This is a genomic window from uncultured Parolsenella sp. (genome assembly GCF_958346945.1).
Lineage (GTDB): Bacteria > Actinomycetota > Coriobacteriia > Coriobacteriales > Atopobiaceae > Parolsenella.
The window spans coordinates 1-57671 of sequence record NZ_CATVTL010000002.1; the positions used below are offsets into that span (position 1 = coordinate 1).

The following is a 57671-nucleotide window of genomic DNA, read 5'->3' on the forward strand; positions in this document are numbered from 1 at the left end:
CGCCGCCCTCTCAAGGCGGAGATCACCAGTTCGAATCTGGTACGGGCTACCAAATCTGAATTGGTCGAACTCGCAATCTACCTGCGGGTTCGGCCTTTTTCCTTTTGCGATTTCGGGGTCTGTGACCCACGGAATCGACACCCTGAGCGTCCCTTCGGCGTCAATCGTGCAGCTGGTGAACATCTGCCGCAGGTCGCTCGGCGTCGCGCGATTTATTATTTCGCCACGCACCCAGTCGGCTATCCACTCGCGGCTGGGGAGGTTCATGGCCTCGCACTCTGTGATGGTTTTGTGGAGACGTTCGGCCTCTGCATCCATCTCCTCAATCTTCTTCAAGACCACCTCGACGGGCACTTCCTTTACGATTGCGTCCGCAAGCCTCTCTCGGCCCCTCTCGACCTCCGCAAGCCTCCTGCGGGCATCCTCGGCCCTCTTGGCCTTCGCCGTGGCCCCAGCGAGCTCGTAGACAGCGTCGGCCACCCTGTCGGCCATCCCAGGCTCTCGCAGCGCGGCCCCGATCACGTCGCGCACCGCGCCCTCGACGTCGGCCTTGCGGTAGCGCACGACTTTCCCGTCGATTCTCGCCGCGTAGTAGAAGTATGTGCTGCCGTTGCAGCTGGTGCCGCTGGTGCCAAAGTAGGGCTCGCCGCCCTCGTGGGCGAAGAGTTTTCCAGTTAGGGGGTAGCAGGTCGTGCGCGGGTGGACCTTTCGCGAGGAGTTCACGCGCTCGAACAGCTCGCGCGAGACGATGGCTGGAATCGCCCCCTCCTTGCGGACTGGGCCGTAGGTGTAGACGCCCGTGTATTTTTCGTTTGACAGGAGCGTTGCGAGCGAGCTGTAGTCGAATCCCTTGCCCCTGCAGGTCTTGGCACCACAGGAGTTCAGGTAGTCGATTATCTCCCTGCGCGACCGCATGTTGGCAGCCATCTCGAAGGCCTCGCGCACGTGTGCGGCCTCGGCCTCGTTCACCACGAAGTGGTCGTCATCGTCGACGTCGTAGCCGAAGACCCTCACGCCGTTGGCCCTGCACTTTTCGGCGTTGCCGTATAGGCCGCGCCTCACGTTCTGCGCGAGGTTGCGGCTGTAGTACTCGTTCATCCCGTCAATGACGGATTCCAGGATGATCCCCTCTGGGGAGTCGGGGATGTGCTCCATTGCCGACGTGAGCGCAACGCCGTTCTCCCTGAGCCTCTTCCTGTAGACGGCGGAGGCGAACCTGTCGCGGGCGAACCTGTCTAGCTTGTAGACGAGTAGGGTATCCCATTCGGCGTCCCTCGACTCCTCAATCATCCTCTGGAACTCTGGGCGCTCGTCGGAGGTGCCAGACATGGCCTTGTCGGCGTAGGTCGCCACGACGACCATCCCGTTTGCCTCGGCGAACCGCTCGCACGCGGCAATCTGGTCCTCAATCGACTCGTCGTGCTGCTTTTCGGAGGAGAAGCGCGCGTAGACGGCGCACCTTGCCTCGTCCTTGCTCGGCGGAGCGACCCTTCTCCTGCCCATAGCCTCTCCCATCTTCTGTTATCTGGCGCTGACGCCTTTGCCGTTCCCGTGGCGGCAATCATCGAAGCTTATGATCTCGGCCTTCCATGCCCGCTGGTTCGCGGCGAGAATCGCCGTTTGAACGACGAACTCGCGCCACTCATCGGTGCACTCGTGGTAGAGCCTCAGAAGCTCCAGCTCCTCCCGTGTCGGTCTTCGATCATTCAACGCGGCCACCTCCTACGGTTTGTTCATCGTTCCTTCTTCTTCCGTCCTAAAGGCCCCCATTAGGCGTCCGCCTCCTCGCGCTCTTCCCCTTCGTCCCAGAACGGGCACGGCATCGAGTTCGCCGACTGTGCGGCTGCGAGGCGTGCGCACTTGAGTACGTAGCGCTTCCATTCTTCGGTGCAAGTTCTGAAAAGCCTAAGAAGCTCGGTAGCTTCTGGGTCGTCAAGATCGTCTTTGTGCGCTTCGCTCCACCCAAGAAGTTCGTTTGCGTCGATGTTGAAGATGTTGCACAGGACAGATACGTACTTGGCATTCGGGAAGCTCTCTCCACGCTCCCACGCCTGAATGGTCCTGAATGACTTTCCTACGAGCTTTGCGAGCTCCTGCTGCGTAAGCCCCAGCTGCTCTCTTCTTTCCCTAAGACGGATATCCATCCGTTCTCCTCTCTCAGCTTGTGAGACACGCAAATCACAAACAAAAACTTGCGTAGCCGAAAAAAATTTCTGCGAATCAGATTTCTCCCGTCCTAAAGGCCCCCATTAGGCGTCCGCCTCCTCGCGCTCGTCCCCGTCGTCCCAGAACGGGCACTCTGCACCCTCGCGCGACTGGCTGGCGGCGAGGCGAGCGCAGTTGATTACGTAGTTCTTCCATTCAGGTGAGCAGGAGTTGAAGTTCTCGAGAAGGATTTGCTCCATAGAGCGCTCTTCGCTTCCAGTGTTGTCGTCCAATCCGAGCAAGTAGGAAATCGTCACACCAAGAGACTTGCTCAGCTTGATAAGCGTGCTCGACTTGACGTCGTTGTCGCCGCTTTCGTAGCGGGCGATCTGCTGTTGTGTGGTCCCAATGCTCTTTGCAAGCTGTGACTGCGACCAGCCCTTTGCGATACGCGCCTCTGAAATCTTGTAATTGAATTTGTTCACTTGTGGGCCCTTTCTAGTTGACCACCACATGTAAATTCTCACACACAAAAGTTGTGTTGATAAACACGAGTATGCTGTTTTATTATTCCTAGCAAATGTTTGGCGGGTTGCGAAAGCGACCCGTTTTTCTCTACCTATCATCCGGGTGTGGTCTTGAGGCCCCACTCATCGTCCTTGGGCAAGCGTTCCCGCTGCCGCGCCCAACGAGTTCGTTCTTGACCTTCGAGGTATAGACGCGTCCGCGTGGGATATAAGGCAAATCACGGCCTCCATATTAGTTATAAAATTGTCGATAGGCTTGTAACCTGCGTGTTTCTACTTAGTCACAGTTGGGTAGGATTACACTTTAAACAAACGCGCTTACCGTACAGTGACAACAACACCTGCACGAGAAGAGGGATGAACGTTATGACCGAAGCCAAGAACATGATCGAGATTAAGAATCTCAACAAGTACTTCGGTGATGTCCACGTGCTCAAGGACATCAATCTCACGGTCAAGGCCGGCGAGAAGCTCGTCATCATCGGCCCTTCGGGCTCCGGCAAGTCGACGCTCATCCGCTGCGTCAACTACCTCGAGGAGCCCACGAGCGGCACGATCACCATCGACGGGACCGAGCTCACCAAGAAGAACCACCTCGAGATGGCCCGCAAGTACTCCTCGATGGTCTTCCAGCAGTTCAACCTGTACCCCAACATGACGGTGCTGGGCAACCTCACGCTGGCTCCTATCAAGCTCCAGAAGAAGAGCAAGGAGGAGGCCACCAAGACCGCTCTTGAGGCCCTGCGCCGCGTTGGTCTCGAGGCCAAGGCGGGGGAGTACCCCCAGAACCTCTCCGGTGGCCAGCAACAGCGCGTCGCCATCGCCCGCGCCCTGTGCACCAAGCAGCCTATCATCCTGTTCGACGAGCCCACGAGCGCCCTTGACCCTGAGATGGTCCAGGAGGTCCTCAACGTCATGATCGAGCTTGCCCAGGAGAACATCACGATGATGTGCGTCACCCACGAGATGGGCTTTGCCCGCGAGGTGGCCGATCGCGTGATCTTCGTCGAGGACGGCCAGATCATCGAGGAGGGCACGCCCGAGCACTTCTTCACGAACCCCCAGCACGACCGCACGAAGCTCTTCCTCTCCAAGATTCTTCGCTAGGTACCACCTCTGGCGGACCTCGTCCGCCAGCCTCAGCTGCTCTTACCGACAACGAAAGGGGCTCCACCATGTACAACATCTCCCGACGCCAGTTCATCTCCACCATGGGCGTCGCCGGCGCCACCGTCTGCGGCCTTGGCCTCGTTGGCTGCGGTGGCTCGAGCTCGAGCGACTCCAACGCCTCCAAGCTCCAGACCATCAAGGACCGCGGCAAGCTCAAGTGCGGCGTCAAGAAGGACGTCGTGGGCTACGGCCTGCTCGACACTGCCACCGGCAAGTACGAGGGCATGGAGATCGACCTGTGCTACCAGGTTGCCGCCAAGGTCTTCGACGTCACCTACGAGGAGGCCAAGGACAAGGACCTCGTCGAGTTCACCGACGTGACCCCCAAGACCCGTGGCCCGCTCATCGACAACGACACCCTCGACCTCATCTGCGCCACCTACACCATTACCGACGAGCGCAAGCAGAGCTGGGACTTCACCGACCCTTATCGCACCGACCACGTGGGCATCCTCATCAAGAAGGGCTCCATGTCCTCGATGGCCGACCTCGACGGCAAGCACATCGGCGTCTCCCAGGGCTCCACGACCAAGGACGCCATTACCAAGATGCTCTCCGACAACGGCTTCTCCGCCACGCCGCAGTTCGACGAGTACCCCGACTACCCGTCGATCAACAGCGCCCTCGACGCCGGCCAGATCGACGCCTTCGCGATGGACCGCTCCACGCTGAAGACCTACACCACCGATGACAAGGAGCTCCTGCAGCCCGAGATCGAGTTTGGCGCCCAGGACTACGGCATCGCCACCAAGAAGGGCTCCGACCTCTCCAGCGTCACCGAGGAGGTCGTCAAGGACGTCACCTCCAACGGCTGGATCGAGGAGGAGATCCAGACCTGGGGCCTGCTCTAAGTTGTTCGACCGCCCGCCTGCCATGGCGGGCCTTGCCGGGGCCGCCCGCCGCACGTAGCGGGCGGCCCCGCACGTAGTCACGAAGGGAACGAGATGCTAGACGGACTCCTCGATCCGATGCGATGGTCGCTGACCTTCGCAGAGATGGACTCCCTGTGGACGGGCTTTGCCCTGACCCTGCAGGTCGTCCTCGCGGGCCTTGCCGTGTCGCTCGTGCTTGGCACGATCCTCGGCGTATTCTCGACGACGCGCTCGCGCGTGCTGCGTGGCATCAGCCGCGTGTACGTCGAGTTCTACCAGAACACGCCGCTGCCGGTGCAGGTCTTCTTCATGTACATGGCCGGCCCCAAGCTGCTCCAGGCCATCCTAGGTACGGCCGACCCGGTGCGCACGAGCGCCTTCATGCTGGGCACCCTGGGAGTTGGCCTCTACCACGCGGCCTACGTGTCCGAGGTCATCCGCACGGGCATCGAGAGCGTGCCACGCGGCCAGTTCGAGGCGGCGCTGTCGCAGGGCTTCTCGCGCCTGCAGTCCTACGCCTACATCGTGCTCCCGCAGACGTTCAAGGTCATCCTGCCCCCGCTGTGCAACCAGGCGCTCAACCTCGTGAAGAACACCTCGGTGCTTGCCCTCATCGCCGGCGGCGACCTCATGTACAACGCCGACAACTTTGTCTCGACCTACGGCTACCTACAGGGCTACATCATGGCCTGCGTGCTGTACTTCCTCATCTGCTTCCCGCTGGCGATCCTGGTCCAGTGGCTCGAGAGCCGCTCCAAGCGTCGCCCCCGCGCCAAGGTCATCCCCGGCGTGACGCCCGAGCCCGCGAAGGAGGCGTAGCCCGATGGAGATCTTTACCCCCGAGAACGTGAGCTTCATGCTCGGCGGCTTTGGCAAGACGCTTGTCATTTCCTTCTTTGCCATCATCTTTTCGCTCGTCTTTGGCACTATCCTGGCCCTCGTGAAGTCCTACGCGCCGCGCCCGCTGCGCCTGCTCGTGAGCGCCTACATCGAGCTGTTCCGCTGCACGCCTAACCTTTTGTGGATCCTGTTCATCTACTTCACCGTCAAGGGCAACGACGTCGTGATCTCCGTCTTGGCCTTCACGATCTTCACCTCGGCGGTCATGGCAGAGATCGTGCGCGGCGGCCTCAACGCCATCCCCAGGAGCCAGTTCGAGGCCGCAACGTCGCAGGGCTTTGGCTTCTTCGCCACGATGAGGCTCATCATCCTGCCCCAGACTTTCAAGACGATTATTCCCGCCCTGTTCAGCCAATGCACCACGGTCATCAAGGACAGCTCCTACCTTGCCGGCATCAATGTGGCCGAGTTCATGTACACTTCGAAGGTCGTCATGGCCAAGACCACGAGCCTCAATGACGTGCTGCTTGTCTATGGCTTCGTCTTCCTGCTGTACTTCGCCCTGAACTTTGGCATCTCGCTCATCGTGCGCGCCTACCAGCGCCGTGCGGTCGCCGCGTAAGGAGACTCCCATGGCTGAGAACCAGAACAACCTCGTCGAGGTCAGCCCCGACACGTGCACCTACCCCGTCGTCATCACGATCGCTCGCGACTTTGGCGCCGAGGGCCACGAGATCGGAAAGATGCTTTCCTGCGAGCTGGGCATCCCGCTGTACGACAACGAGATTCTCGTGCGCGCCTCGATGCGCGCGGGCGTCACGACCGACCAGATCGCCGCCTACGACGAGAGCTTGTCCGCTGAGGTCGCGGCCTTCTTGCCCGACCGCGTCGACACGCGCTCGGCGGCCGACAAGCTCTTCAAGCAGATGGAGGGCGTCATCCGCGACCTGGGCTCCACGCAGAGCTGCATCATCGAGGGCCGCCTGTCCGATTACATCCTGCGCGATAACCCCAACCGCATCTCGGTGCTCGTGACGGCTCCGCTCGACGCCCGCGTCGAGATCGTGCGCGCCAAGCGCGGCATCACCGACAAGAAGGCCAAGAAGCTCGTCAAGCGCATGCAGCGCGCCCGCGAGCTCTTCTACAAGCGCTACTCGGCGGGCAAGTGGTCCCTGCATGCCGAGAAGGACATCGTGGTGAACCGTGCCCGCTTTGGCCGTCAGGGCTGCGTTGACATCCTCGCCGCGGCCTATCGCACCAAGGTCGCCGCGGTGCAGTGCGCCCGGTGCTCCCAGGCGGATGACGCCACCGGCGACTCGGCGACCGAGTAGCTCGAACTCTCATATCAAGTCTTTGGGGCTCGTCGTTTGCGGCGGGCCCCTTCTCGTTGCGGTGCAGATGCTATGTAACCTGCGGAGACGCTTGGCCACGGGGGTAAAATTCAACAGATATGCAGCTTGGGCCCTTGGGCTCGCATAACGTGAGGGACCCTATGGCAAACACTCCAGACAACGGCAAGACCGCAGCTACCGAGGCTTTTGAGAAGCCCTCCACCTCTGCGGCTTCCCATAGGGCCAGGGCTCCCAAGCCGCGCGTCGCCGGTGCCCCCGTGCGCTCGCGCTCCAAGAAGGGCGCGGACGAGAAGCCCGCGGACCCCGACAAGAAGCAGGCGGCCCGTGGGGCCCAGTTCATCGGCCTCGTGTTTGCCGCCTACGTGGCGTTCCTGTTCTTCTCGGGGCAGATCGGCCAGTTCGTCGAGGCTTTCCACAACGTCGAGTATCCCTGGCTCGTTGGCGCCGTCATCTGCATCTGCATGTACTTCATGCTGGGCACCCTTGCCTACGTCACGGCCGTCTACCTCGACCACGACTCCCCGGTGGGCTTTCGCGACCTCATGGCCGTAGAGGCCTCCGGCAACTTCTTCGGCAACCTCACGCCCATGCAGATGGGCGCCCTGCCCTCTCAGATCTATCAGCTCACGAAGGCGGGCCTCTCGGTGGGCGCGGCGTCAGCCACACAGTTCACGCGCTTCATCATGTTCCAGTTTGGCGTGGTGCTCTTCGCTGCGATCATGCTGTGGGCAAAGCTCGGCTTCTTCCTCTCGAGCTATGGCGACATCGTACTGCTCAACCTGCTCGTCTTCGCGGGCCATGCCATCGAGTTGCTGTTCCTCTTCGTCGTGTGCCTGTGCCCCAACTTCGTGCGTCGTGTGGGCAGCTCGCTTCTGTCGTGGGCGAATGGCCACGGCTGGATCAAGAACTACGACAAGTGGGACGAGATGATCAACGTCCAAGTGTCGCAGTTCTCCACCGCCTTCCGCCGCAGCGCCGCCAACGTCCCCGACATGGTGCTCACCCTCCTCATCACGATGACGCAGCTCGCATTCCTCTACATGATCCCGTGGTTCGTCCTGAACGCCTTTGGCATCGAGGCGGACTTCCTTACCTGCCTCGCGGCTGGCTCGATGGTCCAGCTCGTCTCGACCGCCGTGCCTCTGCCGGGCGGCACCGGCGGCGCCGAGGGAGGCTTCGCACTGTTCTTTGGCCCCATGCTGGGCTCGTCCGCCACGGCGGGATTTCTCGTGTGGCGCGTGGTCACGTTCTTCCTGCCCACCTTCGCCGCGCTCCCGATGATCGGCCTCAAGAGCTCTCACCGCGAGAGCATCTACCATCGCGCCCAGCGCTGGACGGGCCGCGGTGGACGTCGCGCGCCCAAGCGCGGGGCCGTCACCGTGAAGCCCACGACCTCGCACGGCAAGTACGTCGTCAAGAAGAAGACGGGCGGCGCCTCCTCCTCGACCAAGAAGGCCTCCAAGTAGCTGTGACCCATAGGCTATCAGGGTATGCCCCATGCCGGCCAATTTATTTTGCGCCTCGACTCCGTTGACTCCGGCTCTTGCGAGGCGACATCCCAGGCGCTCCGTACGTATCTGGATTACTTCGCCGCCGCCCAACCCGAGGCTTTCGCATGATCTTCAACGCAAAACGAGCGCCCCGAACCATGTGGCTCGGGGCGCTCGTTTTGTGCGGGGTATGTGCTGCCTGCTACAGGGCCATCGTGCGGGCGCGCTCGAGGCGGGCAAGGGCGTCCGCCTTGCCCACGAGCTCGATGACAACGCCCAGCGGCGGGCTCACGAGGTTGCCGCACTCGGCGGCGCGGATGGCCTGGAAGACGAGGCGCTTCTTGGCGTCGAGCTGCTCGGGCAGGACCTCGAGCGCGGCATCGATAGCCTCGGCGTTCCAACTGGACTCCTCGATGGCCTCGAGGGCGGCGTGGGCGGCGTCGAGCACGGCCGCCATGCCCTCCTTGGCGAGGCCCTTGGAGACGGCCTTCTCCTCGTAGGCGAGGGTCTCGGCGGTGCCAAACACCATCGAGCAGATGCCAGCTACGTCGCCCAGGTGCTTGGTGCGCGGCTTCACGACGCTCGCGAGCGTGAGCAGCCAGTCCTGGCTGCGGTCGCCCTCGGCCATGAGGCCGGTCTCGACGAGCTCGGGAACCATGATCTTCTCGGCAAAGTCCTCGTCGGACATGTTGGCGAGGTACTCGGCGTTGATCCAGTCGAGCTTGGCCGGGTCAAAGGTCGCGGGGTTCTTGGAGACGCGGTCGAGCGAGAAGGTGTTCGCCAGCACGTCGCGCGGGACGATCGTGGTCTCGCCGTCGGGCGACCAGCCAAGGAGGGCCAGGTAGTTCACGAAGGCGTCGGGCAGGTAGCCTTCGTCGCGGAACTCCTCGACGCTCGTGGCGCCATGGCGCTTGGAGAGCTTCTTGCCGTCTGCGCCCAGGATCATCGAGATGTGGGCAAAGACGGGCACGGGGGCGCCCAGGGCCTCGTAGACCATGACCTGGCGCGGGGTGTTGGAGAGGTGGTCGTCGCCGCGGATGACGTGGGTGATGCCCATGGCCGCGTCGTCGACGACGGTGGCGAAGTTGTAGGTGGGGGTGCCGTCGGAGCGGAAGATCACGAAGTCGTCGAGCTCCTTGGCGTCAAAGGTGACGTCGCCGTGCACCGCGTCGTGGATCACGACGTCACCACGGTCCTCGGGAACCTTGATGCGCAGCACGTAGGGCTCGCCGGCCTCGATGCGGGCCTTGGCCTCGGCAGGGTCGAGGTTGCGGCAGCGGCGCTGGTAGCCCTGGAAGGGGTCCTTGCGGGCGGCAGCGGCCTCGCGGTCGGCGGCGAGCTGCTCGGGCGTGCAGAAGCAGGGGTAGGCGCGGCCCTCGTCCCACAGCTTCTTGGCAGCGGCCTTGTACATCTCGAGGCGCTCGGTCTGGACGTAGGGGCCAAAGTCGCCGCCCACGTCGGGACCCTCGTCCCAGTCGAGGCCCATCCAGCGCATGGCGCGCAGGATGATCTGCGTGTTCTCGTCGGTGGAGCGGGTGGGGTCCGTGTCGTCGATGCGCAGGATGAAGGTGCCGTGGTTGGCGCGGGCAAAGGCCCAGTTGAAGATTGCCGTTCGGGCGCCGCCCACGTGGAGCTTGCCGGTGGGGGAGGGCGCAAAGCGCACGCGTACGGGCTTCGTGGTGTCGGACATGTAGGAGTCCTCCTTGGTAAAACGTCACATACGCATTCAGTATACCGCGCGCACCCACCACAGGCGAGGTGCCGAGGTGTCCCCTCAGCCCCGCCCCGCTCGCGGTATACTTGCGACTGAGACTTGCACCTATGCACTCAATCCTAGGAGGCTCATCGCAATGAAGGGCATCGTTCTTGCCGGAGGCTTCGGCACTCACCTCTACCCCATGACGTTCTCGGGCTCCAAGCACCTGCTGCCCATCTATGACAAGCCGCTCGTGTACTACTCGCTCGCTACGCTCATGAAGGCCGACATCCGCGACGTGCTCTTCATCGTGAACCCGCAGGACATGGCCTCCTACGAGGCCCACTTTGGCGATGGTTCCCAGCTGGGCATGAACATCCAGTACAAGGCCCAGGAGAGCCGCGACGGCATTGCCCAGGCCTTCCTCATCGGCGAGGACTTCATCGATGGCGACCGCGTTGCCCTGATCCTGGCCGACAGCATCTTCTATGGCTCCGGCTTCGATCAGAATCTCGCCGAGGCTATCAACCGCAAGAAGGGTGCCACGGTCTTTGGTTACCAGGTCAAGCACCCCGAGTCCTATGCTGTCATCGACTTCGATCACGCCACCAAGAAGGTTAACTACATCGAGGAGAAGCCCGAGGAGGCCCGCACCAACTACGTGGCCACGGGCCTATACGTCTACGACGAGAAGGTCGTCGAGTACGCCAAGACCCTCAAGCCCTCCGCGCGCGGCGAGCTCGAGATCACGGACCTTAACCAGATCTACCTTGACCACAAGCAGCTCTACACCACGATGCTTCCCGAGGGCTTCGCGTGGTTCAGCCCCCGCACGGTCGACGACCTGTTCCACGCCGGCGAGTTCATCCGCGTCGTGCAGCAGTCCACGGGCACCAAGATCGCCTCGATCGAGGAGATTGCCTACCGCAAGGGTTGGATCGGTCGCGCGCAGCTGCTGAGCCTCGCCTCCAAGATTGCCAAGACCGAGTACGGCAAGTACCTCGAGGGCATCGCCCTCTCCACGGCCACGGTGGGCACCAAGTAGACCTTCGCCCAACCGTTGTTGCTCCCGCTCAACATGAGAGGCCCCACCGCGCTCGCTGCGCGACGGGGCCTCGTCCGTTTGGTCCATCCGTATCTGCATGCGCGGGTCGCGCGCCCCCTACTCGGGGAAGGCGAGCTCGGCGGCCACGGGGTAGCGCGGCTTGGTGCGGGGGCTTGAGGGGTGGTAGCGACTCAGGTCGTCCACGATGAGGTTGTTGGCGCCCTCGAAAACGTTGGCGTCCCAGTGGGTCACCTGGATGCCCAGTACCTCGCCGTCGACCTGCATGGGAACCGGCTCCGATGCCGTGATGGAGATGCTGCGCCCACGGAAGGTCTCAAGGGTGGGGCGCTTGGTGCGGCCCTTGGGGTCGAGCAGTCCGCGCACGAGCGGTCGCAGCAGCTCGGCGGTGTAGCTCGCCTCGAGCACGATGACGTCGAGCATGCCGTCGTCCATCGTGCAGTCGGGCACGATCTCCATGTCGAGTTGGATCATGGCGTTGTTGGCCACGAGGCAGGCGATGCCGTCGCGCTCGTGGACCTTGCCGTCGACCTCGATGGTGTAGTGGATGCTCCTGGGCTTGGGGTCGGCGAGGGCTGCCATGAAGTAGGCGGCCTCGCCCATGGCCTTCTTGTTGGGGGCGGCCGCCGTCATGAGCTCGGCGTCGAAGCCGGTGCCCGCCATGATCGAGAAGCCGCGCGTGACGCTCGCCCCGTCGTGGTCCCAACGCGCCTCGCCCAGGTCGCAGGTCGCGACGTTGCCCCAGCGGCAGGCGCGCGCGAGGGCGGCGGGCTCGGCTGAGTTGCCGATGTTTGCGAACAGGAGATTCGCGGTGCCCGAGGGGAACACGCAGGTGTCGACCGAGCGGCCCCTCAGCGCGTAGAGCAGGTTCGAGACCGTGCCGTCGCCGCCTGAGAGGACCACGACGTCGAAGCCCTCGGCGTCTGCCAGGACCTCCTCGTTGTTGCATTCCTCGCCCAGCACGCGCAGCACGCACTCATCGCCCGCCGCCACGAGCTCGCGCTCGAAGGCAAACACGGCGTCGGAGCCAAAGCCCGAGCGTGGGTTATGAACGATGAGGCAGCGCATGGTATCCTCCTATCTGTGTGCCCATTTGCGGCACGCATGCCATGGTAGCCGATTTCGCCCCGCCCCCTCACCGTCCGGCGGGGCTGAGAGGTCGCGTCTTGTTCATCTCCACAACCGAGGAGCTCGAGCGCTTCTGCGAGCAGGCGTCCCAGAGTTCCGTGCTCGCCGTCGACACCGAGTTCCTGCGCGAGCGCACCTACCGTCCGCGCCTCTGCCTCATCCAGCTCGCCACCTCGCCCGACAACATCGCCGCGGTTGACCCGCTCGCCATCGACGACCTCGAGCCCATCGCGCGGCTCTTCCGTGACAACCGCATCGTCAAGGTGCTCCACGCCTGCTCGCAGGACCTCGAGGTTATCGACGGGGCCATGGGCTGCGTGCCCAGCCCCATGTTCGACACGCAGCTCGCCGCGGCCTTCCTGGGCCACCGCATGCAGCTGGGCTACGGCGCGCTCGTCGAGGCCTACACCGGCGTGCACCTTCCCAAGGCCGAGAGCCTCACCGACTGGTCGCGCCGACCGCTCGACCCCGAGCAGCTCGTCTACGCCGAGGACGACGTGCGCTACCTGCCGGGCATCTACGACCAGATGAAGGCCGAGCTCGTCGAGCGCGACCGCCTGTCGATGGTGCTGCCCGAGATGCAGTCGCTGCTCGACCCCTCGCACTATCGCCACGAGCCCATGGAGGCCTACAAGCACCTCAAGCGCGTGAGCTCGCTCACCAGAAAGCAGCTCGCCGTGGCCCAGGAGGTCTGCGCATGGCGCGAGAGCATGGCCGCCAAGCGTGACATCCCGCGCAAGTGGGTGCTCGCCGACGAGGTGGTGGTCGAGCTCTGCCGGCGCGCCCCTGCCGACGAGGGTCGCCTGCGTCGCATCCGCGGCACCGAGCAGCTTTCCGAGCGCGACTCCGCGGCGCTGCTTCACGCCGTCTCGCGCGGTGTCGCGCGCCCCGCCTCACAGCTTCCGTCGCTTCCCAAGCGCAGCCGCCCTTCGGGCGAGCAGGAGAGCGTCGTCGACCTCATGTACGCGATGCTGCGCATCATCTCCGAGCGCAGCGGCGTGGCCACCCAGCTCATCGCCACGCGAGACGAGCTGGTCGACTTCATGAGCGGCCGCGAGGGCGCCTCGCTTGCCAGCGGCTGGCGCTACGAGCTCGCCGGAAGGCGCCTCGAGGAGCTGCTGGGAGGCTCCTGCGGCCTCACGGTCAAGGACGGTCGCGTCGAGATTCTGTAGGGGAGGCGCCGCCCCTCCCGGACGCCGCGTTTAGTGTCCGAGGTTGGGTAGATACTTCCCCACAGAAGAAAGGTGGTCACATGTACTACGGATACGGCTTTGGCTATGACCCGCTCTACCTAGCCCTCGTCATCATCTCGACGATCCTGGGCGTTGCCACACAGGGCTACATCAAGTCGACCTACGCCAAGTGGAGCAAGGTGCCGCTCGACGGCACCATCACCGGCGCAGACGTTGCGCGCCGCATGCTGTCCGACCAAAACGTCGGCGGCGTGGGCATCGAGAGCATCGGTGGCGAGCTCACCGACAACTACGATCCCCGCACCAACGTGCTTCACCTGTCGAGCGCCAACCTGCATGGCGGCTCGGTCGCGAGCGCGGCGGTCGCCTGCCACGAGGCGGGCCACGCCGTGCAGCGCGCGCGCAACTACGTGCCGGTCAAGATTCGCTCGGCACTCGTGCCCGTCGTGAACTTCACCTCCAACGCCTGGGTCCTCGTGTTCATCTTGGGCATGGCCGTGGGGCAGGCGGGCCTGCTCACCCTCGCCATCGCGCTCTTCGCCTTCTCGGTTCTGTTCCAGATCGTGACGCTGCCGGTCGAGTTCGACGCCTCGCGTCGTGCCGTCGCCTACATCGAGCGCAGTGGCTTGGGACCTCAGGCCGTCCGCGGCGCCAAGAAGGTGCTCACGGCCGCCGCCCTTACCTACGTGGCCGCGGCGCTCGTCTCGGTGCTGCAGCTGCTCTACTACATCGCCCGCGCCCAGGGCAGGAGTGACGACTAGTGGCCTGGACCACGGCAGACATGCGCGGCGCCCGCACGGTGTCGCAGGCTGTTGACAACTCCGACGCCCTCACCGTCACCGAGGCCGTCGCCAGCGTCAACGACGCGGTGAGCTCGCTGGGGTCCATGCTCGTCGAGGGCGAGGTCACGGGCTTCAGGGGTCCCAACGCGCGCAGTGGCCACTGCTACTTCCAGGTCAAGGACGAGAGCGCCGTCATGAGTGTCAAGGTCTGGAAGTGGACCTACGCCAAGTGCGGCTTTGAGCTCAAGGACGGCCTCAAGCTCGACATGTGGGGCAACTTCGACGTATATCCCGGCAAGGGCGAGCTGTCGTTTCTGCCAAAGCGCATCGCCGTTGCGGGCGAGGGCCCGCTGCAGCGCCAGGTCGAGGCCCTGCGCGCCAAGCTCAAGGCCGAGGGGCTCGCAGACCCCGCGCGCAAGCGCCCCATCCCGCGCTTCTGCACGCGGGTCTGTGTTGTGACGTCGCTGTCTGGCAGCGTCCTCGACGACGTGAAGCGCACGCTGCTGCGCCGCAACCGTCTGGTGGAGATTCAGGTGGTGGGCACGCGCATCCAGGGCGAGGGGGCCCCGCAAGACATCATCCGCGCGCTCGAGGTGGCCGCGGCGGCAAGGCCCGACTGCATCCTGCTCGTGCGTGGAGGCGGCTCCTACGAGGACCTCATGACCTTCAACGACGAGACCCTGTGCCGCGCCGTCGCCGCCTGCCCCGTGCCCGTCGTCACGGGCATCGGCCATGAGCCCGACAACCCCATCGTCGACGACGTGTCCGACCGTCGCGCCTCGACTCCCACGGGGGCCGCCGAGAGCGTGGCCCCCGCCCTGGACGAGATCGTGGACTCCATCAACACGCGCCGCGAGCGCCTCTCGCGCTCGATGGAGGTCATTCTCGACCGCGCGCACCGCGCCACGGGCCAGCAGGGCGAGCTCATGGAGCGCTCCGTCCGAGCCCGCCTCTCCCACGAGCGTCTCAACGTCGAGTCGATGGCGTCGCGCCGCTGCCTCTCGAGCCCCGAGACCATCGTGAGCGATCGCGAGGCCCAGCTCATCCAAGCCGAGCAGCGCCTGCTCGACGCCCTGCCGCGCAATCTCGAGCGTGCGGGCCGCGAGGTCGAGGGGTTGGGCGGCCGCCTTGCCAGCATCGCCCCGCGCATCGTGCGTCCCCACGAGGTCAGGGTCGCGAGCCTCGCGGCCACGCTCGATGCTCTCTCGCCCCTCAAGGTGCTGGGTCGTGGCTACGCCATCGCGCGCGACGAGGTCGGTCATGTCGTGACCGACGCGGCCACCCTCTCGCCGGGAGATTCGGTGAGCGTGCGCGTGGGCTCTGGCTCGTTCGCTGCCACGGTCACCGAGACCACACCCGCCGCTATGCAGGAGTAGGATTTGAGACAGGCCGCGCGTGCGGCCACAAGGATAGGAGGGCGCATGGCGCTCGAGAACACTGACAAGAAGGTCGAGGACCTCACGTTCAAGGAGGCCTCCGTCGAGCTCGAGCGCGTCGTGCGTCAGCTCGAGGGCGGTGACCTGGAGCTCGAGGACGCGCTGGAGCGCTACGCCCGTGGCGTGGAGCTGCTGCGCAGCCTGCGCGAGCGCCTGAACAACGCCGAGCAGAAGGTCCAGGTTCTTCTCGACAGCACCTCCGAGGTCGCGGTGCCCGACACCACCGACGCCTCGGCAAACAACTAGCCACCCTCGTTCAGCAAGGAGCACCCATGTCCGACTGCATCTTCTGTAAGATCGCCAACCACGAGGTCCCCTCGACCACCGTCTACGAGGACGACCAGGTCATCGCCTTCCGCGACCTCGACCCGCAGGCGCCCACCCACGTGCTCGTGATTCCCAAGAAGCACTACGCCAACATCTGCGACGGCGTTCCCGCTGAGACACTCGCTGCCGTGGCCCACGCAATCGACGAGGTCACCAAGAGCGAGGGCATTGATGAGAGCGGTTACCGCGTCATCTCCAACGCAGGCGCCGACGCGGGCCAGACCGTAATGCACTTCCACATGCATGTTATGGGCGGCAAGAAGCTTGGCATGGGCCTGCTGCCCGCAGACGCACAGTAGGGGAGATGACTATGGAATCCAGGATCGAGCGCGCCGACGAGCTGCACCGCAAGGGCTACAACTGCGCCCAGGCCATCGCCTGCACCTATGCCGACCTCGTGGGCGTCGATGAGCGCGAGGCCTTCCGCAGCATGGAGGCCTTTGGCCGCGGCATGGGTGGCATGAGGGGCACGTGCGGTGCGCTGTCCGGTGCCGTCTACCTCGCCGGCCTCGTCGCGAGCGACGGCAACCTCGACAAGCCGGCCTCCAAGAAGACCTGCTATGAGCTCTCGCAGCGGATTCTCGCTGCCTTTGATGACAAGAACGGCTCCACCACCTGCCACGAGCTCAAGGGCATCGACTGCGACCACGGCATGCTTCGCAGCTGCCCGGGCTGCATCGCCGACGCCTGCGAGATCGTCGAGAGCGTGCTCTTCTCCGAGGGCGATGCCTCGGAGCAGTAGGCGACGTGATGCTCGGCTCGCCGCCTGCGAGCTTAGCTTGCTGGGGCGCGCGGCCGCGGCGCCGGCATTCGATTGCTGCTCACAAGCGAGGGGCGGCCCGCACGAACCAGTCGCGCGGGCCGCCCCTTTGTGTAGCATGGTGAGTGTTTCAACCGCTAGTAGACCATGCCCATGGCCTCGCGCACCTCGGCGAGCGTCTGGTTAGCGACCTCGTTGGCGCGGCGGTTGCCCTCGTGCAGGACGTCCTTCACGTAGTCGAGGTCGTTTTCGAACTGGTGACGGCGCTCGCGGATGGGGGCGAAGTAGTCGTTGACCGCGCCGGTGACGTACTTCTTAAGCGCGCCGGAACCGCCCATGCCAATCTCGTCGGCAATCTCGCGAGGGTCGCGGCCCGTGCAGATTGCGGCCGTGGAGATGAGTCCGGAGACGCCGGGGCGCTTCTCGGGGTCAAACGTGATGAGGCGCTCGGAGTCGGTCGTGCTCTTCTTGATGCGCTTGGCCGTCTCCTCGGGCGTCATCGAGATCGAGATGGCGTTGCCGTAGCTCTTGGACATCTTGCGCCCGTCGAGGCCTGGCAGCAGCGGCACGTCGGAGAGCAGGGCGTCGACCTCGGGGAACACCTTGCCGTAGCGCGCGTTGAACTTGCGCGCGATGAGGCGCGTGAGCTCGATGTGGGGCAGCTGGTCACGGCCGACGGGCACGACGTTGCCCTTGCAGAACAGGATGTCGCAGGCTTGGTGCACCGGGTAGGTGAGCAGAAGGCCCGTGAGCTCGTGGCCGCTTGCCTCCATCTCGGCCTTGACCGTGGGGTTGCGCTGCAGCTCGGCCTCGGAGACGAGCGACAGGAACGGCAGCATGAGCTGGTTGGCGGCGGGCACCGCGGAGTGCGTGTAGATCATCGTCTTGTCGGGGTCGATGCCGCAGGCAAGGTAGTCCATGACCATGTTGTAGACGTTGTCCTGGATGTTGGCCGTGGTGTCGCGGTCGGTGATGACCTGGTAGTCGGCGATGAGGACGTTGGTGCGCACGCCCATGTTCTGCAGCTCGACACGGCCCTTGAGCGTGCCGAAGTAGTGGCCCAGGTGCAGACGGCCCGTGGGGCGGTCGCCAGTGAGCATGACGTAGTTGCCGGGGTTGTTGGGGAGGTCGGCGCGAATGGCGTCGCTGCGCTTCTGGGCGACCTCGTAGCTTCCCTCGTTGGGCATGTGATCCTCCTGTGTGTTGGTACGCACCGCCGCCCGGCGATGTGTGCAAGCGGTGGTGGGACGTTCGAGATTCGACCTACATATGGTACGACAAGGCGGGCAATCGGTCGAATGGCTCTACCTGCGCGTTTGTTGGCCTCATTTTGATAAAACACAACATATTGTGGCATGTGAACTTCTAGGGCCACCTAACTTGTATATCTTGGGCAATGTCAAGACTGGAATTGCCCAATGGTTAACGTAGTATCTAATGGCGGCCCTCCTCGGGGAGGGCGCAACGCAACACCATGCGCGGCCGCCAGCAACGCCGGTTGTCGCGCTCGATGATGGCTAGGGAGACGTCTCATGAAGATCGTGAAGCGTAATGGCTCAGAGGTAACGTTTGATGTCGGCAAGATCGTCGCGGCGATTGAGCGCGCCAACATCACCGTGCCCGAGGAGCAGCGCCTCACCCACGCCCAGATCGTTGACGCGGGCGACGCCGTCGAGGCGGAGGCCTCCGTGTGCGGCCACACCGTCACGGTCGAGGAGGTCCAGGACATGGTCGAGGACCAGATCATGGCCAAGGGCGCCTTCTCCGTTGCGCGCAACTACATCACCTACCGCTACGTGCAGGGCCTCAAGCGCCAGAACAACACGACGGACGACAAGATCCTGTCGCTCATCGAGTGCAACAACGAAGAGGTCAAGCAGGAGAATTCCAACAAGAACCCCACGGTCAACTCCGTCCAGCGCGACTACATGGCCGGCGAGGTCTCCAAGGACCTCACGATGCGTATGCTGCTGCCCGAAGACGTCGTGCAGGCTCACAACGAGGGCATCATCCACTTCCATGACTCTGACTACTACGCCCAGCACATGCACAACTGCGACCTCGTGAACCTCGAGGACATGCTGCAGAACGGCACCGTCATTTCGGGCACCCTCATCGAGAAGCCCCACAGCTTCTCGACGGCCTGCAACATCGCCACGCAGATCATCGCCCAGGTGGCCTCCTCGCAGTACGGCGGCCAGTCCATCTCGCTCACGCACCTCGCCCCGTTCGTCGAGGTCAGCCGCCAGAAGATTCGTCGCGAGGTCCTGCGCGAGCTCGAGGAGCTTGGCGTCGAGGCCTCCGAGCAGAAGGTTCGCGACGTGGTCGAGAACCGCCTTGTCGACGAGATCCGCCGCGGCGTCCAGACAATTCAGTACCAGGTCGTGACCCTCATGACCACCAACGGCCAGGCGCCGTTCGTGACCGTCTTCATGTACCTCAATGAGGCCCGCAGCGCCCAGGAGAAGCACGACCTCGCGCTCATCATCAAGGAGACGCTGCGCCAGCGCTACGAGGGCGTCAAGAACGAGGCCGGCGTGTGGATCACGCCCGCGTTCCCCAAGCTCATCTACGTGCTCGAGGGCGACAACATCGAGCCCGGCCAGAAGTACTACTACCTCACCGAGCTCGCCGCCAAGTGCACGGCCAAGCGCATGGTGCCCGACTACATCTCCGAGAAGAAGATGCGCGAGCTCAAGCTCTCCGCGGGCGAGAAGCCAGGCGAGGGCGACTGCTACACCTGCATGGGCTGCCGCAGCTTCCTGACGCCCGACCGCTCGGGCAACGGCTTTGACAACGTGGCCCACGCGCTCAACTACGACCCCAGCAAGCCCAAGTACTACGGGCGCTTCAACCAGGGCGTCGTCACCATCAACCTGCCCGACGTGGCGCTGTCCTCCGGCGGCGACGTCGACAAGTTCTGGAAGATTTTCGAGGAGCGCCTAGAGCTGTGTCACAAGGCCCTGCGCTGCCGCCACGAGCGTCTCAAGGGCACTCTGTCCGACGCCGCGCCCATCCTGTGGCAGTACGGCGCGCTGGCCCGCCTGCCCAAGGGCGCCACGATCGACCCGCTGCTCTACAGTGGCTACTCCACGATCAGCTTGGGCTACGCCGGCCTCTACGAGTGCGTCAAGTACATGACGGGCCACTCGCACACCGAACCCGAGGCCACTCCGTTTGCCCTCTCGGTCATGCAGAAGATGAACGACAAGTGCACCGAGTGGAAGTCTGCCGAGAACATCGACTACTCGCTCTACGGCACGCCGCTCGAGTCGACCACCTACAAGTTCGCCAAGTGCCTCCAGCGCCGCTTCGGCGTGGTCGAGGACATCACCGACCACGGCTACATCACGAACTCCTACCACGTCAACGTGCGCGAGAACATCGACGCGTTCACCAAGCTCAAGTTCGAGAGTGAGTTCCAGCGCCTGTCGCCGGGCGGAGCCATCTCCTACGTCGAGGTGCCCAACATGCAGGACAACCTCGAGGCCGTCATGAGTGTGCTGCACTACATCTACGACAACATCATGTACGCCGAGCTCAACACCAAGAGCGACTACTGCCAGGTGTGCGGCTACGACGGCGAGATCAAGATTGTGGAGGACGACGGCAAGCTCGTGTGGGAGTGCCCGCACTGCGGCAACCGCGATCAGAGCAAGCTCAACGTTGCCCGTCGCACCTGCGGCTACATTGGCACGCAGTTCTGGAACCAGGGCCGCACCGAGGAGATTCGCGACCGCGTCCTGCACCTTTAGTAGTAAGCTCTACAACTGTTTGAACTAGCTCGGGCGGCCTCGCGACGTGACTCGCGGGGCCGCCCGATTGACGTAGTTCGCCTGGGCCGGGCCTCTGCGAAGGGACATTGCGCATGAACTATGGCGCCATCAAGTACTGCGACATCGCCAACGGCGTTGGCGTGCGGACCTCCCTGTTCGTCTCGGGATGCCGCGTGCACTGCCCGGGCTGCTTCAACGGCGAGGCCCAGGACTTCGACTACGGCCTGCCCGTGACCCGCGAGGTCGTCGACGGCATCATCGAGAGTTTGCGCCCCAGCTACATCCGCGGCCTGTCGCTTCTGGGTGGCGACCCCATGGAGCCCGAGCACCAGGCCGAGCTTGTGCAGATCGTCGAGCGCGTTGCCCTCGAGCTGCCCGACAAGGACGTCTGGTGCTACACCGGCTACGTCTACGACCGCGACCTCGTTCCAGGCGGCCGCCGCTATGTCGAGGGCGTCACGGACCGCCTGCTTGACGGCATCGACGTGCTGGTCGACGGTCCCTTCATCGAGGCCGAGAAGGACATCACGCTGCGCTTTCGCGGCTCTGCCAACCAGCGCCTCATCGACCTGGCAGCGACGCGCGCCACGGCCACGGCCGACAACCCCGCCGGCGACATCGTGATCTGGAGCGATGGCGAGGTCTTTGGCACCCACCACATGTAGGGCTGGGGAGCCCCTGGCCCGTTTGGCGACCCGTCACGCGCGAAACCGTCGCCAATCGTCTTGCATTCACAGAATATGAGTAGACCCGCCTTCCCGGATGCACCGTGGGAGGCGGGTCCTTTGCTAGGCAGATGGGGTGCTAGCGGCTACATCCCGAGGTGGGCGGCCATGTCGAGGATGGCTTTGCGGTAGCCCTCGATGCCCAGGCCGGTGATCGTCTCGAAGCAGGCCTTGCGCACGTAGGAGACCTGGCGGAAGTCCTCTCGCTCCTCGACCTTTGAGATGTGGACCTCGACGCAGGGAATCTGCACGGCCTTGAGGGCGTCGAGGATGGCGACCGAGGTGTGCGTGTAGGCGGCAGGGTTCATCACGATGCCATCATAGGTGCCAAGGGCCGCCTGGATCTCGTCGACGATGGCGCCCTCGTGGTTGCTCTGGAAGCAGCGGACGTTGGCAAAGCCCGCCTCGGCGGCCGCCGCCTTGCAGGTGCGCACGAGCGCCGCGTAGTCGGCCTTGCCGTAGATGGCGGGCTCGCGGATGCCCAACATGTTGATGTTGGGGCCGTTGATGACGAGCAGGGCGCGGCCGCGCTTCTCGGGCGAGGCGGCGACCTTCGAGGTCTTGGAGCCGTCGTCGAGGAAGGCACGCAGCGCGTCGAGGTCCTCCTTGCCCAGGCGCTCGTCGTTGATGGCGGCGCGCTGCTGGGCGCGGTAGGAGCTGCGGTGGCCCGGCGTGATGACGACGCGGCTCTTGGGCTTGTCGTCTTTCTCTGACTTGCCCAGGGCCTTCTCGACAATCTTGTCGGTGGGGATGGACTCGAAGGGGTTGTCGCAGGTGCCCGCGGGGTCGCCGACGCCCACGCCGGACTGCAGCGCGAACTCGCGCGACACGCCCTCGATCGCGGCGGGGCCAAGCACGACCTCGATGCCGGTGTTGCCGTGCGGCACGACGCCCAGCACGCCACGGATGGCGGTGATGTCGCTCGTGGTCACGAGCGAGCTGTCTGCCAGGGTAAGCCTGAGGCGCGTGAGGCAGGTCATGACGTGCCTCACGTTTGCCTTTCCTCCCACGGCGGTGAGAATCTTGGCCGCGACTTCCCTGTACTCCATGGTGCAAATCCTTCCCTTGGTGCCCGCGGCACCTCGAGCCGCAAAAATACTCAAAGCATACTAGTTAAATAGGCTTAGCCTATCAATGTGTCGTAACGGTCACAAACCGCCAACGGACGATATTGCGGGGTAAGCGGAGACGCTACAGGGAGAGCCTGCGCATGATCTCCTGCGCGTCGCCTCGGGCAGACCCCGTGCACGCGACGACCTCGTCTGCCCAGGCGCGGTAGAGGGGCATGCGCTCGGCTGCCAGCGCCTCGATGCCGCGCGACTTCGAGATGGGGCGCCCCTTGCTCGAGAGCTGGTCGAGCTTGCGGTCGACCATCACGACGGTCGAGTTCTGGCGGAGCAGGTCGCGGTTCTCGGGGCGCGTCACGACGCCGCCGCCGCACGAGATGACCAGCCCGCTGCCTCTTGCGACCTCGGAGAGCGCCTGCGTCTCCATCGCGCGGAAGGCCTGCTCGCCGTCCGTCTCGATGACCTCGGCGGGGGTGCGGCCAAAGCGCTCGGAGAAGTTGACGTCCATGTCGACGAACGTGCGGCCGCAAAGCTCGGCGAGGTTGCGTCCGGCGCTCGTCTTGCCGCTGCCCGGCATGCCAATGAGCGCGACGTTTCTGCTCGAGCGCATGAGGCGCTCGTTGATGCTGCCGATGAGGCCCTCGTCGAGCTCGCGTCCCTGCCACATGCTGCTCGACAGCCACGCCTGGCCCACGAGCATCACGAGTCCGCTCTCGGAGGGCACGCCCATGCGCTCGGCGGCGAGCATGATGCCCGTGTGCTCGGGGTTGTAGACGACGTCGATGACGCCGCGCAGCCCCGTGATGTGGGCGAGGGTGTCGTCGTCGAGGGGCGAGGCGGGGCAGTTGGGGTACATGCCCACGGGGGTGGTGTTCACGATGAGGGCGGCGTCCGCGTGGCGGGTTGCGACGCCCTCGTAGGTCTCGTCGCCGTGGCGCGAGATCACGACGGGCACGGCGCCCACGTCCTCGAGTGCGCAGACGATGGCGCGGCTGGCGCCGCCCGAGCCCAGCACGAGGGCCTTCGCGCCTTGGATGGCGCCCAGGCCGCCCAGGTGCCGCTCGCAGAAGCGCTTGAGCGTCCAGGCGAAGCCGAACATGTCGGTGTTGTCGCCGATGATGCGGCCGCGCTCGTCATGCAGCAGCGTGTTGACGGCGCCGATGCGCGCGGCGGTGGGCCGCAGCTCGTCGACGAGCGGGATGAGGTCGCGCTTGTAGGGGATGGTGCAGTTGAGGCCCTTCCAGGAGCCCTCGCGCACGAACGCGGCAAGCTCGTCGGGCTCGAGCTCGATGAGCTCGTAGGGGGTCGTTCCCAGCCCCTCGTGGATCTGGGGGCTCCAGCTCTGCTTGAGCGTGCGGCCCAGAAGGCCGTAGGTCACCGGGGCGTGCGGCGCGCGCTCAGCGCCCTTCTCGGCCGCCACCTACACCAGCTCCGTGTAGCTGCCGAGGTAGCGATACTCCTCGCAGACGTCGTCGAGCGAGGCGATGAGCTTGGGGAACTCGGGCGCCGCCACCGAGCAGTCGACGTCGAAGTAGAACATGAAGTCGAAGTCCGAGTTGGGAATCGGGCGGCTCTCGAGCTTGAGGAGGTTCACGTCGAGGGCGTAGAAGCGGGCGAGGACCTTGTAGAGGCTGCCCGGGTCGTTGGGCGTCACGACCATGAGCGAGGTGCGGTCGGCGCCGGGGTAGATCTCGAGGTTCTTGGAGATGCAGGCGAAGCGCGTGTAGTTGGCGTCGGAGTCCTGCACGGAGCGGGCGAGGGACACCAGGTTGTAGAGCTCGGCACAGCTGCGGCTCGAAAGGGCTGCGACGTCGGTGCGGCCGCTCTCGGCCACCATCTTGGCGGCCGCGGCGGTGTTCTCGACCACGTGCACGGTCATCTCGGGGTGCTGGGCGAGGAAGCCCTTGCACTGGGCAATGGCCTGTTGGTGGCTATAGACGTCGGTGATGCCGCCAATCTTGGCTCCGGGAAGGGCCAGCAGGTTGTGGTCGACCTTGATGCGCACCGAGCGCACGATCGAGAACTTGTGACGCATCATGAGGTCGTAGACCTGGTTGACGGTGCCTGCGGTGGAGTTCTCGACCGGCAGCACGCCATAGCGGCAGAAGCCCTCGTCGACCGCGCGGAAGACGCCCTCCCACGAGTCGAAGTAGCTGATCTTCGCGCGCTTGAAGAGGCGGTCGGCGGCGTGCTGGGAGTAGGCGCCCTCGACGCCCTGGCAGGCCACGAAGGCGTCCTGCGGGAAGAGCGCGGGCGTGCCCGCGATGGCGCTCTCGATGGCGTCCGCGAGCTCGCTCTCGTTGTTGAGCTCGGCGCTCTGCTCGGAGCGCGAGATCTCCATGATGAGACTGAAGAGCACCTGCGAGTAGTCGCGGAGCTTCTCGGGGACCATCGTGGCGACGTCGGCGAGCTTGGCGCGCTCGCGGCCGCGGTCGAGGATGGGCTTGCCGCTCGCTCGCTTGTACTCGGCGACCTCGTGCGCGCATTGCATGCGCTGCGCGAACAGCTCGCAGATCTGGGTGTCGATGGCGTCGATGCGGCTGCGGATTTCTGAGAGGTCAGCCATGGTGCTCCAAACGTTCTAGCTGGGATTACTTGGTGGTGGTCTCAAGGGTTGCGGCGGCAGGCGCAGCGTAGGCGCCGTCATCGACGAGCGCGTCGAGCAAGGCGAGCGCGCAGGCCGCCTCCACGACGGGCACGGCCCTGGGGACGATGCAGGGGTCGTGGCGCCCGTGGACCACGAGGTCGGCGTTTTCGCCCAGGGCGAGGTCGACGCTGTCCTGGCGCTTGCCGATCGAGGGTGTGGGCTTTACGGCCGCGCGCCAGACGATGGGCATGCCCGTGGAGATGCCGCCCAGGATGCCGCCGGCGTTGTTGGTGGTGGCGACGACCGCGCCGCCCCTCTCGCGCCAGGGGTCGTTGTTCTGCGACCCACGCAGGGCGGCCGCCCCAAAGCCGGCGCCAAACTCGACGCCCTTCACGGCCGGGATGCCGTAGGCGAGCGCCGCGATGCGGTTCTCGAGGCCGTCGAACATCGGATCGCCCACGCCTGCAGGCATGCCGTAGGCCGCGCACTCGATGACGCCGCCCACGGAGTCAAGCTCGCCCTTTGCGGCAAGCACGCTCTCGTGCATGGCGCGGGCAGCCTCGGCGTCGATGCAGGGAAGCTCGTTTGAGAGGATGGCCTTTCGCTGGATGGGTTCATAGGCGAGGTCGTTCAGGGTGGCGTCCGTCACGCGCTCGGGGCCGAGCTGGGCGATGTGGGCCACGACCTGGATGTTCATGGCGGCGAGGGCCTGCAGGGCGATGCCGCCCGCGATGCACAGCGGGGCGGTGAGGCGGCCCGAGAAGTGGCCGCCGCCCGCTACGTCGTGGTGGTTGCCGTAGCGAACGAAGGCCGGGTAGTCGGCGTGGCCGGGGCGCGGCACGCGGCGCAGGCCGTCGTAGTCCTGGCTGCGGGTGTTGGTGTTCTCGATGATGGCCGAGAGGGGCGCGCCGCAGGTGTGGCCGTCGACGAGGCCCGAGAGGATGCGAGGGCGGTCGGGCTCGCGGCGGGCGGTCGAGGTGTCGGAGCGGCCGGGCGCGCGGCGCTCGAGGAAGCCCTGCAGCTCGTCGAGGTCGACCTCGATACCGGCGGGCAGGCCCTCGACGGTGCAGCCGATGGCCTCGGAGTGGGACTGGCCAAAGATCGTGAGGCGAACGCTGTGGCCGATGGATGACGCCATGGCTAGCCCTCCCTGGTCACGAGGCCACCCAGCTTGGCGTAGTCCTCGAAGAAGGCGGGGTAGGACTTCTGCACGCACTCGGCGCCGTGGATGGTCACGGGCGCGGTGCAGCGGGTGGCGGCGATGGCGGCCATCATCGCGATGCGGTGGTCGTTCGCGGCGTCGACCTCGCCGCCGTCGAGCGCCTCGCGACCCTCGATGACGATGTCGTCGCCCTCGCTCGTGATGTTGGCTCCCAGGGCCGAGAGGCCGGCGCACACGGTCTCGATGCGGTCGGACTCCTTGAGGCGCAGGCGGCCGCAGCCCGTGAGACGCGTGGTGCCCGGGGCGAGCGAGGCCACGGCGGCCAGGGGCGGCACGAGGTCGGGGAAGTCGGAGACGTTCATCTCGCAGGCGCAGGGGGCGCCGGCCGAGACGCTCGCGGTGTCGCCCGAGCGCTCGACGCGGGCGCCGAGCTTGGCGAGCGCGGCGAGCATGGAGCGGTCGCCCTGGCGGCTCGCGAGGTCAAGGGCGCTCACGGACACGCCCTCGCCCAGGGCGCCCGCGGCCAGCCAGAAGCCGGCGTTGGACCAGTCACCCTCGACGGTGATCTGCCCGCAGGAGGTGTAGGGGGTGGCGGGGGAGACCACGAAGCGCGTGACGCGCTGGCCCGCCGCGTTGACGTCGCGGATCTCCTCGACGTGCACGCCAAAGGAGCGCAGGGCGCTCGTGGTGAGGTTTACGTAGGGGCGGCTCTCGACAGGCTCGGTGACGCACACCTCGGAGGGGCCGTCGAGCAGGGGCGACGCGAGCAGAAGGCCGCTGATGTACTGCGAGCTCACGTTGCCCGGCAGCTCGAAACGCCCGGCGCGCAGGGTGCCCGACGTCGTGAGCGGGAAGCTGCCCTGTTCGCTGAGGTCGCAGCCGCCGGCGATGAGCTCCTCGTAGAGCGGGGAGAGCGGGCGGTCGGCGAGGCGGCCATGGCCCGTGAGCGATGCGTTGCAGCCAAGGGCGCAGGCCACGGGCAGCATGAAGCGCAGGGTCGAGCCAGACTCCCCGCAGTCGAGCAGTGCGCCCGTCGTTGCCTGGCGCCTGTTGTCGGTGGCCGAGGTGCCGGGAATGGGCGTGACCTTGAGCTGGTCGCCCTCGCGCACGACGCGTGCGCCCAGGGCCTCGAGGCAGGCGATGGTGGCCTCGATGTCCTTCGAGGTCGTGGTGCACGTGATCGTGGTGGGTCCGGGGCAGAGGGCCGCGCAGATGAGCAGCCTGTGGGCCATGGACTTGCTCGCGATGGCGTCGATGGTGCCCGTGAGCTCGCGTGGGTTTATCTGTACGTCCATGTGGGCTTGTGTCTCCTTGGGATGGATCTTCTGGTTTAGGCGAGGTGTGCCGTCGTTCCGCAGGTGGCAGTGCCGCAGCCTGCGTCGACGAGCTCAGCGAACTCGCCCATCGACATGCGACGCACCTCGACGGAGCCGATGGCGCGTGGCAGCACGACGTTCACGCCGTCTCCGTGACGCTTCTTGTCGGAGTGCGCGAGTCGCACGACCGTCTCGTGGTCAAGGTCGGTGTCGGTGGGAAGCCCGTGTGCGGCAACGACGCGCTCGATGCGCTCGCTGTCCTGCTTGGCGAGCTCTCCCATTGCGGCGGCCGCGCGGGCGATGGCGCATAGGCCAAGGGCTACGCAGGTGCCATGGCCAAGGGTGAAGTCGCTCGCGGCCTCAACGGCGTGACCAATCGTGTGGCCGAGGTTGAGCGTCTGGCGTAGGCCTCGCTCCCGCTCGTCGGCGTCGACCACGTTGCGCTTGATCTCGACGTTTCGCGCGATGATGTCCGCGAGCATGGCTTCGTCGTATCCAGGCGCGTTGAGCGGCTTGGTCTCGAGGCTTTCGAAGAGGTTCGGGTCTGCCAGTACGCCGTGTTTGATGACCTCGCCGCAAGAGTCGGTGAAGAGGTCGTGGCCGATCGTGGAGAGGCAGCGGGGGTCTGCGATAACGACACGGGGCTGCCAGAAGGCGCCCGCGAGGTTTTTCCCGGCCGCAAGGTCGATGGCCGTCTTGCCGCCCACCGACGAGTCGACCATGGCTAGCAGGCTCGTGGGAATCTGCGCCACGGCGCAACCGCGCATGTAGCTGGCGCCGGCAAACCCCGCGATGTCTCCGGTGACGCCGCCGCCCAGGGCAACGATCACATCATCACGGGTAAGACCCGCCTCGGCAGCCGCCTCGAGGCAAGCCGCCCAGGTACCGGCGCGTTTGGAGGCCTCGCCAGCCGGGAAGATGTGGCTCGAAACCTCGTATCCGGCGCTTACGAGAGAGGAGACAACGCGCTCGAGGTAGAGCGGAGCAACGTTGGTCTCGGAGACGACGAGCGCATGCTCGCCGCCGGCCGCCTTGGAAATGAGCTCGCCGCAAGAGTCGAGAATGCCGGGTACCACATACACGTCGTAGGTGCGTGACGTCGTGCTTACGCGAACGACCTTGCCAGACGGCTTGTTGCCGCTACCCATCTAGACCTCGGCCTCCTTCTCGTCGGCGCGCTTGATGCGGTCGCCCTCGGCCAGAAGCTCGGTGAGCCTCTGGGCGTCGCGGGCCTCGAGCGCGTCCTTGTACTGGTTGAGCGCGTCGACGAGCGTGCTAATCTCAGCTGCGAGGTTGTCGGCGTCGTCGAGGAACAGCTCGCACCACATCGTGGGGTTGAGCCTCGCCACGCGGGTGAGGTCGCGGTAGGAGCCCGCGGCAAAGCCCTTGCGATGGGCGAGCGTGGGGCTCTTGACGTAGGCGTTAGACACGACGTGCGCGAGCTGGGAGGTGTAGGCAATGACCTCATCGTGGCGCTCGGGGGTCGTCACGGTGAACTTGTCAAAGCCACAGGGGGCGAGCAGGCCCTCCAGGCGGTCGACGAGCGCGAGGCACGCCACGCCACGAATCTCGGGCGGAGGGCAAACCACCATGGGCGCGCCCTCGAACATGTTGGCGCGCGAGTGCGCGTAGCCGGAGAACTGGGTGCCCGCCATCGGGTGGCAGCCCACGAAGGTGATGCCGCTCTTTCGGGCGATGTCAAAGCACGGCTCGCAGATGGAGCGCTTGACGCCGCCCGTGTCGATCACGATGGCGTCCGGGCTCACGAGCGAGGCGTGGCTCTCCAGCCAGTCGACGCACGCCTTGGGGTAGCAGGCGAGAACGATGAGCTCGCAGGTGCCAACGAGCTCGTCGGTGAGCCTGCCCGCGGTCGTCTCGATCGCGGCGAAGGTCTCGATGTCTTCGTTGAGGTCGAAGGCGTAGACCTCGTGGCCCCCGCGTGCCATGGCGCGGGCGATGGAGCCGCCGATGAGGCCCAGGCCAACGATGCCCACTCTGCCCTCGATCATGGCTGCAACCTGCGGTTTATTGCTCTTCTCGTCCACGCTACTCAACCTCCATGGTCACAGCCTCGCGCACCTTGGCGATGCGCGCCATGGCGTCGCGGAACTGCTCGGGCGTGAGCGCCTGGGCGCCGTCAGACCAGGCGTGCTTGGGGTCGTCGTGGACCTCGATCTCGAGGCAGTCGGCGCCAGCGGCGGTCGCGGCGAGCGCCATCGGCGTCACATAGCGGGTGTGGCCCGTGGCGTGGCTGGGGTCGGCGCAGACCGGCAGGTGGGTGAGGCCGTGGAGCACGGGGATGGCGTTGAGGTCGAAGGAGTTGCGCGTGCGCGTCTCGAACGTGCGGATGCCGCGTTCGCAGACTATGACATTGGGGTTGCCCTCGCTCATGATGTACTCGGCGGCCATGAGCAGCTCGTCGATGGTGCCGGCGATGCCGCGCTTGAGCAGGATGGGCGTCTGGGTCTTGCCGACCTCCTTGAGCAGGGGGAAGTTCTGGGCGTTGCGCGCGCCGATCTGCCAGACCTCGATGTTTCGCGAGAGGAACTTGTCGACGTCGCGCGGGTCCATGATCTCGGTCACGATGGGCATGTCGAGCTCGTCGCGGGCGGCGCACAGGATGTCGAGGCCCTCCTCGCCCATGCCCTGGTAGGCGTAGGGGGAGGTGCGGGGCTTGTAGGCGCCGCCGCGCAGCATCGTGGCGCCGGCGGCCTTGACCTCGCGTGCGATGCGGATGAGGTTGTCTCCCTCGACCGAGCAGGGACCCGCGATGACGTTGAAGGTGCCGCCTCCCACCTTGACGCCGTGGCCGCAGTCGACCACCGTGTCGAGCGGGTGGAACTTGCGGTTGGCGCGCTTGAATGGCTCGGAGACGCGCTGGACGCGCTCGATGATGTCCATGCCCTCGATGAGGTACGGGTCAACCTGGGTGGTGTCGCCCACCAGACCGATGATCGTGGTGTTGTCACCCTTGGAGATGTGGGCGGAGAGGCCCTTGCTCTCGATCCAGCTTACGAAGTGGCCTACCTGTTCCGGCGTTGCCGTGTCCTTGACGACTGCGATCATCGTTCCCCCTCTGTGCGGCGTCCGCGCTTGAGTTTTCCTTAGTTGACCGATGGTACTACATATAGGTGCCGCTGCCCGTCCTCGCAGCCGTTATGGCTTGACAAAAAAGAGGCATGAACGTCTGCATATACGGCCGTATAGCGGACTGTGATTCAAACGCGTGCGCCCGTAGGTCCGTGCTCACGCCAAATGGCGCCTTGGGCTATACTGACCCACGCAAGCTCTCTTAGCTCAGCTGGATAGAGCGTTCGCCTCCGGAGCGAAAGGTCGCGGGTTCGAATCCCACAGAGAGCACCATGCGTTTGACGACGGCCCCTGGCGATGGGGCCGTTTTTGTGGACAGTTTTGCCTTCGAGAAGCGGCTTTTGCCTACGTTTCAGTTCTGTAAGCAGTCGGGGCGAGCGTGCCGAAACGCCCCCGACCCCGTACAATGGACGTTCGCATCTTCTTTGAGGGGAGTGCCCTTGTCCAACACCGAAGCGCCCGACATCGTGGCGCCCGAGATTTCCGGCCTCACGCCCGCCGAGGTCGAGGCCCGCGTCGCCGACGGCCTCGTGAACTCATACGGCGGCCCCACCACCAAGTCGGTGGGCCAGATTGTGTGCGAGCACCTCTTCACGCTGTTCAACGGCGCCAATGCGGTGCTGGCCGGCCTCGTCGCGTTCACGGGCTCCTGGCGAAACCTTTCATACCTCGTCGTGATCTTCGCGAACCTCTTCATCGGCGTCTATCAGGAGGTCCGCTCGAAGCGCACCATCGACAAGCTTTCGATTCTGGCGGAGCGTCCCGTCTGCGTGCGCCGCGGCGGCGCCGACGCCTTCGTCGCGCACGACGACGTCGTGCTCGACGAAGTCCTGGTGCTGCGCCGGGGAGACCAAGTGCCGGCCGATGCCGAGGTCATCTGGGGCGAGGCGGGCCTTAACGAGAGCCTCCTCACCGGCGAGAGCAAGCCCGTCACCAAGCTTGCCGGCTCCGAGCTCATGAGCGGCAGCTTCCTTGACTCGGGCCTCGTGCTGGCGCGCGTCACGCGCGTGGGCGCCGACTCGTACGCCTCGCGGATTAACGCCGAGGCCAAGTACGTCAAGAAGGTCAAGTCCGAGATCATGGCCACGCTCAACATGATTATCCGTGCGGCCACGTGGCTGCTTGCGCCCATTGGCCTTGCGCTCTTCCTACGCACCCTCAACGACGGCTCTACGGTCAACCAGTCGATTCTCACGACGGTCGCGGCGCTCGTGGGCATGATTCCCCAGGGCCTCGTGCTGCTTACCTCCACGGTGCTCGCCATCTCGGCCGCGCGCCTCGCGAATGATCACGTGCTCGTGCAACAGTTCTACTGCATCGAGGCGCTCGCCCGCGTGGACGTGCTGTGCCTCGACAAGACGGGCACCATCACCTCGGGCTCCATGGACTTCGAGCGTGCCGTGGGCGTGGATGGTGCCACCTCGTCCGACGTCGAGCTTGCCGCGGCGAGCGTGGTGCGCGCGAGCGCCCACGATGCCAACGAGACGGCTACGGCCATCATTCGCCACGCTTCCGAGGTTGGCATCGCCGCCCCCGAGGCGGCCCGCGCCATCGGCTTCTCGAGCGCCCGCAAGTACTCGGGCTGCGTCATGCCCGGCGGCCGCGCCCTCGTGATGGGTGCCGCCCAGTTCGTCTTTGCCGCTGGCGTGCCCGAGCCCATCTCGCAGGCCCTCGCGAACGCCAACGAGCACGAGCGCTGCCTGGTCATTGCCGAGTGCGACGGATTCGACGACGAGGGCGCCATCATCGGCGAGCCCAGGGCCCTTGGCATCCTCACACTCTCCGACCACATCCGCTCGAATGCGCCCGACACGATCCGCTACTTCGTCGAGCAGGGCGTCCAACTCAACGTCATCTCCGGCGACGACCCGCGCACGGTCTCGAGCATCGCCGCCGAGGCGGGCGTCCCCGACGCCGACCGGTGGGTCGACGCCTCGACGCTCACCACGCCCGAGCAGCTTAAGCTCGCCGCGGTCACCTACCGCGTGTTCGGCCGCGTCACGCCGCAGCAGAAGCGCGAGCTCGTGCAGGCCTTGCGCGCCGCCGGCCACACCGTCGCGATGACGGGCGACGGCGTAAACGACGTCCTCGCCCTGCGCGAGGCCGACTGCTCGGTTGCCATGGCCTCGGGCTCCGACGCCGCGCGCAACGTCGCTGAGGTGGTGCTCGTCGACAACGACTTCGCCCACATGCCGTCTGTCGTGGCGGAGGGCCGCCGCTCCATCAACAACCTGCAGCGCTCTGCCTCGCTCTTCCTGGTCAAGACGGTCTTCTCGGCGGTTCTCGCGACCCTGTGCGCGTTCATCCCGCCCTATCCGTTCCAGCCGGTGCAGATGTCGCTCATCTCGGCCGCAATCATCGGCATCCCGTCGTTCGTGCTGGCGCTCGAGCCGAACCACGAGCGCGTGCGCGGCAGCTTCCTGGGCAACGTCCTTGCGCGTTCGGTGCCCGGCTCCATCGCGGTCATCGTGGCCGTGGGCCTCGCGAGCGGCCTGCTCGAGCGCTTTGGCCTCAACCGCGAGCAGATCTCGACGGTGTGCGTCGTGCTCACGAGCCTCGTGGGCTTTGCCCTCATCGTGCGCATCTCGCTGCCGCTCAACGCCCTGCGCAGCGCGCTTCTCGTCGTGGTCGTGGGCATCGTGGTGCTGGGCTGCACCGTTGCGGGTCCCTTCTTCGACATCGTGCCCTACGACCTCGTTATGACCATCGCGACGCTCGTCATCGGTGCGCTCGCGCTCGTCATCTTCAACGTCCTGTTCAACCGAGGCATCAGGCTCGTCTCGGAAGATGCGGGGTACGAGAACTTCATGAAGTCCATCGAGAGCCTCAGGGAGACGAACCATGAGCAAGAGTCAAAGTAACTTTGGTGGGGACTTCGCCGCCGCCGTCGCCGCGGCCCGATCCGGCCGCGAGCTCGATGTGGCGGGCGTCGCCTCGCGCATCGTTGACGTCTCCGGCATCCCCGGCGCTGACAAGCTCCCGGCCTGCCTCGTGGTCCTGCTCGAGAACGTGATCCGTCGCGCCGAGACCGACGAGGACGCCCTGCGCGCCGCCGAGCGCATCGTCTCCGCGAGCGAGGCCGGCGGCGCCGGCGACGAGATCGAGTTCATGCCCGCCCGCGTGCTTTTCCAGGACTTCACGGGTGTGCCCGTCTTCGTGGACTTCGCCGCCATGCGCGACGCCATGGTCGAGCGTGGGGGAGACCCGCGCGTCGTGAACCCGCGCATCCCCTGCACGCTCGTCATCGACCACTCCGTCTGTGCCGACGTGGCCGACGGGGACGATGCGGCCGGGCAGAACCTCGCCATCGAGGCCTCGCGCAACCGCGAGCGTTTCGCCTTCCTCAAGTGGGCGAGCCACTCCTTCGACAACGTGCAAATCGTGCCTCCGGGACGCGGCATCTGCCACCAGCTCAACATCGAGCGCTTCTGCCAGGTCGTCACCACCGACGCCCTGTGGGAGGGCGAGGGCAGCCTCTGCTGCTTCGACACCGTTGTGGGCACCGACTCGCACACCCCCACGGCCAATGGCATCGGCGTGCTTGGCTGGGGCGTGGGCGGCATCGAGGCCGAGGCCGCGGCCCTGGGCCAGCCCATCTCGATGCGCGTTCCCGAGGTCGTGGGCCTGCACCTCACGGGCAGGCTCGCCAGCGGCGTCTCGGCCATGGACCTTGCGCTCACGGTTGCCCAGCGTCTGCGTGCCGAGGGCGTCGTGGGCTGCCTCGTCGAGGCCTTTGGCGAGGGCGTATCGACCTTGAGCGTGACGCAGCGCGCCTGCGTCTCCAACATGACGCCCGAGTACGGCGCCACCTCGACGCTCTTCCCGGTCGATGACAACGTGCTCGACTACCTGCTCCTCACCGGCCGCGACGCCGCGCAGGTCGCCCTCGTCGAAGCCTACGCCATGGCCCAGGGCGTCTTCGGCGCCTCCGAGGGCCGTCGCTACGCGCGCGTGGTCGAGCTCGACCTCTCCCAGGTCGAGCTGTCGCTCGCCGGTCCCTCGCGCCCGCACAACCGCGTGACGCCCGCCGGCCTCAAGGAGCGCTTTGAGGGCGTTTCCGCCGAGCACGGCCACGGCGACATGAGCGATTCCTGGAACGTCGCCTGCGCCGACGGCTCCACCCACGAGCTTCACCACGGCGCCCTCGCCATCGCCGCCATCACGAGCTGCACCACGGCCACCGACCCCGCCATGATGGTCGCGGCCGGCCTCACCGCACGCCACGCCCGCGAGGCGGGCCTTACGGCCAAGCCCTGGGTCAAGCGCATCCTCGCCCCCGGCTCCCATGCCGCCGCCCTCATCCTCAAGCGCGCCGGCCTTCTCGACGACCTGCGCGCCGTGGGCTTCTTCACTTGCGGCTTTGGCTGCATGAGCTGCATCGGAAACTCTGGCGAAATTCTGCCGTGCCTCAAGCCCCTCGCCGCCGACATGGAACTCACGAGCGTGCTCTCGGGCAACCGCAACTTCGACGGCCGCATATCGCCCGACGTTGCGCAGAACTTTCTCGCCCAGCCAGCCCTCGTCGTCGCCTACTCGCTCGTGGGCACGATGGACGTCGACCTCTCTCGCGAGCCCGTGGGCACGCGTGCCGACGGCAGTCCGGTCATGCTCGCAGACATCATGCCCACCACGGCAGAGATCTCCGAGGTCTTAGCCCGCGTGCTCGACCCCGAGGTCTACGCGCAGGGGTCTGCAAACCTGCTCGAGGGGGAGCGCTCCTGGAACGAAATCGAGGCGGGGAAGTCGGCCACCTTCGCCTGGGACGAGGGCTCCACCTACGTGCGCCGTCCGCCCTATTTCGAGATCGCGCGCAGGCAGGGCCACGTTGGCGTCAGCGGTGCCCGCGCCCTGTGCCTGTTTGGCGACTTCGTGACCACCGACCACATCTCGCCGGCCGGAGCGATCGCGGCCGGCTCGCCCTGCGCCCGCTACCTGCGCGAGCGCGGCGTGGCCGATGCCGCCTTCAACACCTACGGCTCGCGCCGCGGCAACCACGAGTGCATGGCGCGTGGCACCTTCGCCAACGTCAAGCTCGACAACAGGCTCGCCGGCACGACCGGCCCCGTGACGCTCGATCAGACGTGCGGCGAGGTTAAGAGCGTTTTCGACGCCGCCGAGTCCTACGAGGCCGCAGGCACGCCGCTCGCCATCGTCGCCGGCCGCATGTACGGCTCGGGCTCGAGCCGCGACTGGGCCGCCAAGGGCCCGCTGCTGCTGGGGGTGCGCGCCGTCATCGCCCAGAGCTTCGAGCGCATCCACCGCTCCAACCTCGTGCAGATGGGAATCCTGCCGCTCGAGTTTATTGATGGACAGAGTGCGCAGGAGCTTGGCCTCACCGGCACGGAGGTCTACGATATCGAGCCCGTGGACCTCGCGGGCGGCCTGCCCGCGCGTCGCCGCACCACCGTCACCGCCACGCGTGCCGACGGCACCAAGGTGACGTTCGACTGCACCGTGCGCGTCGACACCGCCCTCGAGGGAGCCTTCCTTCGCAGCGGCGGCATCCTTCCCTACGTCTTGGAGGACCTTTCGTGAAGTGCCCTGCCTGCGGCTCTGAAATCGCCGACGGCCAAGATATCTGTCCCGCGTGCCACGCGAACCTCGCGGCCACGCGCGTGATGCCCAAGCTCACCGGCTCATGGTGTCCCTCCTGCGGGGCCCTCGTGCCGGCGGGGCAGCAGGTCTGCCCCTCGTGCGGCATGCCCGTCGACACGACGGGAGCCACGCGCGTGGCCGACGAACTCGAGCGCCGACGCTCCGAAGAGCTGCGCGCCGAGCGCGAGCGCACCTCAACGCTGCCGCGCATCGAGAGCGCCATCCCCAGCGAGCCCAATCCCCACTCCGAGAGTGCCTACGGGCGCGAGCGCCTGCCCCACACCAAGGTGTTTGCCCTGGCTGCCATCGCGAGCCTGCTCGTCGTGGGCGGAGCGGCGCTGGCCATCGCGCATCCCTGGGACCCCAACCTCACCGACACGCGCGCGACCACTCCCGCCGACACCTCGCAGGCGGGCTTTCCCGGCACGGTCGAGCGCCTCGCCGGGCAGGACCGCGGCACCGCCTCTGCCACGAGCGTGCTGTCCGCGGACGAGGCGACCTTCCAGTCGCTCACCTCGTCCTACGAGGCCCTGGCAGACCTCTCGGCCCGCGCCGACGAGCTCGAGCAGCGCCTAGACGAGAAGGGTACCTCCGGCACGGCCGACGAGCGCTCCCAAGGCGAGCAGGACGCGCTGCAGCTCCAGCTCGACGTGAGCAACGAGGCCACCACCATCGCGGGCATCGACACGCAGACGACCGGCACCTATGCCGACCAGAAGGCCAACGTCTCGACCCTCGCGAGCTGGCTGCGTAACCGCGTCGACGCCATCTACGAAGCCTGGAAGCTCTCGGCCGAGAGCGACAACCCCACCGCCGACAAGGATAAGATCATGAAGCCCATGATCGGCAACCGCGCCTCCGACGGCTCCGAGGCCTACGTCAACCTCTTCAAGAAGAACTACGACGCCTGGAAGCCCGAGCAGCGCTAGCCGCGTGCCGAATGTGTGAAAGCGTGCTCGTGCTGCTAGAATTAATCAGTTAGTACGCCACATCTCGCGTGCCCTTGTGGCGCGCCTTCACGCCTGGAGGTCTCATGTTCGGCATTCCCGATCCCCTCTACACCCCCGAGTACTCCGTCAAGGGAGACGAGGTCGCCGTCGTCACGACGTCGAAGGGCACCATCCGCGTCCGCCTCGACGGCGAGGGCGCTCCCATTCACGTCGCCAACTTCTGCGAGCTCGCGTGCAGCGGCTTCTATGACGACCTCAAGTTCCACCGCTACGTCCCGGGCTTCGTCATCCAGGGCGGCTGCCCCAACACGCGTGACATGACGAGCGCCGAGGTCGCGAGCGGCCGCGCCGGCCGCGACGGCATGCCCGGCACGGGTGGCCCCGGTTACCGCATCAAGCACGAGTACGACACGAACCCGCGCAACAGCCACGTCGACGGCGCCCTGGCCATGGCTCGCTCGCAGCACCCCGACTCCGCCGGTTCGCAGTTCTATTTCTGCCTTGGCCCGCAGCACATGCTCGATGACGGGTATACCGTCTTTGGAAATACGATCGAGGGCCTCGACGTAATTGGCACCCTACGCGCCGGCGACGTCATCGAGTCCATCCGCATCGAGCACGAAGCTCTCTAAAGGGGAGGCCATCTTGAACACTCAGGCATTCGATATGGGCAAGGCCGCCTACCAGCGTGGCGACTGGGCGGGCGCGGTGTCCGCGCTCAACGGCGCCAAGGCTGCCGGCGAGTCCTGTGGCGAGGCCGACCACCTGCGCGGCAACGCCCTCATGAAGCTCGGCATGTTCGCCGAGGCCGCGGCCGCCTATGGCGAGGCCCTCTCCGACGCCTCCTACGGTCACGTGGGCGCCCTCAACTGCAACCGCGGCCGTGCCCTCGTGGCCGCCGGCCAGGCTGACGCCGCCGAGGCCTGCTTCCAGGCCGCCGTCGCCGACCCCACCTATCCCACGCCCTACAAGGCCCATGTTGCCCTGGGCAAGCTCTACGAGAGCCGCGGGCAGGCCCTCGAGGCCGGAACCGCCTGGCGCAACGCCGCCATCGACGAGAGCAACCCCGACCCGTCGGGTGCCCTGCTCAACCTCGGCGGATGCTTCATGACGCTCGGTCGTCCCGACGACGCCGTCGAGGCCTACCGCACGGCCCTTGACTTCTCCGTCGAGGGTGGCCAGGGCGCCATCTACGCCGAGCTCGGCCGCGCCTACATGGCCTCCAACCGCCTGACCGAGGCCGTCGACTCCTTCAACAAGGCCGCCGCCGACCCCTCCTACCAGCTCACCGCCGACCAGCAGGTTGCCTACACGGCTGCCCAGAGGGGCCTCGCTGCCCGCCAGGGCAATGGCCCTTCCGAGACCGACCAGCTGCTCGACGCTGCCGGTTACGGCGCGAACTCCCTTGCCGCCAACGATGGCTTTGGCCCCACCACGGCCTCGTACGACCCGCTCGACCCCATGGGCCGCTCCGGCGAGTTCATCCCGAGTCCCGAGGACACGGGCTTCTTCTCCGTCACGGAGGAGGACCTCATGGCCGCCGACAAGGACAAGCGCCAGGCACGCCGCAAGCACAGCCACCGCGGCCTCAAGGTGTTCCTCACGATCCTCATCATCCTGATCGTCCTCGCCGGTGCCGGCGGCTTCGCGTTCTGGCGCGGCTACGGCTGGCCCACGCAGGAGGCCGTCGTCTCCGACATGTTCTCCGCGGCTTCCCAGGGCAACGACATCGCGCCCTACCTCGCTGACTCCGTCTCCTCCGAGCAGAGATCCGAGATCTCGGCCCTGCTTCCCGCGGGCGCCACGTCGACCGTCTCGGGCGTCGACCGCTCCACCGGCAGCTCCACCGCCCTCGTGACGGCCAACCTGCCCTCCGGCGGCTCGCAGTCCTACCAGGTCACGCTCGTCCGCAGCGGACTTGGCTGGAAGGTCTCCGGCGTCGAGCTCTCGTTTGCCTCCCAGGGCGCCTCGAGCTCCACGACGACCGGCACGCTCTCGAACTCCACGACCGACCAGACCGATGCCGCGGCCACCGCGTCGCCCGACACGGAGGTCGCCACCGCCGACGCTTCCACCGAGGCCAACTAGCACGTAGGCCGCAGCGCACGAACCCCGAAAGAACGGATGCTATGTCATTCCTTGACTCCATACTGGGCGAGTACGGTGGCGATCTTGCCATCGACCTCGGAACCGCGAACACGCTCGTGTCCGTCCGCGGCGAGGGCATCGTCATCAACGAGCCGTCCGTCGTGGCCATCGACCAGAGCGAGGAGCGCGTGCTGGCCGTTGGCGCCGACGCCAAGCGCATGGTTGGCCGCACGCCCGGATCCATCAAGGCCATCCGCCCGCTGAAGGACGGCGTCATCTCGGACTTTGACGTCACCGAGGTCATGCTGCGCTACTTCATCGAGAAGGCCTCCAAGCGCCGCTATCCCTGGAGCCCCCGCCCGCGCGTCGTCGTGTGCGTGCCCTCCGGCGTCACGTCGGTCGAGAAGCGCGCCGTCTTCGAGGCGACCGTCCAGGCCGGCGCCCGCCAGGCGTTCCTCATCGAGGAGCCCATGGCGGCTGCCATCGGCTCCAACCTGCCCATCGAGGACCCGACGGGCACCATGGTCGTCGACATCGGTGGCGGCACGACTGAGGTCGCCGTCATCGCCATGGGCGGCATCGTCGTCTCTCAGTCGATCCGCACGGCGGGCGACGAGTTCGACCAGGTCATCCTCGAGCACGTCCGCGACGCCTACAACCTCTCGATTGGCGAACGCACCGCTGAGGACATCAAGATCAAGGTGGGCTCCGCGGCCCCGCTCAAGGAGGAGCTCGACGTCGAGGTCAACGGCCGCGACGTCATGAGCGGCCTGCCCAAGACGGTCCGCATCGAGTCCGAGGAGATTCGTCGCGCGCTCAACTCGCCGCTCGACCAGGTTACCAAGGCCGTCAAGGACGCCCTCGACGTCACCCCGCCCGACCTCGCGAGCGACCTGATGTACTACGGCATCATGCTCACCGGTGGCGGCGGCCTCCTGCGCGGTCTCGACCAGCGTCTCCGCGAGGAGACGGGCGTCCCGGTCAACGTGAGCCCCACCGCGCTCGAGAACGTCGTGCTTGGCTGCGCCAAGGTGCTCGAGGCCAACGCCCTGTCCGGCGGCTTCGTGCAGAGCTCGGGCAAGTAGGTTCCTGCCCATGGCTCAGCGTTTCTCGGCACCCAAATCGTCCATGGGGCGCGGGTCCTCCAACGGGGTCCCGCGTTCGCTCATAGTGCTCAGCGTCATCTCGCTCGCCTTGTTCGTGCTGGGCGTTCGCGAGGGCGACTCAGGCCTTCTGCACGGCGTGCGCGGCGTCTTCCAGACGGTCGCCACGCCGGCGCGCGTCGTGGGCTCGGTCGTGGCGTCGCCCGTCTCGGGCATCTCCAACGTCGTGGGCAACCTCACGGCAGACTCGCAGACGCTCTCCGACCTCAAGGCCGAGAACGATGACCTCAAGGCCCAGGTGGCGCGCCTCACCGAGTACGAGGACGAGGCCAACACCCTGACCGACCTGCTCCAGCTGCGCAACCAGTACAGCCTCGACTCGACGGCCGCCCGCGTCATCGCCCGCTCGACCGACTCGTGGAGCTCCACGATCACGATCGACAAGGGCACGACGTCGGGCATCCAGACCGGCATGCCCGTCATGACCTCGACCGGCGTCGTGGGCCAGGTGAGTGAGTGCGGTCCCACCACGGCCACGGTGCGCCTCATCACCGACGAGTCCTCCGGCGTCTCGGCCAAGGTCCAGTCGAGCGGCGCCCAGGGCCAGCTCCAGGGCTCGGCCGACGGCACCCTCCACCTCAACCTCATCCGCACCGACCAGCAGGTGAGCACGGGCGACTCCGTCGTCACGAGCGGCCTGGGCGGCGTTTACCCCAAGGGCCTTCCCGTGGGAACCGTGTCGAACGTCACGAAGTCCTCGGGCTCGCTCTACTACGACATCACGGTCGAGCCGCTCGCCTCGGTGGGCTCCCTCGAGGAGGTCCTCGTCATCACCTCGCTCTCGGGCGACCAACAGGCCACGGCAGACGACGCCACGGCCGCGAACGCCCAAGACCGCACCACCTCGACGAGCGCCACCACCGCGGCCGCCACGACCGACGCCGCCGCGAGCGACTCTTCTGACCAGACCGATTCCTCGAGCTCGGAGTAGGGGGTAGCCATGATCGTCAACGACACCGGCAAGTTTCGTCGCGTCGCGATTATCCTTGCGATCGTGCTCTGCCTGCTCCAGCTCTCCATCGCCCCCTACGTGGGCATCCTGGGCGGTCGTGCGAACCTTGCGCTTGTCCTCGCCGTGGCGCTCACCCTTGGTGGCGAGGAGTCCAAGGCGCCGGCCATCGGCTTTGCGTGCGGCCTGTTCTATGACCTCGCGGGCTCCGGTCCCATCGGCCTCATGGCGCTTTTGCTCACCGTCATGTGCTACGCCCTCGCCGTGGGCGGCCACAGCCGCATTGCGGACGACCCCACCGCTGGGGTCGTGCTCTTCGTGCCCGTCGCGCTCATCGTCGAGGTTGGCTACGCCCTCGTGCTGCTCGTCTTTGGCCAGGCGTCGTCCTTCGTCGACGTCGTCTTCCTGCGCGCCTTGCCCGGTGCCCTTCTCGACTGCCTCAGCATGGCCGTCGTCGCCTTCGCGCTGTCGCGCACCGGCGGCACGGGCGGAACCTTTGGCGGCCGCCACTCTTCGGGCGGCCTGTCCATGAAGGGCCTGTAGCGCATGAGCTCGGGAACCATTCTGCTCATAGGTGTCATCGTGGTCATCGCCGCGGTGGCCGTCGCGGCCGTCCTGCTCGCGAGCAGGGGCTCCGATGGCCTGCGCTTCGACATTGGCGGACAGGCCCCGCGCGCGGCCGGTGGCAACGACACCTCTCCCGAGAAGACCTTCCAGAGCCGCTTCATCGGCCTGGGTGTGTTCTCTGGAGGCGTCATCGCGGCCCTGCTCGCGCGCCTCTGGTCGATGCAGATCGTTTCGGGCGACGACTACTCGGCCCAGGCCGAGACGAACCGCACGCGCACGGTGACCACGCCGGCGCCGCGTGGCCGCATCCTCGACCGCAATGGCGTCGAGCTCGTCGCGAACCGCCCCAGCCTCACGGTGTGCGCCAAGAGCGACATCGCCGACGACTCCATCGAGCTCAACCTCCTGGCAAACCTCCTCGGCATGCCCACCGTCGCCGCCAAGCGCCGCGCCACCGACTCGACCCAGAGCGCCCAGAGCGCACGCACGATCGCCGTCGACGCCTCGCGCTCGCAGGTCGCCTTCATCCAGGAGCACGTCGACGTCTTCCCTGACGTCACGGTCGAGACGCGCACGCAGCGCTCTTACCCACAGGGTGAGGTCGCCTGCCAGGTGCTTGGCTACACCGGCACCGTGACCCAGGAGCAGATCGACTCTTCGACCGAGGCCAACAACGGCCTCACCTACGAGAGCGGCGACACGACGGGCCAGTCTGGCGTCGAGTACCAGTACGAGGAGCTCCTCCAGGGCGTGCGCGGCGAGCAGACCGTCTACGTCGACGTTCATGGCAACGTGCTCGACTACTCCACGAGCGTGCCCGCCGAGAGCGGCTCCGACGTCATGCTCACCATCGACCTCGACATTCAGAAGGCCGCCGAGGAGGCCCTCGCCAAGCAGATCAAGAAGCGCCAGGACGGCGGCGTCAAGGAGTGCAACTCGGGCGCCGCGGTGGTGCTCGACGCCACGAACGGCGACATCCTCGCCATGGCGAGCGCCCCCTCCTTCCGCCCCGAAGCCTTCGTGGGCGGCATCTCGCAGGACGACTGGGACGCGCTGTCCGCTGACAACGCGGGCAATCCCCTCATGAACAAGGCCGTCTCTGGCCAGTTTGTCGCCGCCTCGACGATCAAGCCGCTCACGACCTTCGCTGCCCTCGACTACGGCATCGCGACGGCCGACTCGACCTACGACTGCACGGGCTGGTGGACGGGCTTTGGCCAGGCCGACGGCAAGTACTGCTGGGACACCAAGGGCCACGGCTACCTCAACCTGCGCGGCGGCATCGTGAACTCCTGCGACGTCGTTTTCTACGAGGTCGCCAAGGGCTTCTACAACTCGAGCACCCCCGACGGCATGCAGAAGACCTTTCGCAAGTGGGGCCTCGGCTCCAAGACTGGCGTCGATTTGCCCAGCGAGGGCGATGGTCGCGTGCCTGACGCCGAGTGGAAGTGGAACTACTTCTCCAACTGGTCCGACGAGGACCGCAAGTGGAACGGCGGCGACTACACCAACATCGCGATCGGCCAGGGCGACATCGCCGTGACGCCGCTGCAGATGGCCTGCGTCTACATGGGCATCGCCAACCGCGGCACCATCTACAAGCCCCACATCCTCAAGAGCGTCTTGGGGCGCGGCGACAACGGCACCGCCCGCGACTTCGAGCCGTCCGTCTCGCTTACGCCCGATGAGAGTAGCGCCAACTTCGACCTCGTCATCTCGGGCCTCGACGGCGTGGTGTACGAGGAGAGCGAGTCGCAGGCCTCGCACTTCACCAACATGACCGAGCGCGTGGCCGGAAAGACCGGCTCGGGCGAGCACGGCGAGTACCCCACGAGCTGGTTTTGCTGCTACGCGCCCGAAGACAACCCCAAGTACGTCGTTGCGGTCGCGGTCGAGAAGGGCGGCTACGGAGGCTCGTGCGCCCTGTACGTGGCGCGCGACATCCTTGGCGCGATCTACAACGAGCCCGACACGCAGACGGCAGAGGTCCAGGACAATTCGAGGTAGGGAGGCGACATGGCGCAGAACTCGGCAGGTGGCGTTGGCTTTGGCAGCGTGGTCTCGTCGCTCTTTGGCGGCGACGCCGGCAAGCGCCCGAGGCACGCGAGCGTGAGGGTCTCCGGCAGGGGAGGCTGGGTCTCGGACATCTACTGGGCCAACCTCATCCCGGCCCTTCTGCTCATCGCCTACGGCCTCGTCGTGGTGTGGAGCGCGTCGCTCTCCAACGCCAACGCTTCCATCACGAGGCAGGCGGTGGGAGCCGTGCTGGGACTTGCCGTGGCTGGCGTCATCTGGCACTGGGACTACCGCTCTCTCTCCAACATGTCAACGTGGCTGCTCGTCATCGACGTGCTGCTCATGGTGTCTCCGCGCATACCGGGGCTTGCGAGCGCGGCCAACGGCATGACGGGCTGGGTCAAGCTTGGCCCCCTGCGCTTCCAGCCCTCGGAGATTGGCAAGCTCGTCACGATCTTCCTCATGGCGTCACTGTGCGCCCAGTACAACGGCCGCATCAAGGAGCTGCGCGACTACGTCAAGCTCTGCGCTACGCTGCTTGTGCCCTTCGCGGCCATCATGCTGCAGCCAGACCTCGGCACTGGCCTCATCCTTCTCGTCACGGGCGCGGCTATCATCATCTGCGCGGGCGCGCGCAGGGACTGGGTGCTCATTACCATCGCGATGCTCATCGTGGGGTGCGCCCTCATCGTCTACTTCTCAATCAACTACCAGTTCCCGCTCAAGCAGTACCAGCTCAACCGTCTTCTGGTCTTTGCCGACTCAAGCCTCGAGAACACCAGCGCGGGCTACAACCTGCAGCAGGCAAAGATCGCGGTGGGCTCCGGCGGTCTCTTTGGCAAGGGCATAGGTGCCGCCACCCAGTCTGCCGGCGGCTTTCTGCCCGAGAACCACACCGACTTCATCTTCGCCCGCCTTGCCGAGGAGTTTGGCTTTGCGGGCGCGATGCTGCTCTTTGCCCTCTACGCCTGGCTCATCTTCTCCGCCCTGCGCCTTGCCATGAAGATCGAGGCCCCCTTTGCCAAGCTCGTGCTCGCCGGCGTCGTGGCCATGTGGAGCTACCAGCTGCTGCAGAACGTCGGCATGTGCATCGGTATCATGCCCATCACGGGCATCCCCCTGCCGTTCATCTCCTACGGCGCCACCTCGATGGTCGTGCAGATCGCGAGCGTTGGCATCGTCCAGTCCGTCTACGCCCACCGCACCAAGTCCGCCTAGGGAAAGGGGTGGCCATGGCATCCGTGAGAGATATCCCCTTCGATGCCGCGCGCCAGGTCGTCGATGGCGTGCGCGCCTCCTCGGTCGCGCGCCGCTCGTGCGTCCGCATTGCCATAGAGGTCGAGAAGGGCGCGCCCACGGCGCTCGTGCGCGCCGTCAAGGAGGCGTTCGTGCCCCAGACGGCCACCGGCCTCGTCCACGTCGCCGCGTTTGCCGCCGGCACGCAGGTGCGCGTCAACCCCGACTGCGACCTCGCCATCGTCCTGGCCGGCACCACCGGAGCCGCGACCGCGGCCGCCCGCGCCTTCGCCAGCGCGGCCGTGCCCTGCGCCATCGTGGTCGAGACGAGCGTCGAGGTCCCGGTGCGCGAGCAGCCGGCCGGCGTCGAGGTCGTCGCCGCGGCAGACGACGCGGTGCTGCTCGACAAGCTGGCCGCGTGGATGGCGGGCACCTGCCACGCAGACGTGGCGCTGGGCACCAACTTCCCCTTTGCGCGCCGTGCCATCGCTGAGCGGTGCGCGTCCGAGCGCTCCACCAAGAACGCCGTCATAGGGCTGCTTCCGTTTGGCTCCTCGGCAGACCTGCCCGTCATGGCCGCCAACGAGGCGCTCATGGCCATCGACATCGCCGGCGTCTATGGCCAGGGCGCCGGAGTTGCCCGCTTTGCCGAGGTTGCCTGCGTCGTTGGGGCTGCCTTTGCCTCCCGCGAGGCGGCCCGCAGGCTCTCCCGCTCGTTTCCCGGGCTTGGAGCTGCTGTGAAGGCCGGCATCGCCTATGGGGCCACCTTGGCGATGGGGCGCGCCCTGGTGCTAAGATTCGAAATGCCGAATGCATGGAAACATCGCAATTAGCGGGGTTTTCTCCGTTGACGAACCACAACCGCTAGCGTAATATTTCCAGCTGTTGCACTTACCACAGCAATGAAGGGTTCACACATGTACGCAATCATCACGACTGGTGGCAAGCAGTACAAGGTTGCCAAGGGCGACGTCTTCGACGTCGAGAAGCTCGACGTGCAGCCTGGCGACGAGGTCAAGCTCGACGTTCTGATGCTCAACGACGGCAAGCAGGTTGTTGTCGACGCTGACACGCTTGCCAAGAAGAAGGTCACCTGCAAGGTCGTCGACCAGCACAAGGGTGAGAAGCAGATCGTCTTCAAGTTCCAGAAGCGCAAGCGCCACTCTGTCAAGAAGGGCCACCGTCAGAACCTCACGCGCCTCGAGGTTTCCGGCATGCCCCGCATCACCTCTACGGCCAAGAAGGCCGCCACGACCGAGGCTGCCGCCGAGTAGGCACCTCACCCAGAGCAGATAGATAGGCAGGTACCAGATATGGCACACAAGAAGGGTCAGGCTAGCTCCCGTAACGGTCGTGACTCCGCGGCTCAGCGCCTCGGCACGAAGGTTTTCGGCGGCCAGTCCATCAAGACCGGTCAGATCATCGTTCGTCAGCGCGGCACGCACATCATGCCGGGCGAGAACGTGGGCCGCGGCAAGGACGACACCCTGTTTGCCCTGTGCGACGGCACGGTTGAGTTCGTGAAGGGCGCCAAGCACCGCGTGCACGTGCGTCCGGCGCAGGAGGCTTAAGGGCTTCCGCGCACCCTTTTGGGTATTGTCAGGACCCTCGGCCCATCCGCTGGCCGGGGGTCCTTTTGCGTACGCTCGAGAAGGATAACCATCATGTCTCAGTTCACTGACATCTCTCGAATCAACGTCAAGGGCGGCGACGGCGGTGCGGGATGCACGTCGTTCCGCCGCGAGGCCTTCGTGCCCAAGGGAGGCCCCGACGGCGGCGACGGCGGGCGCGGTGGCAATGTCGTTCTCGAGTGCGACCCGCAGCTCTCCTCGCTTATCGACTACCGCTTCAAGCACCACTTCCGCGCCGAGCGCGGCACGCACGGCCAGGGCGCGCGCAAGCACGGCCGAGACGGCGAGGACCTCGTGCTCAAGGTGCCCTGCGGCACCGTCGTCTCCGAGCTTGACCCCGAGACCATGGAGCCCCTCTACCAGATCGCCGACCTCACGCACCCCGGCGAGCGCGTCATCGTGGGCCCCGGCGGCACGGGCGGCAAGGGCAACATCCACTTCGTGACCTCGGTGCGCCGCGCCCCAGCCTTCTCCGAGAAGGGCGAACCGGCCTTCGAGCACTGGATCGAGCTCGAGATGAAGCTCATGGCAGACGCGGCCCTCGTGGGCATGCCGAGCGTGGGCAAGTCCTCGCTCATCGCCCGCATGAGCGCCGCGCGGCCCAAGATCGCCGACTACCCGTTCACCACGCTCGTGCCCAACCTGGGCGTTGTGCGCGCCGGGCACGCCGGCTCCTTCGTCGCCGCCGATGTCCCCGGTCTCATCGAGGGGGCGAGCGAGGGCAAGGGCCTCGGCCACGAGTTCCTGCGTCACATCGAGCGAACCGCCCTCATCATGCACGTGGTCGACCTCACGGGCGGCTACGAGGGCCGCAACGCCGTCGAGGACTACGACACCATCAATCATGAGCTCGCGGCCTATGCGCCCGAGCTTGCCGAGCGCCCGCAGGTGGTCGTCGCCAACAAGTGCGACATGCCGGGCACGAGCGAGGCCCTCGAGGCCCTGCGCCAGCGAGCCGCAGCCGACGGCCACGCGTTCTTTGCCGTCTCGGCCGTGACGGGCGCCGGCGTCGAGTCTCTTGAGGCTGCCTGTGCCGAGATGGTCTCGAAGCTTCGCGCCGAGCGCGAGCTCGACGAGGAGCCCCTGCGCAACGAGGAGTGGGAGCAGCGCCGCGTGCGCCGCGACGCCCGCATCCAGATCGCCAACCTCGGCGGTGGCGTCTGGCGCGTCTCGGGCAACGCCATCGAGCGCATGGTCATCAAGACCGACTGGGAGAACGAGGAGGCCGTGGCCTACCTCCAGCACCGCTTCGACCGCATGGGCCTCGACAAGATGCTCGCCAAGGCCGGCTGTGTCACGGGTGACACCGTGCGCATCCTGGGCTACGACCTCGACTACAAGGGCGAGGACGAGGACGACATGTATGCCGAGCTCACCGAAGACGAGCCCATCCTCACCGTGGGCGAGCTCTTCGACGAGTTCGAGGACGAAGCCACCGGCGGTGCCGAGGCTCCCGAGGACGCCTCGGACGCCGTGGACGCGAGCGACGCGTCAGGAGTCGAGGGCTGCGCTGTTGCCGAGACGGCCAGGGAGGACCAGTGAGCGGGCGCCTGATCGTCTTCAAGGTGGGCTCCTCGACCCTCGTGGACGAGACGGGCGAGCTCGACCTTGGCTTCGTGGCCTCGATGTGCTCGCAGATCGCCGAGCTCAGGCGCAGGGGAGACCGCGTCGTGCTCGTCTCGAGTGGTGCCGCCGCGGTGGGACGCTCGCTTCTGGGCTTTGACGCCCGCCCCAGCGACATCCCCACGTTGCAGGCCTGTGCCGCCGCCGGCCAGGCCAAGCTCATCGAGCGCTACGCGGAGGTCCTTGCAGACGACGGCCTGTCGTGCGCCCAGGTGCTGCTCACGCGCGGCGACGTCGTCGACCGCACGGGGTACCTCAACGCGCGCAACACCTTCGAGCGCCTGCTCGAGCTGGGCGTCGTGCCCATCGTGAACGAGAACGACACGGTGAGCGTGCGCGAGTTCTCCTTTGGCGACAACGACATGCTGGGTGCAATCGTGGCCTCGCTCATCGACGCCGACCTCTACGTCATCCTGTCGGACATCGACGGCCTTTACACCGCCAACCCCGACTCCGACCCCAGCGCCAGCCTCATCGAGCGCGTCGAGCGCGTCGACGCCCGCATCGCGCAGATGGCGGGCGGCACCGGCAGCAGCTATGGCACGGGCGGCATGGCCACCAAGGTGCGCGCCGGCCGTGCGATGATTGCCGCGGGCATCCCCATGGCGATCTGCCGTGGCAGGGCGCCCCGCGCGCTCGTCGACGCCGCCGACGGCCGTGGGCGCCACACCCTCTTCGAGGGCGATGGCACGGGCGGCCACGAGCAGGCCCGCAAGCTCTGGATTGGCCTCGCGGGCCTCTCCCGGGGCTCGGTCACGGTCGACGCCGGTGCGGCTCGCGCGCTCGAGCTCGAGGGAGCATCGCTGCTTCCCGTGGGCGTCACCGCGGTCGAGGGTGAGTTTGGCGAGGGGGACACCGTGAGCGTGCTCGCACCCGACGGCCACCTCGTGGGGCGCGGCATCACGCGCTATTCCTCCGAGGACCTCTGGCGCGTCCATGGTCTCAGACTCGACGTCATCGCGCGCTTCCTGCCCGATCGCGCCGACTGCCCGGTTGTTCACAGGGACGAAATGCTTGTCTTCTAGCTTTGTTGTTCGTTTCGCACCTTTTTGACGAGGAGGTCTGCATGGGAGAGGCAAGGGACAAGGCGGGCGCTGCCAAGCGTGCCTCCGTGGAGCTCGCGCAGGCGTCTGCCGCAACGCGCACGGACGCCATCCGCGCGGCGGCGGCCGCGGTCGACGCCGACAGGGCGGCCATCCTGGCCGCCAACGCCCGAGACATGGAGCGCGGGCGCGAGAGCGGCATGCCTGGGCCCCTGCTCGACCGCCTCATGCTCGACGACGCCCGCATCGACGGCGTCGTCTCCGGCATGCTCGAGGTCGCGGGGCAGGCAGACCCCATCGGCGAGGTCGTCGGCGGCCGCACACTCGCGAGCGGCATTCGCCTCACGCAGGTCCGCGTGCCGCTCGGCGTCATCGCCATAGTCTACGAGGCACGCCCCAACGTCACCGCCGACGCCATCTGCCTCGCCCTGCGCTCCGGCAACGCCGTCGTGCTGCGCGGAGGGTCGGCCGCCCGAGAGTCGTGCCTGGCCATCTGCGAGGCCTGCCGCGAGGGCATCGCCTCGGTGGGCCTTCCGGCGGACTGCGTCACGCTGCTCGTGAGCGAGGGCCACGACGAGACCGTGGAGCTCATGCACGCCAACGGCCTGGTCGACGTGCTCATCCCGCGCGGCGGCCACTCGCTCATCCGTACCTGCGTCGAGCAGGCCACGGTGCCCGTCATCCAGACGGGCGAGGGCAACTGCCACGTCTACGTGCACGCCAAGGCCAACCTCGACATGGCGCTCGCGATCATCGAAAACGCCAAGACCCAGCGTCCCGGCGTCTGCAACGCCATCGAGACGGTCCTCGTCGACGCCGTCGTGGCAGACGAGTTCCTTCCGTGCCTCGTCGCGGCCTGCCGCGACTGGCACGTCCTGCTCCATGGCGACGAGGCCACCTGTGCCTTCGCCCGCGATGCCGGCCTGACCGATCGCGAGCAGTTCCTGGGCGCCACCGAGGCCGACTGGGCCACCGAGTACGATGCCCTCGAGCTCGCCGTTCGCGTCGTCGACGGGGTGGACGAGGCTATCGACCACATCAACCGCTTTGGCACGCAGCACTCCGAGTGCATCGTGACCGACGACGTCGCCGCCTCCGAGGCCTTCCTTGCCCGCGTCGACGCGGCAGCGGTCTACGTCAACGCCTCGACGCGCTTCACTGACGGCGGCATGTTTGGCCTTGGCGCCGAGATTGGCATCTCCACCCAGAAGCTGCACGCCCGCGGCCCCATGGGGGCGAGCGCCCTCACGACCACCAAGTGCCTGCTGCGCGGAGAGGGGCAGGTGCGCGCGTAGATGAGTAGCGTCACCGACAGCGGCGTCATCATCGACGCGGCCGCAACCTCCGACCTGCCACTTCTTGGGCAGGACCCCTCGCGCACCTATCGCCTGGGCATCATGGGCGGCACCTTCGACCCCATCCACAACGGCCACCTCGTGGCGGCCGAGCAGGCCTGCCGCGACCTGGGGCTCGACGTGGTCGTGTTCGTGCCCGCGGGCTCTCCCGCCTTCAAGCAGGACCGTCGCGTCTCGACACCCGAGGACCGTCACGCCATGACGTTGCTCGCCACGGCCGACAACCCGCGCTTCCTCGTGAGCCGCATGGAGGTCGACCGCCCCGGCATAACCTACACGGTCGACACGCTCGAGCTTCTGCGCGCGCACTACCCCGCAAACGTCGAGCTCTACTTCATCACGGGCGCAGACGCCATCATCGACATCATCACCTGGAGAAACGCCGCCCGCATCGCCGAGCTCGCGCACCTCGTGGGCGCCACGCGCCCCGGCTACGACCTTGCGCGCGCCCGCGCGAGCATCGCCGCCTCGGGCATCGACTTCACGGTGAGCTACCTCGAGGTTCCCGCGCTTGCCATCTCGTCGAGCGACTTGCGCCGCCGCGTGGGGGAGGGCCAGTCGATCCGCTACCTTACGTCCGACTCGGTCATTGGCTACATCGAGAAGCGCGGCCTCTATGGGGCCGCCGAGCCCGCCTACACGGCGCCCGACGCCCTGGGCCTCATGGGCGGCTTCAACAGGGAGGACTAGTACGTTGCAAGACAAGACCCTCGCAAAGACCTGGCCCAATGGCGCCCCCGCGTGGTTGGGCGGCATCGAGCCCTCCTACACCAAGGACCAGCTCAAGGCTATCTGTGCCTACGAGGCGGCGGCTGCCGAGCAGCTCGCGCCCAAGCCTAAGCGCCTGGCCCACTCGCTCTCGGTGGGGCTCACGGCCGAGCGCATGGCGATCGCCTATGGCGTCGACCCCTACCTCGCCCGCGTGAGCGGCATCCTGCACGACTGGTCTAAGGTTCTTCCCAAAGAGCGATCCATCGAGCGCGCCCGCGAGCTCGGCATCGATTTGGGCGTCGACCTCTCCCTCGTGGAGCCGCTGCTCCACGGCATGATCGCCGCGCGCGAGTTGCCCGCGCGCTTCGGCGAGCTGCCCGGCTGTGTGTGGCAGGCAATCGACCGACACACGCTCGGAAATGCCCAGATGAGCCCGCTCGATATGGTGGTCTTCGTGGCAGACGGCATCGAGCCGCTGAGAAAGCCCGCCGACGCCATCAGGCGCCAGCGCAAGCTCGTGGGCAAGGCGACCCTCGACGACCTTTTCTGGACGTGCTTCTCCGACGGCATCTCCTACGTCATCGACACGAGGCGCTACCTCTATCCCGGCACCCTCTCCATCTACAACGAGCTCGTGCTCGCGCGCGGCGCGCGGGCCGGAAAGTGAGCAGACATGGTTCCCTCGACCGACATCGCACGTACCGCGGCCCTCGCTGCAGACGCCAAGAAGGCCTGTGACATCGTCGCGCTCGACGTCTCCTCCCTGAGCGACGTCACCGATGCCATCGTCGTGTGCACCGCGCCCAACGAGCGCCTCGCGAGCTCGGTCATCGACGAGGTGGAGGAGCGCGTGCGCCTCGACTGCGGCCTCACGCCGCTCTCCGTCACGGGTGTCCAAGCGGGCCCTTGGATGCTGCTCGACTACGGGTGCGTGGTCGTCCACGTGTTCTCGCCCGAGGGGCGCGACTTCTACCGCATCGAGCGGCTCTGGGGCGACGCCCCCGCGATCGACCTGCCGCTCGTTGACTAGCCCGGGTTGGACCCTACGGGCTAGTCGTCCTCCTTGTGCTGGGGCTGGGTGTTGGTTGTGGCCTGCTTCAGCCTGATGTCGCGGCCAAAAGCCACCGCGTCGGTGCCAAACCGCTCCTGCAGCGCGTCGGTCGTGCGGTGCAGGGCGCGCATCGACTCGCGTTTGCGCGCCTGGGCTGGGTCCTCGAACAGGTCGAGCTGGCGCGGCACCCCTTCCGAGAAGTCCGACACGCCCACGCCGATGAGGCGCACGGGCGTGCCCTCGCGCCAGAGCTGGTCCAAGAGCTTGCGCGCCAGGGCGCGGATTTCCTCCTCGTCGTTGCTTGGTTGGCTCAGGCGCGCCTGCGCCGTGCGCGAGGTGCAGGCGTCGGGCTTGAGCTTCACGGTGACGCACGAGCCCGCCATGTTCTTCCTGCGCAGGCGGCGTGCCACCATCGCGCACGTTGCGTCGAGCGCCGAGTGAATTGAGGGCCCGTCGTAGAGGTCCGTCGCAAAGGTGCGCTCGTTCGATACCGACTTCGCGGCCCGCGGGTTGGAGCGCTCGCCCACGGGGGAGGCGTCGGCTCCCATCGCGCGCACCCTGAGCTCGGGACCGGCGACGCCTAGCATGCGGCGTAGTTCCCCCTCGGGGGCCTTGGCGAGGGCCCCGAGGGTGCGTATGCCCATCTTGGCGAGCTGTGCCTCGGTGGCGGGACCGACGCCGCTCATGGCGCGTACGGGCAGGGGAGCGAGGAAACTCGCCTCGCTGCCGGGCAGCACGACCGTGAGGCCGCGCGGCTTGTCGCGCTCAGAGGCCACCTTGGCCACGCTCTTGCTCACGCCCAGGCCAATCGAGCAGCTCACGCCCAGCTCGCTCACGCGACCCTGGATGCGACGGCAGATGTCGACGGGGCTCTCGCGCGAGTAGCGGCCCGGCGTCACGTCGAAGAAGGCCTCGTCGATCGACACCTGCTCCACCAGGGGCGTCTCGTCCTCAATGATTCCCATGACCCGCGAGCTCACCTCGCGGTAGCGGTCAAAGCGGCCGTGCGTCCAGATGGCGTCGGGGCACAGGCGCGCCGCCTGGGCCGCGGGCATGGCCGAGTGCACGCCAAACGTGCGGGCCTCGTACGAGGCCGTCGAGACCACGCCCCTGCGGTCGGCGTCACCGCCCACGATGACGGGCTTGCCGCGCCACTCGGGGTGGTCGAGCTGCTCGACGCTCGCGAAGAAGGCGTCGAGGTCGAGAAGGCCGATGGCCTTGCCAGCCCACGCAACGTCGACGCGCGTCTCGCCCATGAGGCCCTCCCGCCCTTCGCTAGTCCCTCGCCTCGGGCAGGCGCACGGTGAACGTCGTGCCCGCCTCGGCGGTGCTTGTCACCTCGATCTTACCCGAGTGGCTCTCGGCGATGCCCTTGGCGATGGCAAGCCCCAGGCCGTAGCCGCCCGTCTCGCGCGTGCGGGCCTTGTCGGAGCGCCAGAAGCGGTCGAAGACGTGGGGGAGGTCCTCGGCGGGTATGGGGTCTCCGCCATTCGTTACGGCGAGCTCGGCCATGCCCGCCCTGCGGGAGAGGCTCACGGTGACGGAGGAGCCCTTCGGCGCGTACTTGCAGGCGTTCTCAATCAGGGTCTTCACGAGGCGCGACAGCTGGCTCGCATCGCCCATGACGCACAGGCCGGGGTCGATCGAGCTCTCGATGCTCGTGCCCCGCTCGAAGGCCACGGCGTCGAACTCGAGCGTCTCGCGCTCGACGGTGTCGGACAGGTCGATGCGCACGTTGTCACGCTTGGAGCCGGCGGCGTCCTCGGTGAGGGCGAGCTCGAGCATCTCTTCGACGAGCCCGCGCATGTGCTCGGCCTCTTCATGGGCGCTCTCGACCCAGCGCAGCGCGCCCTCGCCCAGCCCGTCATCCTTGCGCAGCAAGATCTCGGTGTCCGCGAGGATCACGGCAAGGGGCGTCTTGAGCTCGTGCGAGGCGTCGGCCACGAACTGGTGCTGCTGGTCCCAGGCAAGCTGCACGGGGCGCACCGCCCAGCACGCGAGCGCCTCGGCCAGTCCAAAAGTCACGGCCATGCCGATCGCCGCGAGAAGGGCGGACTTCATGAGCTGCGAGGTCTTTTCCTCGTCGATGCTCGTGGTGTCTGCGATGACCACCCTGAAGCCCCCGAGCGTCGAGGCGCGCCTCCACGAGAGGTGCGAGCCCTCGAGCCGCCCATCTCCCTGGTCGCTCGAGACGACCTCGCCCATCACGGTCGCGAGGTCGCCGGTGTCTATGCTGAGCTCGGGCTCGTTGGAGCCCAGCTTGACGCCGTCGTAGGACAGCTCGATCCACAGGATGGGCAGGTGGCGCATGCCCATGCCTGCGTCCTTGTCGCCATCGCCCCCAGAGCGCTGCTCCAAGGCCATGTCGAGCGAGCGGCTCACGATGGCGTCGAGCGACGCCTGCGAGTTTGCGTAGCTGATACCCACCATGGCGATGACGAGCGTGCCCACGAAGGCCATGACGACGGCGACGAACCTTCTCCTGAGCCTTCTGAGCACCTGAACCCCGCATTCTCGCCTCACGAGCGCAGCGACTACTCCATCACCTCAAGACGATAGCCCAGCATGCGCAGGGTGGTAATCTCGACCTTACTCTTAAGGTGGCGGATCTTCTTGCGCAGGAAGCTCACATAGGCCTCGACCGAGTTCTCGGAGGCGTCGGCGTCGGTGCCCCACACGCGGGTGAGGAGGTCCTGCTTGGAGACGATGCGGTTCGTGCCCTTCATGAGCATCTGCAGTACGTCGAACTCGCGCCTGGACAGGTGCACGCTCTGCTCGCCGCAGGCCAGGTCGTGGCTCGACAGGTCGAGCGTGAGGTCGCCGAAGGTCAGCGTGTCGATGACCATCTCGCCCTTGCGGCGGGTGAGGGCGCGCACGCGGGCGAGCAGCTCGGGCGCCTCGAAGGGCTTGGTCATGTAGTCGTCGGCGCCGCAGTCGAGGCCCTCGACCTTGTCGGCGGTCGAAGTCTTGGCGGTGAGCATCATCACGGGGAGCTCGCTGCCGGCGCGCCTCAGCTCGCGGACTATCTCGAAGCCGTCCATGCCGGGGAGCATCACGTCGAGAATTGCGGCGTCGTACATGCAGCTCTCCGCATAGGCCAGGCCCGCCTTGCCGTCGTAGACGGCCTCGGCGTTGTAGCCCTCGTCCTCAAGGATGCGGCAGATGGCGTCGGCGAGGTTGCGCTCGTCCTCAACAACAAGAATGTTCACGGTGAGCTCCTTCGTTTGGTTTGCCACATTGTGTTACGAGTCGCTGAAGCACGTCTGAAGGTTCCTGAAAGTGTGGGGAGTTCCCACGGTTTCACCACGAGCGCCCCTCCCTATGGCAAAATCAGGTGCGAGAACGGCTCTCTTTTCCGCAAAAGACATGATTTCGCTACACACCGCGCGGGCAATGTCGTAGAATCGAGAGCTGCTTGTATGGTTTTGCGGCGCCACGCCATCTCTTGCTCGCGTCGCACGAATGGAGGAGTTTTCATTGGCAGTCAAGATTCGCCTGGCCCGTCACGGTGCCAAGAAGCGCCCGTACTATCGCGTCGTCGTCGCCGATGGCCGTTCGCCGCGCGACGGTCGTCACATTGACGAGGTCGGTCGTTACAACCCGCTGACCAACCCCAAGACCATCTCCCTCGATCTCGAGAAGATCGACGAGTGGATTGCCAACGGCGCCCAGCCCACTGACTCCGTGGCTCACCTCATCGACATCGTTCGCTCCGGCGCCCCCGCGCCCGAGAAGAAGGTCAAGAAGTCCAAGAAGCAGCTCGCCAAGGACGCCGCTGCCGCCGAGGCTGCCGAGCAGGCCGAGTAGCGCATGGACTCCGATACCCAGCTTTCCTCGGCGCCCCAGGACGCCGAGGAGCTGCCGAGCGACCGCATCGCCGACCTCGTCGAGCTCATTGTCTGTGGGCTCGTCGACGACGAGGATGCCGTCTCACTTGACGTGACCGACCGCGAGGACGGCACGCTCATCGAGATTGAGTGCGCTGCAGACGATGCCGGCAAGGTCATCGGCAGGCACGGTCGCCAGATCAAGGCCATTCGCACGATTGCCCGCGCCCTCGGGCAGCGCGTCGGCTCCTCAGTCGACGTCGAGGTGCTTGGCTAGATCGTGGCAGCCGGATATAGGCTCATAGCCCGTGTGGTCAAAGCCCACGGGACAAAGGGGGAGGTCGTTGCGGTTCCCGCAGGCGGCCTTCCCCCTGTTTTGTCGACGGGTCTTCGCGTCGCGATCGTTCCGCCCGCGCTCAAGGGCACGCGCTGGCACACGGTCACCGACGTGAGCGACAGCCCGTCCGGTCAGCTCGTGGCCCTTTCGGGCGTGGGCGACCTGGGTGCGGCCCGAGACATCGCCGGCAAGTCGATCCTCGTTGCCGAGGAAGACCTCCCCGAGGGCCTCGAGCTCCATGACCCCCAGCGCCTGTGCGGCCTTGAGGTCGCAGACGAGCGCCTGGGCCTTCTCGGCACCATCGCCGAGGTCATGGTGGGGCCCGCAAACGACGTGTGGGTCGTCCAGGGCGACAAGGGCGAGACCCTCGTCCCGGTGGTCGAGGAGATGCTCCTCGGCATGGACGAGGACGAGGTAATTCACGTGTCGATCCCGGTGGGCCTCGCCCCCTGGGACGACGGAAGCGACGCCGCGGGGGAGGACTAGCATGCTCGTCGAGACGCTCTCGGTCTTCCCCGGTGTCTTCGATGCCTATCTGGGCGCCTCCATCATGGGGCGCGCCCAGGCAAAGGGCATCCTTGAGTTTCGCGCCCACGACTTGCGCGACTGGACGCACGACCGTCACCGCACGGTCGACGACGCCCCGTTTGGCGGCGGCCAGGGCATGCTCATGAAGCCCGCGCCCATCTTCGAGGCCGTGGCAGACATTAAGGCGGCAGACCCGCGCCCCGCTCGTGTGATCTTCTTCACGCCGGTGGGCACTCCCTTCACCCAGTCAGTGGCCCAGAGGCTCTCCGGCGAGGAGCGCCTCGTCTTCGTGTGCGGCCGCTACGAGGGCATGGACGAGCGCGTCTACGAGCTCGCCGACGAGTGTCTGAGCCTGGGGGACTACGTGCTCACGGGCGGCGAGCTGCCGGCCTTGGTCGTCACCGACGCCGTGGTGAGGCTGCTTCCCGGCGCCCTGGGAGACGAGATGAGCCCCTTCGACGAGTCCTTCTCGGCGGGCCTCCTCGAGTACGCGCAGT

55 protein-coding genes and 1 tRNA gene (1 of these 56 running past the window's edge) are annotated in these 57671 nt (G+C 66.4%); 39 read left to right on the top strand and 17 right to left on the bottom strand.

Features of this window, described 5'->3' with window-relative positions:
- The 3 genes from Q3866_RS01650 to Q3866_RS01660 form a co-directional block, all read right to left on the bottom strand.
- Positions 1-1515: recombinase family protein (locus Q3866_RS01650; protein ID WP_301829105.1), on the bottom strand; the 1515-nt coding region annotated here is incomplete at its 3' end.
- A gap of 254 nt (positions 1516-1769) precedes the next feature.
- Positions 1770-2144, bottom strand: a complete 375-nt coding sequence (locus Q3866_RS01655; RefSeq protein ID WP_301829106.1) for a helix-turn-helix transcriptional regulator — start codon at positions 2142-2144, stop codon at positions 1770-1772.
- A gap of 105 nt (positions 2145-2249) precedes the next feature.
- Complete coding sequence (locus tag Q3866_RS01660; protein ID WP_301829108.1) at positions 2250-2630, bottom strand: helix-turn-helix domain-containing protein; 381 nt, start codon at positions 2628-2630, stop codon at positions 2250-2252.
- A gap of 426 nt (positions 2631-3056) precedes the next feature.
- Between Q3866_RS01660 and Q3866_RS01665 the strand changes: the two genes are divergently transcribed.
- The 6 genes from Q3866_RS01665 (at position 3057) to Q3866_RS01690 (ending at position 8372) form a co-directional block, all read left to right on the top strand.
- Positions 3057-3779: an amino acid ABC transporter ATP-binding protein gene (locus tag Q3866_RS01665; protein ID WP_367881362.1), complete on the top strand. Its 723-nt coding sequence runs from the start codon at positions 3057-3059 to the stop codon at positions 3777-3779.
- 68 nt (positions 3780-3847) lie between these two features.
- Complete coding sequence (locus Q3866_RS01670) at positions 3848-4693, top strand: transporter substrate-binding domain-containing protein (RefSeq protein WP_301829111.1); 846 nt, start codon at positions 3848-3850, stop codon at positions 4691-4693.
- A 93-nt stretch (positions 4694-4786) separates the two neighbouring features.
- On the top strand, positions 4787-5533 hold the full coding sequence (locus tag Q3866_RS01675; protein WP_293673864.1) for an amino acid ABC transporter permease: 747 nt from the start codon (positions 4787-4789) through the stop codon (positions 5531-5533).
- 4 nt (positions 5534-5537) lie between these two features.
- A complete protein-coding gene (locus tag Q3866_RS01680) occupies positions 5538-6176 on the top strand; it encodes an amino acid ABC transporter permease (RefSeq protein ID WP_293826815.1) in 639 nt (212 codons plus the stop codon).
- Positions 6177-6186: 10 nt separating this feature from the next.
- Positions 6187-6885 carry an AAA family ATPase gene (locus tag Q3866_RS01685; RefSeq protein ID WP_301829114.1) on the top strand — a complete coding sequence of 233 codons (699 nt, stop codon included), beginning with the start codon at positions 6187-6189 and terminating at the stop codon, positions 6883-6885.
- Between the two features lie 161 nt (positions 6886-7046).
- A complete protein-coding gene (locus tag Q3866_RS01690; protein ID WP_301829116.1) occupies positions 7047-8372 on the top strand; it encodes a lysylphosphatidylglycerol synthase transmembrane domain-containing protein in 1326 nt (441 codons plus the stop codon).
- A gap of 226 nt (positions 8373-8598) precedes the next feature.
- Here the strand turns inward: Q3866_RS01690 and gltX are convergent, their stop codons facing one another.
- On the bottom strand, positions 8599-10086 hold the full coding sequence (gene gltX, locus Q3866_RS01695) for a glutamate--tRNA ligase (protein ID WP_301829117.1): 1488 nt from the start codon (positions 10084-10086) through the stop codon (positions 8599-8601).
- Positions 10087-10246: 160 nt separating this feature from the next.
- On the opposite strand from gltX, the gene rfbA reads away from it, so the two are divergent.
- Entirely contained in the window at positions 10247-11137 is an 891-nt protein-coding gene (gene rfbA, locus Q3866_RS01700; RefSeq protein ID WP_293673859.1) for a glucose-1-phosphate thymidylyltransferase RfbA, read from the top strand.
- 117 nt (positions 11138-11254) lie between these two features.
- Here the strand turns inward: rfbA and Q3866_RS01705 are convergent, their stop codons facing one another.
- The gene (locus Q3866_RS01705; protein ID WP_293825934.1) at positions 11255-12223 is read right to left on the bottom strand and encodes a diacylglycerol kinase family protein; all 969 of its coding nucleotides are present in this window, start codon (positions 12221-12223) and stop codon (positions 11255-11257) included.
- A 98-nt stretch (positions 12224-12321) separates the two neighbouring features.
- On the opposite strand from Q3866_RS01705, the gene rnd reads away from it, so the two are divergent.
- The 6 genes from rnd (at position 12322) to Q3866_RS01735 (ending at position 16763) form a co-directional block, all read left to right on the top strand.
- Positions 12322-13455: a ribonuclease D gene (gene rnd / locus Q3866_RS01710; protein WP_301829121.1), complete on the top strand. Its 1134-nt coding sequence runs from the start codon at positions 12322-12324 to the stop codon at positions 13453-13455.
- A gap of 80 nt (positions 13456-13535) precedes the next feature.
- On the top strand, positions 13536-14237 hold the full coding sequence (locus tag Q3866_RS01715; RefSeq protein WP_301829123.1) for a zinc metallopeptidase: 702 nt from the start codon (positions 13536-13538) through the stop codon (positions 14235-14237).
- The gene (gene xseA / locus Q3866_RS01720) at positions 14237-15634 is read left to right on the top strand and encodes an exodeoxyribonuclease VII large subunit (protein WP_301829125.1); all 1398 of its coding nucleotides are present in this window, start codon (positions 14237-14239) and stop codon (positions 15632-15634) included. Before Q3866_RS01715 ends, xseA begins: the two co-directional genes overlap by 1 nt.
- A gap of 45 nt (positions 15635-15679) precedes the next feature.
- Positions 15680-15940 carry an exodeoxyribonuclease VII small subunit gene (gene xseB, locus Q3866_RS01725; protein ID WP_293673854.1) on the top strand — a complete coding sequence of 87 codons (261 nt, stop codon included), beginning with the start codon at positions 15680-15682 and terminating at the stop codon, positions 15938-15940.
- 26 nt (positions 15941-15966) lie between these two features.
- The gene (locus Q3866_RS01730; RefSeq protein ID WP_301829128.1) at positions 15967-16320 is read left to right on the top strand and encodes a histidine triad nucleotide-binding protein; all 354 of its coding nucleotides are present in this window, start codon (positions 15967-15969) and stop codon (positions 16318-16320) included.
- Between the two features lie 11 nt (positions 16321-16331).
- Positions 16332-16763: a C-GCAxxG-C-C family protein gene (locus Q3866_RS01735; RefSeq protein WP_301829130.1), complete on the top strand. Its 432-nt coding sequence runs from the start codon at positions 16332-16334 to the stop codon at positions 16761-16763.
- Between the two features lie 155 nt (positions 16764-16918).
- Here the strand turns inward: Q3866_RS01735 and trpS are convergent, their stop codons facing one another.
- A complete protein-coding gene (gene trpS / locus Q3866_RS01740; protein ID WP_301829131.1) occupies positions 16919-17968 on the bottom strand; it encodes a tryptophan--tRNA ligase in 1050 nt (349 codons plus the stop codon).
- Positions 17969-18313: 345 nt separating this feature from the next.
- On the opposite strand from trpS, the gene nrdD reads away from it, so the two are divergent.
- Positions 18314-20536 carry an anaerobic ribonucleoside-triphosphate reductase gene (gene nrdD, locus Q3866_RS01745; protein WP_301829133.1) on the top strand — a complete coding sequence of 741 codons (2223 nt, stop codon included), beginning with the start codon at positions 18314-18316 and terminating at the stop codon, positions 20534-20536.
- A gap of 113 nt (positions 20537-20649) precedes the next feature.
- On the top strand, positions 20650-21222 hold the full coding sequence (gene nrdG, locus Q3866_RS01750) for an anaerobic ribonucleoside-triphosphate reductase activating protein (RefSeq protein ID WP_293673601.1): 573 nt from the start codon (positions 20650-20652) through the stop codon (positions 21220-21222).
- Positions 21223-21368: 146 nt separating this feature from the next.
- On the opposite strand, the gene aroQ is transcribed toward nrdG, so the two are convergent.
- From aroQ to aroF, 8 genes are all read right to left on the bottom strand, one after another.
- A complete protein-coding gene (aroQ, locus tag Q3866_RS01755) occupies positions 21369-22331 on the bottom strand; it encodes a type II 3-dehydroquinate dehydratase (RefSeq protein ID WP_293673600.1) in 963 nt (320 codons plus the stop codon).
- 142 nt (positions 22332-22473) lie between these two features.
- Positions 22474-23769 (bottom strand): shikimate kinase, encoded by a 1296-nt coding sequence (locus Q3866_RS01760; RefSeq protein ID WP_301829135.1) that lies wholly within the window; start codon positions 23767-23769, stop codon positions 22474-22476.
- Positions 23770-24915: a bifunctional chorismate mutase/prephenate dehydratase gene (locus Q3866_RS01765; protein ID WP_301829136.1), complete on the bottom strand. Its 1146-nt coding sequence runs from the start codon at positions 24913-24915 to the stop codon at positions 23770-23772. It abuts the gene before it with no gap.
- 25 nt (positions 24916-24940) lie between these two features.
- A complete protein-coding gene (gene aroC, locus Q3866_RS01770) occupies positions 24941-26074 on the bottom strand; it encodes a chorismate synthase (RefSeq protein ID WP_301829137.1) in 1134 nt (377 codons plus the stop codon).
- 2 nt (positions 26075-26076) lie between these two features.
- On the bottom strand, positions 26077-27393 hold the full coding sequence (gene aroA / locus Q3866_RS01775; RefSeq protein WP_301829139.1) for a 3-phosphoshikimate 1-carboxyvinyltransferase: 1317 nt from the start codon (positions 27391-27393) through the stop codon (positions 26077-26079).
- 35 nt (positions 27394-27428) lie between these two features.
- The gene (gene aroB / locus Q3866_RS01780) at positions 27429-28562 is read right to left on the bottom strand and encodes a 3-dehydroquinate synthase (protein WP_301829140.1); all 1134 of its coding nucleotides are present in this window, start codon (positions 28560-28562) and stop codon (positions 27429-27431) included.
- A complete protein-coding gene (locus Q3866_RS01785; protein WP_301829142.1) occupies positions 28563-29423 on the bottom strand; it encodes a prephenate dehydrogenase in 861 nt (286 codons plus the stop codon).
- Between the two features lie 37 nt (positions 29424-29460).
- Positions 29461-30480, bottom strand: a complete 1020-nt coding sequence (aroF, locus tag Q3866_RS01790) for a 3-deoxy-7-phosphoheptulonate synthase (RefSeq protein WP_293673593.1) — start codon at positions 30478-30480, stop codon at positions 29461-29463.
- 220 nt (positions 30481-30700) lie between these two features.
- Between aroF and Q3866_RS01795 the strand changes: the two genes are divergently transcribed.
- From Q3866_RS01795 to rsfS, 20 genes are all read left to right on the top strand, one after another.
- Positions 30701-30777 (top strand) — tRNA-Arg (locus Q3866_RS01795).
- A 167-nt stretch (positions 30778-30944) separates the two neighbouring features.
- Positions 30945-33365, top strand: coding sequence for an HAD-IC family P-type ATPase (locus tag Q3866_RS01800; protein WP_301829144.1), 2421 nt, complete (start codon positions 30945-30947; stop codon positions 33363-33365).
- A complete protein-coding gene (gene acnA / locus Q3866_RS01805; protein WP_301829145.1) occupies positions 33346-36039 on the top strand; it encodes an aconitate hydratase AcnA in 2694 nt (897 codons plus the stop codon). The genes Q3866_RS01800 and acnA overlap by 20 nt, the downstream gene beginning before the upstream one ends.
- Complete coding sequence (locus tag Q3866_RS01810; protein ID WP_293673590.1) at positions 36036-37028, top strand: zinc ribbon domain-containing protein; 993 nt, start codon at positions 36036-36038, stop codon at positions 37026-37028. Before acnA ends, Q3866_RS01810 begins: the two co-directional genes overlap by 4 nt.
- 104 nt (positions 37029-37132) lie before the next feature.
- Positions 37133-37681 carry a peptidylprolyl isomerase gene (locus Q3866_RS01815; RefSeq protein ID WP_301829148.1) on the top strand — a complete coding sequence of 183 codons (549 nt, stop codon included), beginning with the start codon at positions 37133-37135 and terminating at the stop codon, positions 37679-37681.
- A 13-nt stretch (positions 37682-37694) separates the two neighbouring features.
- Positions 37695-39137: a tetratricopeptide repeat protein gene (locus Q3866_RS01820; RefSeq protein ID WP_301829149.1), complete on the top strand. Its 1443-nt coding sequence runs from the start codon at positions 37695-37697 to the stop codon at positions 39135-39137.
- 41 nt (positions 39138-39178) lie between these two features.
- Positions 39179-40222 carry a rod shape-determining protein gene (locus Q3866_RS01825; RefSeq protein ID WP_293673587.1) on the top strand — a complete coding sequence of 348 codons (1044 nt, stop codon included), beginning with the start codon at positions 39179-39181 and terminating at the stop codon, positions 40220-40222.
- An 85-nt stretch (positions 40223-40307) separates the two neighbouring features.
- On the top strand, positions 40308-41231 hold the full coding sequence (gene mreC, locus Q3866_RS01830) for a rod shape-determining protein MreC (protein ID WP_301829152.1): 924 nt from the start codon (positions 40308-40310) through the stop codon (positions 41229-41231).
- Positions 41232-41240: 9 nt separating this feature from the next.
- The gene (gene mreD / locus Q3866_RS01835; RefSeq protein ID WP_301829153.1) at positions 41241-41792 is read left to right on the top strand and encodes a rod shape-determining protein MreD; all 552 of its coding nucleotides are present in this window, start codon (positions 41241-41243) and stop codon (positions 41790-41792) included.
- A gap of 3 nt (positions 41793-41795) precedes the next feature.
- Entirely contained in the window at positions 41796-43823 is a 2028-nt protein-coding gene (gene mrdA / locus Q3866_RS01840; RefSeq protein WP_301829155.1) for a penicillin-binding protein 2, read from the top strand.
- Between the two features lie 9 nt (positions 43824-43832).
- Positions 43833-45050, top strand: coding sequence for an FtsW/RodA/SpoVE family cell cycle protein (locus Q3866_RS01845; protein WP_301829156.1), 1218 nt, complete (start codon positions 43833-43835; stop codon positions 45048-45050).
- 14 nt (positions 45051-45064) lie between these two features.
- Entirely contained in the window at positions 45065-45901 is an 837-nt protein-coding gene (locus Q3866_RS01850; RefSeq protein ID WP_301829159.1) for a hypothetical protein, read from the top strand.
- An 84-nt stretch (positions 45902-45985) separates the two neighbouring features.
- Complete coding sequence (gene rplU / locus Q3866_RS01855) at positions 45986-46342, top strand: 50S ribosomal protein L21 (RefSeq protein ID WP_293672983.1); 357 nt, start codon at positions 45986-45988, stop codon at positions 46340-46342.
- 39 nt (positions 46343-46381) lie between these two features.
- A complete protein-coding gene (rpmA, locus tag Q3866_RS01860) occupies positions 46382-46639 on the top strand; it encodes a 50S ribosomal protein L27 (RefSeq protein ID WP_301829161.1) in 258 nt (85 codons plus the stop codon).
- A gap of 93 nt (positions 46640-46732) precedes the next feature.
- The gene (gene obgE / locus Q3866_RS01865) at positions 46733-48241 is read left to right on the top strand and encodes a GTPase ObgE (protein WP_301829164.1); all 1509 of its coding nucleotides are present in this window, start codon (positions 46733-46735) and stop codon (positions 48239-48241) included.
- Positions 48238-49347, top strand: a complete 1110-nt coding sequence (gene proB, locus Q3866_RS01870; protein ID WP_301829166.1) for a glutamate 5-kinase — start codon at positions 48238-48240, stop codon at positions 49345-49347. The genes obgE and proB overlap by 4 nt, the downstream gene beginning before the upstream one ends.
- 41 nt (positions 49348-49388) lie before the next feature.
- Complete coding sequence (locus Q3866_RS01875) at positions 49389-50660, top strand: glutamate-5-semialdehyde dehydrogenase (RefSeq protein WP_301829167.1); 1272 nt, start codon at positions 49389-49391, stop codon at positions 50658-50660.
- Positions 50661-51410: a nicotinate-nucleotide adenylyltransferase gene (nadD, locus tag Q3866_RS01880; RefSeq protein WP_301829169.1), complete on the top strand. Its 750-nt coding sequence runs from the start codon at positions 50661-50663 to the stop codon at positions 51408-51410.
- A 4-nt stretch (positions 51411-51414) separates the two neighbouring features.
- Positions 51415-52098 (top strand): bis(5'-nucleosyl)-tetraphosphatase (symmetrical) YqeK, encoded by a 684-nt coding sequence (gene yqeK, locus Q3866_RS01885; protein WP_301829171.1) that lies wholly within the window; start codon positions 51415-51417, stop codon positions 52096-52098.
- A gap of 6 nt (positions 52099-52104) precedes the next feature.
- On the top strand, positions 52105-52461 hold the full coding sequence (gene rsfS, locus Q3866_RS01890; RefSeq protein ID WP_293672976.1) for a ribosome silencing factor: 357 nt from the start codon (positions 52105-52107) through the stop codon (positions 52459-52461).
- Positions 52462-52481: 20 nt separating this feature from the next.
- Here the strand turns inward: rsfS and dinB are convergent, their stop codons facing one another.
- Genes dinB through Q3866_RS01905 form a run of 3 tightly spaced genes read right to left on the bottom strand, consistent with a single transcriptional unit; the run spans position 52482 to position 55691 of the window.
- Entirely contained in the window at positions 52482-53738 is a 1257-nt protein-coding gene (gene dinB / locus Q3866_RS01895) for a DNA polymerase IV (RefSeq protein ID WP_301829174.1), read from the bottom strand.
- Positions 53739-53757: 19 nt separating this feature from the next.
- Positions 53758-54981: a cell wall metabolism sensor histidine kinase WalK gene (locus Q3866_RS01900; RefSeq protein ID WP_301829175.1), complete on the bottom strand. Its 1224-nt coding sequence runs from the start codon at positions 54979-54981 to the stop codon at positions 53758-53760.
- A 35-nt stretch (positions 54982-55016) separates the two neighbouring features.
- Positions 55017-55691, bottom strand: coding sequence for a response regulator transcription factor (locus Q3866_RS01905; protein ID WP_301829176.1), 675 nt, complete (start codon positions 55689-55691; stop codon positions 55017-55019).
- A gap of 268 nt (positions 55692-55959) precedes the next feature.
- On the opposite strand from Q3866_RS01905, the gene rpsP reads away from it, so the two are divergent.
- The 4 genes in view from rpsP to trmD are tightly spaced (at most 33 nt apart) and all read left to right on the top strand, a layout consistent with a single transcriptional unit that may run on beyond the window.
- On the top strand, positions 55960-56289 hold the full coding sequence (gene rpsP, locus Q3866_RS01910; RefSeq protein ID WP_301829178.1) for a 30S ribosomal protein S16: 330 nt from the start codon (positions 55960-55962) through the stop codon (positions 56287-56289).
- 3 nt (positions 56290-56292) lie between these two features.
- Positions 56293-56586, top strand: coding sequence for a KH domain-containing protein (locus Q3866_RS01915; RefSeq protein ID WP_293672971.1), 294 nt, complete (start codon positions 56293-56295; stop codon positions 56584-56586).
- A gap of 33 nt (positions 56587-56619) precedes the next feature.
- Positions 56620-57132, top strand: coding sequence for a ribosome maturation factor RimM (locus Q3866_RS01920; protein WP_293826172.1), 513 nt, complete (start codon positions 56620-56622; stop codon positions 57130-57132).
- Between the two features lies 1 nt (position 57133).
- Positions 57134-57671, top strand: partial view of a tRNA (guanosine(37)-N1)-methyltransferase TrmD gene (trmD, locus tag Q3866_RS01925; RefSeq protein WP_301829180.1) — the 5' portion only. The gene runs 221 nt beyond the window's last position; the window shows 538 of its 759 coding nt (coding positions 1-538); its start codon is at positions 57134-57136; its stop codon lies beyond the right edge, outside the window.

Coding starts and splice junctions, on each gene's coding strand:
- Q3866_RS01655 (WP_301829106.1), bottom strand. CDS start 2,144: ATGGATATCCGTCTTAGGGAAAGAAGAGAGCAGCTGGGGCTTACGCAG.
- Q3866_RS01665 (WP_367881362.1), top strand. CDS start 3,057: ATGATCGAGATTAAGAATCTCAACAAGTACTTCGGTGATGTCCACGTG.
- Q3866_RS01670 (WP_301829111.1), top strand. CDS start 3,848: ATGTACAACATCTCCCGACGCCAGTTCATCTCCACCATGGGCGTCGCC.
- Q3866_RS01675 (WP_293673864.1), top strand. CDS start 4,787: ATGCTAGACGGACTCCTCGATCCGATGCGATGGTCGCTGACCTTCGCA.
- Q3866_RS01680 (WP_293826815.1), top strand. CDS start 5,538: ATGGAGATCTTTACCCCCGAGAACGTGAGCTTCATGCTCGGCGGCTTT.
- Q3866_RS01685 (WP_301829114.1), top strand. CDS start 6,187: ATGGCTGAGAACCAGAACAACCTCGTCGAGGTCAGCCCCGACACGTGC.
- Q3866_RS01690 (WP_301829116.1), top strand. CDS start 7,047: ATGGCAAACACTCCAGACAACGGCAAGACCGCAGCTACCGAGGCTTTT.
- gltX (WP_301829117.1), bottom strand. CDS start 10,086: ATGTCCGACACCACGAAGCCCGTACGCGTGCGCTTTGCGCCCTCCCCC.
- rfbA (WP_293673859.1), top strand. CDS start 10,247: ATGAAGGGCATCGTTCTTGCCGGAGGCTTCGGCACTCACCTCTACCCC.
- Q3866_RS01705 (WP_293825934.1), bottom strand. CDS start 12,223: ATGCGCTGCCTCATCGTTCATAACCCACGCTCGGGCTTTGGCTCCGAC.
- Q3866_RS01715 (WP_301829123.1), top strand. CDS start 13,536: ATGTACTACGGATACGGCTTTGGCTATGACCCGCTCTACCTAGCCCTC.
- xseB (WP_293673854.1), top strand. CDS start 15,680: ATGGCGCTCGAGAACACTGACAAGAAGGTCGAGGACCTCACGTTCAAG.
- Q3866_RS01730 (WP_301829128.1), top strand. CDS start 15,967: ATGTCCGACTGCATCTTCTGTAAGATCGCCAACCACGAGGTCCCCTCG.
- Q3866_RS01735 (WP_301829130.1), top strand. CDS start 16,332: ATGGAATCCAGGATCGAGCGCGCCGACGAGCTGCACCGCAAGGGCTAC.
- trpS (WP_301829131.1), bottom strand. CDS start 17,968: ATGCCCAACGAGGGAAGCTACGAGGTCGCCCAGAAGCGCAGCGACGCC.
- nrdD (WP_301829133.1), top strand. CDS start 18,314: ATGAAGATCGTGAAGCGTAATGGCTCAGAGGTAACGTTTGATGTCGGC.
- nrdG (WP_293673601.1), top strand. CDS start 20,650: ATGAACTATGGCGCCATCAAGTACTGCGACATCGCCAACGGCGTTGGC.
- aroQ (WP_293673600.1), bottom strand. CDS start 22,331: ATGGAGTACAGGGAAGTCGCGGCCAAGATTCTCACCGCCGTGGGAGGA.
- Q3866_RS01765 (WP_301829136.1), bottom strand. CDS start 24,915: ATGGCTGACCTCTCAGAAATCCGCAGCCGCATCGACGCCATCGACACC.
- aroC (WP_301829137.1), bottom strand. CDS start 26,074: ATGGCGTCATCCATCGGCCACAGCGTTCGCCTCACGATCTTTGGCCAG.
- aroA (WP_301829139.1), bottom strand. CDS start 27,393: ATGGACGTACAGATAAACCCACGCGAGCTCACGGGCACCATCGACGCC.
- aroB (WP_301829140.1), bottom strand. CDS start 28,562: ATGGGTAGCGGCAACAAGCCGTCTGGCAAGGTCGTTCGCGTAAGCACG.
- Q3866_RS01785 (WP_301829142.1), bottom strand. CDS start 29,423: ATGATCGAGGGCAGAGTGGGCATCGTTGGCCTGGGCCTCATCGGCGGC.
- aroF (WP_293673593.1), bottom strand. CDS start 30,480: ATGATCGCAGTCGTCAAGGACACGGCAACGCCGGAACAGGTAGGCCAC.
- acnA (WP_301829145.1), top strand. CDS start 33,346: ATGAGCAAGAGTCAAAGTAACTTTGGTGGGGACTTCGCCGCCGCCGTC.
- Q3866_RS01815 (WP_301829148.1), top strand. CDS start 37,133: ATGTTCGGCATTCCCGATCCCCTCTACACCCCCGAGTACTCCGTCAAG.
- Q3866_RS01825 (WP_293673587.1), top strand. CDS start 39,179: ATGTCATTCCTTGACTCCATACTGGGCGAGTACGGTGGCGATCTTGCC.
- mreD (WP_301829153.1), top strand. CDS start 41,241: ATGATCGTCAACGACACCGGCAAGTTTCGTCGCGTCGCGATTATCCTT.
- mrdA (WP_301829155.1), top strand. CDS start 41,796: ATGAGCTCGGGAACCATTCTGCTCATAGGTGTCATCGTGGTCATCGCC.
- Q3866_RS01845 (WP_301829156.1), top strand. CDS start 43,833: ATGGCGCAGAACTCGGCAGGTGGCGTTGGCTTTGGCAGCGTGGTCTCG.
- Q3866_RS01850 (WP_301829159.1), top strand. CDS start 45,065: ATGGCATCCGTGAGAGATATCCCCTTCGATGCCGCGCGCCAGGTCGTC.
- rplU (WP_293672983.1), top strand. CDS start 45,986: ATGTACGCAATCATCACGACTGGTGGCAAGCAGTACAAGGTTGCCAAG.
- rpmA (WP_301829161.1), top strand. CDS start 46,382: ATGGCACACAAGAAGGGTCAGGCTAGCTCCCGTAACGGTCGTGACTCC.
- obgE (WP_301829164.1), top strand. CDS start 46,733: ATGTCTCAGTTCACTGACATCTCTCGAATCAACGTCAAGGGCGGCGAC.
- Q3866_RS01875 (WP_301829167.1), top strand. CDS start 49,389: ATGGGAGAGGCAAGGGACAAGGCGGGCGCTGCCAAGCGTGCCTCCGTG.
- nadD (WP_301829169.1), top strand. CDS start 50,661: ATGAGTAGCGTCACCGACAGCGGCGTCATCATCGACGCGGCCGCAACC.
- rsfS (WP_293672976.1), top strand. CDS start 52,105: ATGGTTCCCTCGACCGACATCGCACGTACCGCGGCCCTCGCTGCAGAC.
- dinB (WP_301829174.1), bottom strand. CDS start 53,738: ATGGGCGAGACGCGCGTCGACGTTGCGTGGGCTGGCAAGGCCATCGGC.
- Q3866_RS01915 (WP_293672971.1), top strand. CDS start 56,293: ATGGACTCCGATACCCAGCTTTCCTCGGCGCCCCAGGACGCCGAGGAG.